This window comes from Arthrobacter alpinus (assembly GCF_001445575.1).
GTDB lineage: Bacteria > Actinomycetota > Actinomycetes > Actinomycetales > Micrococcaceae > Specibacter > Specibacter alpinus_C.
The window spans coordinates 2,880,632-2,938,041 of the sequence record NZ_CP013200.1 but is presented as its reverse complement, the minus strand read 5'-3'; the positions used below and the strand labels follow the sequence as shown (position 1 = coordinate 2,938,041).

Annotated in this window: 53 protein-coding genes and 3 pseudogenes (2 of these 56 running past the window's edge); 26 read left to right on the top strand and 30 right to left on the bottom strand. The window is 61.3% G+C overall.

Features of this window, described 5'->3' with window-relative positions; translation table 11 throughout:
- Positions 1-457: the start of a zinc-dependent alcohol dehydrogenase family protein gene (locus AS189_RS13040; protein ID WP_062289699.1), read on the bottom strand. 611 nt of this gene lie to the left of the window's left edge; the window shows 457 of its 1,068 coding nt (coding positions 1-457); the start codon lies at positions 455-457; its stop codon lies off the left edge, out of view.
- A gap of 404 nt (positions 458-861) precedes the next feature.
- Positions 862-1,332 (bottom strand): pyridoxamine 5'-phosphate oxidase family protein, encoded by a 471-nt coding sequence (locus AS189_RS13035; RefSeq protein WP_062289695.1) that lies wholly within the window; start codon positions 1,330-1,332, stop codon positions 862-864.
- A gap of 566 nt (positions 1,333-1,898) precedes the next feature.
- Here AS189_RS13035 and AS189_RS13025 point away from each other — a divergent pair.
- From AS189_RS13025 to AS189_RS12995, 7 genes are all read left to right on the top strand, one after another.
- Positions 1,899-2,567 (top strand): response regulator transcription factor, encoded by a 669-nt coding sequence (locus AS189_RS13025; RefSeq protein WP_193393486.1) that lies wholly within the window; start codon positions 1,899-1,901, stop codon positions 2,565-2,567.
- A complete protein-coding gene (locus AS189_RS13020) occupies positions 2,564-3,802 on the top strand; it encodes a sensor histidine kinase (RefSeq protein ID WP_062289687.1) in 1,239 nt (412 codons plus the stop codon). Before AS189_RS13025 ends, AS189_RS13020 begins: the two co-directional genes overlap by 4 nt.
- Before the next feature lie 73 nt (positions 3,803-3,875).
- The gene (locus tag AS189_RS19990; protein WP_062289684.1) at positions 3,876-4,175 is read left to right on the top strand and encodes a hypothetical protein; all 300 of its coding nucleotides are present in this window, start codon (positions 3,876-3,878) and stop codon (positions 4,173-4,175) included.
- Between the two features lies 1 nt (position 4,176).
- A complete protein-coding gene (locus tag AS189_RS13010) occupies positions 4,177-5,139 on the top strand; it encodes an FAD:protein FMN transferase (protein WP_237759844.1) in 963 nt (320 codons plus the stop codon).
- Positions 5,132-5,689: a ferric reductase-like transmembrane domain-containing protein gene (locus AS189_RS13005; protein ID WP_237759843.1), complete on the top strand. Its 558-nt coding sequence runs from the start codon at positions 5,132-5,134 to the stop codon at positions 5,687-5,689. Before AS189_RS13010 ends, AS189_RS13005 begins: the two co-directional genes overlap by 8 nt.
- Entirely contained in the window at positions 5,686-6,939 is a 1,254-nt protein-coding gene (locus tag AS189_RS13000; RefSeq protein WP_082634287.1) for an NADH-ubiquinone oxidoreductase-F iron-sulfur binding region domain-containing protein, read from the top strand. The genes AS189_RS13005 and AS189_RS13000 overlap by 4 nt, the downstream gene beginning before the upstream one ends.
- Positions 6,936-7,175: a ferredoxin gene (locus AS189_RS12995; RefSeq protein WP_062289675.1), complete on the top strand. Its 240-nt coding sequence runs from the start codon at positions 6,936-6,938 to the stop codon at positions 7,173-7,175. Before AS189_RS13000 ends, AS189_RS12995 begins: the two co-directional genes overlap by 4 nt.
- On the opposite strand, the gene AS189_RS12990 is transcribed toward AS189_RS12995, so the two are convergent.
- The 3 genes from AS189_RS12990 to AS189_RS12980 are packed head-to-tail and all read right to left on the bottom strand — an operon-like array spanning position 7,172 to position 10,873.
- Entirely contained in the window at positions 7,172-7,894 is a 723-nt protein-coding gene (locus AS189_RS12990; RefSeq protein WP_062289672.1) for a VIT1/CCC1 transporter family protein, read from the bottom strand. The genes AS189_RS12995 and AS189_RS12990 overlap by 4 nt on opposite strands.
- 31 nt (positions 7,895-7,925) lie before the next feature.
- Positions 7,926-8,366, bottom strand: coding sequence for a universal stress protein (locus AS189_RS12985; protein ID WP_062289670.1), 441 nt, complete (start codon positions 8,364-8,366; stop codon positions 7,926-7,928).
- Positions 8,363-10,873 (bottom strand): phosphoketolase family protein, encoded by a 2,511-nt coding sequence (locus tag AS189_RS12980; RefSeq protein ID WP_062289667.1) that lies wholly within the window; start codon positions 10,871-10,873, stop codon positions 8,363-8,365. Before AS189_RS12980 ends, AS189_RS12985 begins: the two co-directional genes overlap by 4 nt.
- 206 nt (positions 10,874-11,079) lie before the next feature.
- On the opposite strand from AS189_RS12980, the gene AS189_RS12975 reads away from it, so the two are divergent.
- The 3 genes from AS189_RS12975 to AS189_RS12965 all read left to right on the top strand — a co-directional run bounded on the left by AS189_RS12975 (position 11,080) and on the right by AS189_RS12965 (position 15,334).
- Positions 11,080-11,589, top strand: coding sequence for a universal stress protein (locus tag AS189_RS12975; RefSeq protein WP_082634541.1), 510 nt, complete (start codon positions 11,080-11,082; stop codon positions 11,587-11,589).
- Positions 11,567-14,209 (top strand): magnesium-translocating P-type ATPase, encoded by a 2,643-nt coding sequence (gene mgtA / locus AS189_RS12970; protein WP_082634285.1) that lies wholly within the window; start codon positions 11,567-11,569, stop codon positions 14,207-14,209. The genes AS189_RS12975 and mgtA overlap by 23 nt, the downstream gene beginning before the upstream one ends.
- A gap of 201 nt (positions 14,210-14,410) precedes the next feature.
- Positions 14,411-15,334, top strand: coding sequence for a universal stress protein (locus tag AS189_RS12965; RefSeq protein WP_062289664.1), 924 nt, complete (start codon positions 14,411-14,413; stop codon positions 15,332-15,334).
- A 557-nt stretch (positions 15,335-15,891) separates the two neighbouring features.
- On the opposite strand, the gene AS189_RS12955 is transcribed toward AS189_RS12965, so the two are convergent.
- A complete protein-coding gene (locus tag AS189_RS12955; protein WP_062289658.1) occupies positions 15,892-16,374 on the bottom strand; it encodes a pyridoxamine 5'-phosphate oxidase family protein in 483 nt (160 codons plus the stop codon).
- 122 nt (positions 16,375-16,496) lie between these two features.
- On the opposite strand from AS189_RS12955, the gene AS189_RS12950 reads away from it, so the two are divergent.
- On the top strand, positions 16,497-18,284 hold the full coding sequence (locus tag AS189_RS12950) for a GAF domain-containing protein (protein ID WP_337589174.1): 1,788 nt from the start codon (positions 16,497-16,499) through the stop codon (positions 18,282-18,284).
- Here the strand turns inward: AS189_RS12950 and AS189_RS12945 are convergent.
- The 7 genes and pseudogenes from AS189_RS12945 to AS189_RS21020 all read right to left on the bottom strand — a co-directional run bounded on the left by AS189_RS12945 (position 18,278) and on the right by AS189_RS21020 (position 24,709).
- Positions 18,278-18,976: a response regulator gene (locus AS189_RS12945; RefSeq protein ID WP_062289655.1), complete on the bottom strand. Its 699-nt coding sequence runs from the start codon at positions 18,974-18,976 to the stop codon at positions 18,278-18,280. The genes AS189_RS12950 and AS189_RS12945 overlap by 7 nt on opposite strands.
- Before the next feature lie 392 nt (positions 18,977-19,368).
- Positions 19,369-19,692, bottom strand: a pseudogene (locus AS189_RS21280) (heavy metal translocating P-type ATPase); the annotation flags it as partial.
- A 206-nt stretch (positions 19,693-19,898) separates the two neighbouring features.
- The gene (locus AS189_RS12940) at positions 19,899-20,540 is read right to left on the bottom strand and encodes an NADPH-dependent F420 reductase (RefSeq protein ID WP_062289652.1); all 642 of its coding nucleotides are present in this window, start codon (positions 20,538-20,540) and stop codon (positions 19,899-19,901) included.
- Between the two features lie 49 nt (positions 20,541-20,589).
- Positions 20,590-21,060 (bottom strand): pyridoxamine 5'-phosphate oxidase family protein, encoded by a 471-nt coding sequence (locus AS189_RS12935; RefSeq protein WP_062289649.1) that lies wholly within the window; start codon positions 21,058-21,060, stop codon positions 20,590-20,592.
- Between the two features lie 290 nt (positions 21,061-21,350).
- Entirely contained in the window at positions 21,351-22,994 is a 1,644-nt protein-coding gene (locus AS189_RS12930) for an ABC1 kinase family protein (RefSeq protein ID WP_062289646.1), read from the bottom strand.
- A 12-nt stretch (positions 22,995-23,006) separates the two neighbouring features.
- Complete coding sequence (locus tag AS189_RS12925) at positions 23,007-24,476, bottom strand: DUF4389 domain-containing protein (protein ID WP_082634284.1); 1,470 nt, start codon at positions 24,474-24,476, stop codon at positions 23,007-23,009.
- A 104-nt stretch (positions 24,477-24,580) separates the two neighbouring features.
- Positions 24,581-24,709, bottom strand: coding sequence for a hypothetical protein (locus tag AS189_RS21020; protein WP_272946726.1), 129 nt, complete (start codon positions 24,707-24,709; stop codon positions 24,581-24,583).
- A 1,206-nt stretch (positions 24,710-25,915) separates the two neighbouring features.
- Here AS189_RS21020 and AS189_RS20270 point away from each other — a divergent pair.
- A complete protein-coding gene (locus tag AS189_RS20270) occupies positions 25,916-26,074 on the top strand; it encodes a hypothetical protein (RefSeq protein WP_160320833.1) in 159 nt (52 codons plus the stop codon).
- A 71-nt stretch (positions 26,075-26,145) separates the two neighbouring features.
- On the opposite strand, the gene AS189_RS12915 is transcribed toward AS189_RS20270, so the two are convergent.
- Positions 26,146-26,340, bottom strand: a complete 195-nt coding sequence (locus AS189_RS12915) for a hypothetical protein (RefSeq protein WP_062289640.1) — start codon at positions 26,338-26,340, stop codon at positions 26,146-26,148.
- Between the two features lie 1,130 nt (positions 26,341-27,470).
- On the opposite strand from AS189_RS12915, the gene AS189_RS20395 reads away from it, so the two are divergent.
- A complete protein-coding gene (locus tag AS189_RS20395; protein WP_193393485.1) occupies positions 27,471-27,644 on the top strand; it encodes a hypothetical protein in 174 nt (57 codons plus the stop codon).
- A gap of 363 nt (positions 27,645-28,007) precedes the next feature.
- Here AS189_RS20395 and AS189_RS12910 read toward each other — a convergent pair whose 3' ends face one another.
- On the bottom strand, positions 28,008-28,811 hold the full coding sequence (locus tag AS189_RS12910; RefSeq protein WP_062289637.1) for an IclR family transcriptional regulator: 804 nt from the start codon (positions 28,809-28,811) through the stop codon (positions 28,008-28,010).
- A gap of 9 nt (positions 28,812-28,820) precedes the next feature.
- Positions 28,821-30,656, bottom strand: a complete 1,836-nt coding sequence (locus AS189_RS12905) for an FAD-dependent monooxygenase (RefSeq protein ID WP_337589172.1) — start codon at positions 30,654-30,656, stop codon at positions 28,821-28,823.
- 280 nt (positions 30,657-30,936) lie between these two features.
- On the opposite strand from AS189_RS12905, the pseudogene AS189_RS21275 reads away from it, so the two are divergent.
- The 10 genes and pseudogenes from AS189_RS21275 to AS189_RS12860 form a co-directional block, all read left to right on the top strand.
- Positions 30,937-31,338 (top strand): annotated as a pseudogene (locus AS189_RS21275) (hypothetical protein); the annotation flags it as partial.
- Positions 31,269-32,776 (top strand): annotated as a pseudogene (locus tag AS189_RS21270) (AMP-binding protein). The pseudogenes AS189_RS21275 and AS189_RS21270, both read left to right, overlap by 70 nt.
- A 47-nt stretch (positions 32,777-32,823) precedes the next feature.
- Complete coding sequence (locus AS189_RS12895; RefSeq protein ID WP_062289634.1) at positions 32,824-33,600, top strand: IclR family transcriptional regulator; 777 nt, start codon at positions 32,824-32,826, stop codon at positions 33,598-33,600.
- Between the two features lie 124 nt (positions 33,601-33,724).
- Positions 33,725-34,408 (top strand): 4-carboxy-4-hydroxy-2-oxoadipate aldolase/oxaloacetate decarboxylase, encoded by a 684-nt coding sequence (locus AS189_RS12890; protein ID WP_062289629.1) that lies wholly within the window; start codon positions 33,725-33,727, stop codon positions 34,406-34,408.
- Positions 34,401-35,501 carry a 4-oxalomesaconate tautomerase gene (locus AS189_RS12885; RefSeq protein ID WP_129587269.1) on the top strand — a complete coding sequence of 367 codons (1,101 nt, stop codon included), beginning with the start codon at positions 34,401-34,403 and terminating at the stop codon, positions 35,499-35,501. Before AS189_RS12890 ends, AS189_RS12885 begins: the two co-directional genes overlap by 8 nt.
- The gene (locus AS189_RS12880) at positions 35,498-36,517 is read left to right on the top strand and encodes an amidohydrolase family protein (protein ID WP_062289623.1); all 1,020 of its coding nucleotides are present in this window, start codon (positions 35,498-35,500) and stop codon (positions 36,515-36,517) included. The genes AS189_RS12885 and AS189_RS12880 overlap by 4 nt, the downstream gene beginning before the upstream one ends.
- Before the next feature lies 1 nt (position 36,518).
- A complete protein-coding gene (locus AS189_RS12875) occupies positions 36,519-37,406 on the top strand; it encodes an amidohydrolase family protein (protein WP_062289620.1) in 888 nt (295 codons plus the stop codon).
- Positions 37,407-37,408: 2 nt separating this feature from the next.
- Complete coding sequence (gene ligA / locus AS189_RS20790; protein ID WP_062289617.1) at positions 37,409-37,807, top strand: protocatechuate 4,5-dioxygenase subunit alpha; 399 nt, start codon at positions 37,409-37,411, stop codon at positions 37,805-37,807.
- Positions 37,807-38,655: a class III extradiol dioxygenase subunit beta gene (locus AS189_RS12865; protein WP_062289616.1), complete on the top strand. Its 849-nt coding sequence runs from the start codon at positions 37,807-37,809 to the stop codon at positions 38,653-38,655. Before ligA ends, AS189_RS12865 begins: the two co-directional genes overlap by 1 nt.
- On the top strand, positions 38,652-39,602 hold the full coding sequence (locus AS189_RS12860) for a Gfo/Idh/MocA family oxidoreductase (RefSeq protein WP_062289612.1): 951 nt from the start codon (positions 38,652-38,654) through the stop codon (positions 39,600-39,602). The genes AS189_RS12865 and AS189_RS12860 overlap by 4 nt, the downstream gene beginning before the upstream one ends.
- A gap of 71 nt (positions 39,603-39,673) precedes the next feature.
- On the opposite strand, the gene AS189_RS12855 is transcribed toward AS189_RS12860, so the two are convergent.
- From AS189_RS12855 to AS189_RS12805, 11 genes are all read right to left on the bottom strand, one after another.
- On the bottom strand, positions 39,674-40,453 hold the full coding sequence (locus AS189_RS12855; protein ID WP_082634283.1) for a DUF1932 domain-containing protein: 780 nt from the start codon (positions 40,451-40,453) through the stop codon (positions 39,674-39,676).
- Positions 40,446-41,456, bottom strand: a complete 1,011-nt coding sequence (locus AS189_RS12850) for an aldo/keto reductase (protein ID WP_062289607.1) — start codon at positions 41,454-41,456, stop codon at positions 40,446-40,448. The genes AS189_RS12855 and AS189_RS12850 overlap by 8 nt, the downstream gene beginning before the upstream one ends.
- A gap of 147 nt (positions 41,457-41,603) precedes the next feature.
- Positions 41,604-43,091, bottom strand: coding sequence for an aldehyde dehydrogenase family protein (locus tag AS189_RS12845; protein WP_062289604.1), 1,488 nt, complete (start codon positions 43,089-43,091; stop codon positions 41,604-41,606).
- Complete coding sequence (locus AS189_RS12840) at positions 43,088-43,849, bottom strand: HD domain-containing protein (RefSeq protein ID WP_062289601.1); 762 nt, start codon at positions 43,847-43,849, stop codon at positions 43,088-43,090. Before AS189_RS12840 ends, AS189_RS12845 begins: the two co-directional genes overlap by 4 nt.
- A 25-nt stretch (positions 43,850-43,874) precedes the next feature.
- On the bottom strand, positions 43,875-45,173 hold the full coding sequence (locus AS189_RS12835) for an NAD(P)/FAD-dependent oxidoreductase (RefSeq protein WP_062289597.1): 1,299 nt from the start codon (positions 45,171-45,173) through the stop codon (positions 43,875-43,877).
- Between the two features lie 3 nt (positions 45,174-45,176).
- A complete protein-coding gene (locus tag AS189_RS12830) occupies positions 45,177-45,497 on the bottom strand; it encodes a 2Fe-2S iron-sulfur cluster-binding protein (protein WP_062289594.1) in 321 nt (106 codons plus the stop codon).
- A gap of 26 nt (positions 45,498-45,523) precedes the next feature.
- Positions 45,524-46,279, bottom strand: a complete 756-nt coding sequence (locus tag AS189_RS12825) for an SDR family NAD(P)-dependent oxidoreductase (protein ID WP_062289591.1) — start codon at positions 46,277-46,279, stop codon at positions 45,524-45,526.
- Between the two features lie 24 nt (positions 46,280-46,303).
- Positions 46,304-48,181 (bottom strand): PEP-utilizing enzyme, encoded by a 1,878-nt coding sequence (locus AS189_RS12820; protein WP_062289588.1) that lies wholly within the window; start codon positions 48,179-48,181, stop codon positions 46,304-46,306.
- Between the two features lie 89 nt (positions 48,182-48,270).
- Positions 48,271-49,344, bottom strand: coding sequence for a PEP/pyruvate-binding domain-containing protein (locus tag AS189_RS12815; RefSeq protein WP_062289585.1), 1,074 nt, complete (start codon positions 49,342-49,344; stop codon positions 48,271-48,273).
- A gap of 4 nt (positions 49,345-49,348) precedes the next feature.
- A complete protein-coding gene (locus tag AS189_RS12810; protein WP_062289581.1) occupies positions 49,349-50,626 on the bottom strand; it encodes a cytochrome P450 in 1,278 nt (425 codons plus the stop codon).
- Between the two features lie 141 nt (positions 50,627-50,767).
- A complete protein-coding gene (locus AS189_RS12805) occupies positions 50,768-51,553 on the bottom strand; it encodes an IclR family transcriptional regulator (RefSeq protein WP_062293622.1) in 786 nt (261 codons plus the stop codon).
- Positions 51,554-51,734: 181 nt separating this feature from the next.
- Between AS189_RS12805 and AS189_RS12800 the strand changes: the two genes are divergently transcribed.
- Both AS189_RS12800 and AS189_RS12795 read left to right on the top strand, forming a co-directional pair.
- Positions 51,735-52,481: an IclR family transcriptional regulator gene (locus tag AS189_RS12800; RefSeq protein ID WP_062293619.1), complete on the top strand. Its 747-nt coding sequence runs from the start codon at positions 51,735-51,737 to the stop codon at positions 52,479-52,481.
- A 187-nt stretch (positions 52,482-52,668) separates the two neighbouring features.
- Entirely contained in the window at positions 52,669-53,865 is a 1,197-nt protein-coding gene (locus AS189_RS12795; protein WP_062289579.1) for a 4-hydroxybenzoate 3-monooxygenase, read from the top strand.
- Here the strand turns inward: AS189_RS12795 and AS189_RS12790 are convergent.
- The 3 genes from AS189_RS12790 to AS189_RS12780 all read right to left on the bottom strand — a co-directional run bounded on the left by AS189_RS12790 (position 53,841) and on the right by AS189_RS12780 (position 56,957).
- Positions 53,841-54,077: a hypothetical protein gene (locus AS189_RS12790; RefSeq protein WP_062289577.1), complete on the bottom strand. Its 237-nt coding sequence runs from the start codon at positions 54,075-54,077 to the stop codon at positions 53,841-53,843. The two genes, AS189_RS12795 and AS189_RS12790, sit on opposite strands and share 25 nt — an antisense overlap.
- A 349-nt stretch (positions 54,078-54,426) precedes the next feature.
- Entirely contained in the window at positions 54,427-55,260 is an 834-nt protein-coding gene (locus AS189_RS12785) for an SDR family oxidoreductase (RefSeq protein ID WP_062289574.1), read from the bottom strand.
- On the bottom strand, positions 55,257-56,957 hold the full coding sequence (locus AS189_RS12780) for an FAD-binding oxidoreductase (RefSeq protein ID WP_062289571.1): 1,701 nt from the start codon (positions 56,955-56,957) through the stop codon (positions 55,257-55,259). Before AS189_RS12780 ends, AS189_RS12785 begins: the two co-directional genes overlap by 4 nt.
- A gap of 17 nt (positions 56,958-56,974) precedes the next feature.
- On the opposite strand from AS189_RS12780, the gene AS189_RS12775 reads away from it, so the two are divergent.
- Positions 56,975-57,410, top strand: partial view of a TetR/AcrR family transcriptional regulator gene (locus tag AS189_RS12775; protein WP_062289568.1) — the 5' portion only. 230 nt of this gene lie beyond the right edge of the window; the window shows 436 of its 666 coding nt (coding positions 1-436); it begins with the start codon at positions 56,975-56,977; its stop codon lies beyond the right edge, outside the window.

Below are 57,410 nucleotides of genomic sequence, written 5' to 3'. Positions count from 1 at the left end.
GCATGACCGCCTGAACGTCCGTCACGCCGTCGGGCACTTTGTGCAGGGAATTGTCGGCGTACGGGACGCGTACGTATTCCGCCTGCGTCCCATCAATCAGGTGGCCGAACACCCAACCAGTCCCGGACGCACCCTCCGCTCCGAGACAATGAGAATACAAATTGACGCGGCAATTGACGCAGTGCCCGCATGACTTGATGCACGAGATAATGACGCGGTCGCCGACCGCGAAGTCCTTGACACCCGTGCCGATTTCCGAAATGGTACCCACACCTTCATGGCCCAAAATTCGGCCAACTTGGACGGCAGGGACATCTCCCTTGAGAATGTGTAGATCCGTTCCGCAAATGGTGGTGGTGTCGACGCGGACAATGACGTCGCTGGGATTGAGTAGTTGAGGCATCGGAACGTCCATCCACTGTTTGACTCCGGGGCCTTTATATACCAGTGCCTTCATGGTGTGTCCTTTCGAGGTGGGGGATGCGCGGTCACCAGCGCACCGAATGGGGGTGCCCACAGCGTCGAAGCTACTGTTAGCTGTCCGCTACGGTTAGGGCCAAAAAGGCCTGCATGCGCAAGGTAAGTTGCTCGGGCCCGACGCCGCTGGGTTGCCGGCTGTTGGATGGAAGACGCCCTTTGATGAAGCATTGCCAATGGTGTCCGGAGCCACCTGGGCGTCCAAGCCCCCGAACGCGGTGCTCTTTCCCGATGCCCCCGCGCTGCTTCAGCGGTTCTTCACGGCAATGGTGCCCACGGCCTTGGCCACTGCATGCCGCGACAGCCAGGCGATTCTAGCCGCAGCGGGAATTGCCGGGCAGTTCCAGTACGACGCCGTGGTGTCACCCCGGGCGGGCGGGGCCGCTATTCCAGCCCGGCACGGATTGCGGTGGACAGAGGAACATTCCATGTCATGGAGGCGTCCAAGGTGAAACGCCGTCCCGTCACAGTTTCCGGAACAATGCGGATCAGATGGTTTTTCCCGACGCCCTGCCAGGGAAACAACCCTTGAACGGTGGAGTTCAACGCGGGGCTTTCTGCTGAGATAGGTTCAGCTCGTCCCTTGACGACCACACTCCACGCCATGCCAAATTCGGCGCTAACAGCATCCGATTCCAAAGCGACATTCGCGTCTTCAGTGATCGCGTTCAGTTTTGTGCCGTCACCTGTCCGGAAGATGAGTGATTCTCCGTCGATTTTGTAGTTGACGGGGAAAACGTCGGGGCGACCGTTCACGTTCACGGCGAGGCGGCCGACCGACGTCTCTCCTAAGAGCTTCCAGCATTGCTCGGCCGTTAGGATGTCTGCTTTGGGTGCCACTGCATGGTCTCTCATCTGAGCGATTCTACGCAGATGCGCTCAGGTGAAACTAGGGTCCAAAGACCCAACTTCGAGGTAACCCAGAACACGCACAGTCCCTCTCGTGCACTAACAGGACAGCTCCCGCCAGCGCAGCGGGCCGGCCGCGGCCAGTCCGGAGATGACGGCGACTCAGATGTCATACGCTGTGGTCTTACCCATTCTAGGGAAGGTGCAATTGATGTTGGAAAGCGTTGGGACCGTTAATACACGTCAACCACGTGACCAAGTATTGGGCCTTTCTCATAGTACGAAAAGCCCACAGAATGCTTCCAGCCAAGGAAGGCATCACCCAGGGGTGGACATTTTGCGGAGCACACAGCTACGCCCAGGTCTGCGCTGGTCTGCGGCAGGGTGCCAAGCGCCACGAAGTAGAGGCTGTTGGCCCGCTGTTCCTCAGTCAGGCCAAGATGAGGCCCTCGAAGATTGTTGGCAGGTCCACGCCTACGACGGTGCTGTCGTTGACGATCACGGGCAGGTAGACCGCCACGGAAGTTTCAACGAACGGTGCCGGCCAAGCATTGGCCCCTATACTTCACTTCATGGCTGATGAACCGAGTGTGTTGCTGGTGGAGGATGACGCCGCCCTTGCTTCGATGTTGGCTGACTTGCTGGGCGGCGAGGGCTGCAACGTTGTCGTGGCAGCTGACGGCCAGCGGGCCCTGCATGAGGGCCTTAGCCGGCACTTCGATGTCATGGTGATGGATAGGGGTCTGCCAGCAATTGAGGGATTGGAGGTGTTGGAGCGGCTGCGACGCAAAGGGATCACCACACCGGCGCTCATACTTTCGGCACTGAGTAATCCGGCGGACCGGGTGGAAGGGCTGGACAGGGGAGCCGAGGACTATTTGGGCAAGCCCTTTGACATTGAGGAATTATTAGCGCGAATCCGTGCCCTGCTGCGGCGCCATGCGGACACGTCCTTTATGGTGCGGGTTCCGGGGGGTGCCCTTGATGTGGGCACCCGGACGGTGGCGCTCGACGGCGGCACCAAGGTGGTGCTGTCCGAACGTGAATGCGAGTTTTTGGAGCATCTGGCGCGCAGACCGCAGCAGGTCTTCACCAGGACGGGCCTTTTGGAGTCGGTCTTTGCTGATGCCGACGATGGCGGCGTGGTTGATACCTACGTGCATTATCTCCGCAAGAAACTGGGCCGATCATGTGTGCTGACGGTCCGGGGTCTGGGGTATGTCCTGGGACCGCTGGCATGAACGCCAGGGATGCTGCCGAGCTCCGCCACGCTGTGGTGCGCCTGGCATTGCAATTCACCATTCTGATAGTGGTTTTGCTGGCCATGATGGGTGTTTTGCTGTACTCCATAGTTGCTGCCGGCACTGCTGAAGCCTTGGATAGGTCACTGGTGAATGCGACCCGGGTGGACTCACCCCACGATGCGCCGCCGGGAGTTTATGTTGCTGTGTTCCACGAGGGCGATCTGAGCGTCTCTCCGGCCATGCCCGTGGGCCTTCCTGACATTGCCGCGATGAACCGAGTGGACGCGACACAATCGGATGAAAAGTCGGGTTTCTCGGCTGGGGGAAGAAACTACGAGGTGTTGACCACCATCCATGATGACAGGGTGGTCCAGGCTGCGGTGGATACCCATGAGGGCCGCGAATCACTCGACCGCCTGATCTGGGCCATAGTGGTTGCCGTCGCGGCGGCGGCACTTGTTTCGGCTGCCACGTCGGTGTGGATGGCAAGGCGCGCCATGCGCCCCATGGTGGAGAGCCTGGCCTTGCAGCGACGGTTCGTTGCCGATGCCAGCCACGAACTTCGAACGCCATTGACCTTGCTCAGCACACGGGCCCAAATGCTGCACCGAAAACTGCTGGGACCAGGTCTGACTCCGGAGGAGGTTTCCGAGGAGGTGGAGAGGATTGTCCAGGACTCCAAGCTGTTGACAGGAATTTTAGAAGATTTGCTGATATCCGCTGACCCTAGGGAGGCTGTTGACCACACTCCCGTCGACGTGCTCGGGGTTGCACGCCATGCGGTTGCTGTGGCGGCGCCCCAGGCGCAGAAACAGTCAATAGTGCTGGGCGTGGTCAGTGCTGCAGGCCCCGTCATAGTGCAAGGATCTCCAGTGGCGCTACTGCGGGTCTTCACGGCCTTGATCTCCAATGCCCTGGACCATGCCATAACTACTGTCACGGTTGATGTTGGTGTAGACGGAGGGGATGTACGCATTCTGGTCTCCGATGACGGCCCCGGGTTTGCCCCGGGCACAGAGGGAAGGGCGTTCGAACGGTTTTCCTCGGCAAGGGCAGGAGCAGGCACTGCAAGCGGCAGCCGCCACTATGGGCTCGGCCTAGCCTTGGTGGCCGAGATTGTTGCCCTGCACCATGGAAAAGTCTTGGTGGAATCGGCTTCGCCGGGCGGCGGTGCCACGGTGGTGGTAGTTCTTCCGCTGCTAGGCAAGGGCAAAGCCCATATACATCGCTGACTAAGAAAGCACACAGAATTCGTGGGGATGATGGAGACAAGGAACTTCACCAACGCACGGACAGGAGCAGGTCATGGCGACACGGAACAGCGGAAAGAAGGTGGCGGCGGGAATCACCACCATGGTAGCTCTTGGTAGTTTCTCGGTTGCCGGCATCGCGGTCTTGGCCATCGACGGAGCCACCACCAGCAACACGGTCAGCTCGAGCACCAGCCAGGGTGAGGGCACCAGCCAGGATCAGGGACGAAGCCAGGATGAGGACCATGGCTACGACTATGAGGATGGAAACGGCTACAGCAACGGCACTTCGGGCGGCATCCCTGTACAGCCCGGCAACGGTGGGGCCATCAGCGGAAAGTCAGCGGGGTCCTAACGTGGAGTCTTCAAAATCCTGGGAAGTGTGGGGGCTGGAGGCTACCCTTACCGTCACCGAGGCCGGCTTGGCCAGCGCCGCCGAAGGTGTGGTCCGTGACGAGATCGCCAGCGTGGATCAGGCTTGCAGCCGCTTCCGCCCGGATTCGGAGCTGACGAGCCTGCAACCGGGTCTTGCTGCCGGTGCCAGGGTGAGCCCGCTGCTGGCTCTGCTGGTTGCCAGCGCCCTCGATGCTGCCAAGTGGACAGGGGGCGATGTTGACCCCACCCTTGGCATGGACCTGGCAGCCTTAGGCTACGACAGAGACCTTGCCCAGGTGCGGCTCCATCCCGACGGCGCCGCCGTTGCCGTCACCCGCACGCAACCACGCACCCCAGGATGGCAGCGAGTGTCCATTGACAGGCAAATCCTCACCGTCCCGGAGGATCTTCGGCTCGACCTGGGGGCCACGGCCAAGGCCGTCGCCGCGGACCGCGCCGCAGCGCGAGTGGCGGCGGAGCTCGGATGCGGTGTTCTGGTCTCCCTGGGTGGTGACATCGCCACGGCCGGTCCCAGCCCGGAGGGCGGCTGGCAGGTGCTGGTCCAGGACCTGTCGCAGGATCCCAGCCAGCAGCTTACCCTCAAGGCTGGCAATGCCATGGCCACCTCGAGCACACAGAAGCGGCGGTGGCAGCATGCCGGACACACTGTCCACCACATCCTGGACCCCAGGTTTGGGCTTCCGGCGGAGCCAGTCTGGCGGACCGTCACCGTGGCAGCCACCTCAGCCCTACTGGCAAATGCTTTCAGCACCGCTGGGATCGTCCGCGGATTCGCGGCCCCGGAATGGTTTGACCGGATTGGCGTTGTTGCGCGCCTCGTTGACGCGCAGGGCCGCATTGTCACCACGGGGGGATGGCCCAAGGACCAGCCCTCATTTCAACCAGCAAGCATGGCCGCGACGGGAGCTGGATCAAATGGATAACGCCATGTGGGCCTTTGGCAGGGTGAGCGGATTCGCCTCCCTGGCGTTGCTTACCGTGAGCGTACTTTTGGGTATATTGACCCGCTCGGGGCGGCCATTACCTGGGATACCGCGCTTCTCCATAACGTTGATACACCGCAACATCTCCTTGCTGGCAACAGTCTTCCTTTTCCTCCATGTGGGGTCGTTGATGCTGGACTCTTATGCGAAACTCACCGTGACCGACGTCGTTGTCCCCTTCCTGGGGGCCTTCAAACCGTTCTGGCAGGGCCTTGGCACCGTCGCGTTCGATCTGGTTCTGGCCCTGATGGTCACGGGGTTGCTGCGCCAGCGCATTGGCCAGCGGACTTTTCGCGCCGTCCACTGGTTCAGCTACGCCATGTGGCCCATTGCTCTGGCCCACGCCATAGGCAATGGCACCAACGGGACAAGCAAGTGGTTCCTGGTGCTGGCCGCTGGGTCAGTGGCGGCCGTAGGCGCTGCAGTAGCGTGGCGCTTGTCAATAAACTTTTTGGAAACCGCAAAAGCACGAACAGGAGCCCTGAGATGACGCCGCAACGTGCAGCTTCCGTTTCTGCCGCCCAAGGCTGGGACGGTGCGGCCAACTACCAGCTCTTCGCCGCCGGATCCAACCCGACCTTCGGCGTCCATGAACAAACGTTTGGCCCATTGTCGTTGGAGACCATCGGCGCAGACTTCATCTCCGTGTTGGAGCAATCCGGGTTGACAGGTCGCGGCGGCGCAGCGTTCGCTTCGTGGCGCAAGCTCGCTGCGACGGACCAGGGCCGCGGTGGTGCGCTGCTGGGAGCCAAGCCGGTGGTGATAGCTAACGGGGCGGAGGGAGAACCCCTCAGTTTCAAGGACAAGACCTTGCTGACCCACGCACCGCACCTTGTTATTGATGGGCTCTTGATCGCCGGACGCGCAGTGTCCGCCTCGCTGTTGTACATTTACACCACACCGTCGGCCATGCGTTCGGTTCAAGCTGCCGTGGCGGGGCGCCGCGATGCGCGCAAAATCAAGGTAACCGAAGCCCCTGAATCGTTCATCTCGGGGGAGGCAAGCGCCGTGGTCAACAGCATCGCCAACGGTATTGCACTGCCTCTGGATAACCGACGCCGGCTCAGCGAATCCGGCGTCAAGGGCCGGCCGACTCTGGTGCTGAATGTTGAGACCCTGGCCCACGTGGCCCTCATTGCCCGCCATGGGGTGGGTTGGTTCCGTTCGGTTGGCTCGGAGCGGGACCCCGGGACGCGGCTCATCTCCGTCTCTGGCCATTGCGCCGAGCAGGTGCTGGAAGTGGAAGGAGACGCAAGCCTAGCCAGCATTCTGGGCCGTGCCGGCGTCGATCGCTCAGATGTCAGGGCAGTTTTGGTGGGCGGCTACCACGGACAGTGGGTGCGGCCGCTGGACTATACCTTGTCACCGTCGGGTCCGGCGGGCCAGGTGATCCGCCCCGGCGCGGGTGTGCTGCACGTCCTCTCAACCGGGGATTGCGGGTTGGAAGCCACCGCCCGTATGCTCAGCTACCTGGCTGGAGAATCCGCCAAACAGTGCGGGCCGTGCATGTTTGGCCTACCGGCCATGGCCCGAGTCCTGAATGCGATCGCTTACGGCGCCCCGGACCCGAGTCTGGTTGGGGAACTGCAGCGATTGGGCAACCTGGTGGGTGGACGTGGAGCCTGCCACCATCCGGATGGGGCGCTCCGCTTGGTCGCCAGTGCTCTGGAGACATTTTCCGACGACGTCAAGGCCCATCTTTCGGGAAGCTGCACCAGAACGCTCAGGAGGACCGCATGAACGAGATACTGCATATCGACTGGACCAAATGCGACGGGCGCGGTCTCTGCACAGAACTGCTGCCCACCGTATTGGGCCGTGACGACTGGGGATACCCCTTGGCCAGACACGCCCGGGGCGGGGACCGCACCAACGTGGTGATAGGTCCTGGGGACGCACAGGCTGCCCGCGATGCGGTCAGCCTGTGCCCGAAACTGGCACTGAGCTTGGCTCAGCAGCAGCCTCGGCGCAGCTAAATAACGCCGCTGGCCCCGAGGGCTGTACCTATGGCGTAAGTCGCAGCGAGCGCCAGGGCGCCGCCAATGACCAAACGGGTTGCGGAGGTGGTTTTGGAGCTTCCGCCGATGGCCGCGCTGAGGGTTCCTGTGAGGGCAAGGGCCAGGAGGACGGCGAGGAACGTCACCGGGATCCGCCATTCCGCGGGTGGCAACAAGATGGCCAGCAGGGGCAGGATTGCCCCCACGGCAAAGGCAGCCGCTGAGGCATAGGCGGCCTGCCAAGGGTTGGCTTCTTCATGTTGGCTAATATTGAGCTCTGCGGACAGGTGTGCTGACAGGGCATCATGGGCTGTCAACTCCAGGGCTACTTGCTCCGCCGTGGCTGTGCTGAGGCCCTTGGCCTGGTAGAGGCCTGTGAGTTCAGCCAGTTCCCCATCCGGGTCCGTTGCCAATTCCAGACGCTCCTTCTCGATGAGTGCCCGTTGGCTGTCGCGTTGGCTGCTCACCGAAACATACTCACCCAAGGCCATCGAAACGGCACCGCCCACCACCGCCGCAACTCCTGCCACCAGAATCGGGGTGGGTGAGTTGGTCACCCCGGCCACGCCCACCACGGTTGCAGCGACGGAGACAATACCGTCGTTGGCGCCGAGCACCCCGGCCCTAAGCCAGTTCAGGCGCCCGGCAATGTTGGATGTGTGCGGTTCGTTGTCATGGGACCCAAATAAGTTGCTCATGTGCTCAAGTTAGCAGGACTGACGCATCTGCTCATACAGCAGTTGCGTGCACAATGACCACCGGGCAATGGGCGTGGGCTGCGCAGGCTGCGCTGACGGACCCCATCAGTAGTCCTTTGAATCCGCCAAACCCCCGCCGTCCCAGGACCAGAAGTGTTGCGTTGCGGCTGGCTTCGATCAGGGTTTGCCGGGCTGAGCCCTGAACAAGCTCTATGGTGAGGTTCTCCGGCCAATCCAGCCCAAACGCACGCTCAATGGCATTGTCGAGGATGTCTCGTGCCGTGCCCTTGAAATCGATGTTCCCCAGGGAAAACGGGACCTGGTAGACGGTGGGGATGGTCCAGCAGCCTGTGGCTATGAGACGGCAACCCAGCGCAACGGCGAGCTTTTCACCTTGGCGGAGGGCTTCGATGGATGAATCGGATCCATCAACACCCACGATGATGGTGGCTGATTCTTGTTCAATGCTCATACTGCTTCTCGGCTCTGAGCTGGGGGTGTCCAGACCCAATCCCGAATTTCCGGCAGATCCTCCAGATGCTCGTGAATATACGCTTCATGGTTAGAAAGCATCGCACTGCAGTGCTCTGCCAGCTCCTGGGCGCCATCAAAGTGACCATTGACCCGGCGCAAGGCTTCTAAGGCAAGGTGGTATCGGCTCATCTTGTTGAGTACCACCATGTCAAACGGAGTCGTGGTGGTTCCTTGTTCGCTGTAGCCCCGAACATGGAATCTACCTGGATTCAAGCGTCCATGCAGGAGCTGATGGAACGCGCGGGCATATCCGTGCCACGCGACTATTACTTCACCGTTTGTCGTGAACAGTTTTTCAAAGTCTGGATCGGCAAGGCCGTGCGGGTGCACGTCCGGGGGCGGCAGCACTAAGGCGTCCATCACATTGACCACGCGCACCTTCAGTCCGGGGACATGATGTTGGAGTAACCAGGCCGCTGCCAAGGTCTCTTCTGTCGGCACATCGCCGGCGCAGGCCAGAACAATATCCGGCTGTGCCCGCAATGCGGGCTCGTCAGCGGTGGTGATGGAGGACTCGGTGCCAACCAAGGCTCTGCTGTGGGGGGTTCTCTTGCTGGGTGCATCCTCGTTTCCGGCCCACTGCCAGATAGACGCACCGGCGGCTGCGTGCTTGCGGGCGTCCTCCAAGTTCAAATACTGGGGGTGGGCCTGTTTGTCCACCACCACCAGGTTGACGTAGTCCTTGCTGAGCAGGACATGTTCAGCCACGGCCAGCAGCGTGTTGGAATCCGGCGGAAGGTAGACACGGACTACCGAACCAGAAAGGGAAAGAACAGTGTCGATCAATCCCGGCCCCTGGTGGCTGAAACCGTTATGGTCGTTGCGCCAACACGTTGAGGTGAGCAGAATGTTTAGGCTTGGCACGGGTTTCCGCCACGGCAGTTCACGGGCATGCTGGAGCCACTTTGAATGTTGGATAGTCATGGATGCGCTCACCATCGCGAAGGCTTCATAGGTGGCGAAAAGGCCGTACCGCCCGGTAAGAACGTATCCCTCAAGCCAGCCCTGGCAGAGGTGTTCGGAGAGGACTTCCATGACTCTGCCATCCGGTGACAGGTGGTCATCGCCGTCACGTGCCGGCACCATCATGCATCTTTCGGTGACTTCGAAAACTGCGCCCAGACGGTTGCTGTTTGTCTCGTCCGGACTGAACAGCCTAAAACGAGGGTCCTGCGCCGTATCTACGTAAATATCCCGCAGCATCTCACCCAAGGGTCTTGTGGTCTCGTGTTTCATCGATCCGGGAGTGCCCACTTCCAAGGCGTAATTGTCCAAGGGACGCATGGGAAGAGGCGCCACGTCCAGGCCACCATTTGCCCAGGGGTTGGCGCCCATGCGCAGCTCCGCATCGGGGGCCAGATCCGCCAGCTCGGGTACTAGCCGGCCCTGCGCGTCAAAGAGTGTTTCGGGTTTGTAGCTGCGCAGCCACGCTTCCAGCTGGGCCAGGTGGGCCGGGTTTTCACGAACTCCTGCCAAAGGCACCTGATGTGAGCGGAAAGTGCCTTCCATGGCAACGCCGTCAACAAAGTCCGGGCCCGTCCACCCTTTCGGGGTCCGCAGGATGATGGCCGGCCAGAGCGCCGGAGCGTTGGCACCATGCTGGCGCGCCTGCTCTTGAATCTGCAGAATCCTGGCGTGCGCGCTATCCAATGCTTGAGCCAGCATGGGGTGGACCACGGCAGGATCACTGCCGGAGACCACCACGGGCTCCCAGCCGTGTGCCCGAAGTAGTGCCATGACTTGTTCGTCGGATTGGCGTCCCAGAACTGTAGGTCCGGAGATCTTGTAGCCGTTGAGGTGAAGTATGGGCAACACGGCCCCGTCCCGGCTTGGGTTGAGGAAGGCGGGCGCTTTCCATGCGCCCTCCAAGGGGCCGGTTTCTGCTTCCCCGTCGCCAACAACGCACGCAACTATCAGGTCCGGGTTGTCCATGACTGCACCCGCCGCATGGGCCAGCGAATAGCCCAGCTCGCCGCCTTCATGAATGGAACCCGGTGTTGGGGGACCCACATGACTCGGTATGCCCCCAGGGGTGGAAAACTGCCGGATCAACCGACGCAACCCCTTGGGGTCTTGACTGACGCGGGGATAGATCTCGGAGTAGCTGCCCTCCAGGTACAGGTTGGCAATCACCGCCGGTCCACCATGTCCGGGGCCGGCCACGAACAGGACTTTGGCCCCGGTACTGCGAATGAGCCGATTTAGATGGACGTAAATCAATGACAGTCCGGGGCTGGTTCCCCAATGGCCCAGCAACCGAGGCTTGATGTGTTCGGCCGTCAGCGCCTGCTTCAAGAGAGCATTCTCCTGAAGGTAGATCTGCGCCACCGTCAAATAGTTGGCAGCATCCCAGTACCGGTTTAGGAGCTCAAATTCCTCCGAGACCTGCGTGGGGTCGGCAACGCTTTGCTGTCCGTGGCTGGTTTGGGCGAGCTGGCTGTTCAAGACTGTCTCCGTGTCCTCAGTCGGTGGCACAGACGCAAGGGCTGGCCAGCGGACACAGGAAGAACACATCCGCCAACTCAAGACTGGCACTTTCCAGACTCGATGGTTAGGGACCTTTGACCCTGTGCAGCAACCTTTCCCGGCGTCGATCATTGAACTGAAAAGACTTTGAGAAAAGTGAAAGCGTGAGAAAGATGGATCAAGCCATGGAAGAAAAGACAATCCACGAGGGTTCGCGCATCGTGGTTGGAGTGGACGGATCACCCGAGTCTGTGCTGGCCCTGAAGTGGGCGCAAACGCTGGCGCACGCGCTGGATGCAACCATCACAGCCGTTACCGCCTGGCACCTGGAAACGGTTTTCGGCTCGTACATAGTCCCTGATTGGGACCCGGACGAGGGGGCGCACCAGATCCTCAAGGACGCCGTACAGGAGGCCTTTGGAGGCAACCCGCCCGAAGGGTTTAGCGGTGTGTGTGTTCGAGGCACGCCCGCCAGAGTGTTGATGGAGCACAGCAAGTCCGCGCAGATGCTCATTGTTGGTTCCCGTGGACATGGTGGCTTCGCGGGGATGCTGCTGGGTTCAGTCAGCTCGGCCTGCGCCGAACACGCAGGCTGTCCGGTCCTAGTGGTTCATGGCGAGAGGGACTCAGCGAGGGTGACCGTGTCGGCGACTGCGAGCCATGAGGACGGCGATGATCCCGTCCGCAACAGTTGAGGCGGCGAAGTTAACACAACATTCCATCGCAGGAACCATCCACCTCAGCGTCGAAGAAGTTCTGCTTGAGCTTGGGTCAACGCAGCGCGGTCTTGGCGGTAACGAAGCAGCTCGCCGGCTGAGTGTTGTTGGCCCCAACGCGTTGCGCACGCACAAGGCCAGTCCGTGGGTGGTGCTGGGGCGGCAACTTCGCAGTCCCATCTTAATCCTTTTGATTGTTACGGCAGGGCTGTCCTTGTTCTTGGGGGATGCCACGAATTCGGTAGTCATTGCTGTCATCTTGTTGGTGAGTGTCGGTTTGGGGTTCAGCAATGAATTTCGTGCCGAACGTGCTGCCGAGGCTCTTCATTCACGCGTCACGCACACGGTTGTGGTCCTTCGGGACGGTACCGCCTGCCAAATCGATGTGGTGAATCTAGTGCCCGGTGATGTGGTCCGCCTGGGGTTGGGTGCGATCATCCCTGCGGACATCAGATTGCTCGATGCGCAGGACCTCTTGTGTGATGAGAGCATCCTGACGGGGGAGTCCCTGCCGGCGGAGAAGGATCCTGCACCAATTTTAGGGGTGGTCCCCCTAGGCGAGATGTCCTGCTGTCTCTTCATGGGGACGGTGGTGCAGTCCGGCAGCTGCGCAGGAGTCGTCGTCGCCACCGGCAGTCGTGCGGAGTTTGGCAAAGTCGCCTTGGGGCTGGGGGAGCGTCAGCCACAAACGGAATTCCAGAATGGCCTCAAACGGTTCTCGTTCCTGCTCTTGCAGGTGGCTGTTGTCCTGACAACTCTGATCTTCATCGCCAACCTGCTGCTGGGGCGACCTCTTCTGGATTCGCTGCTCTTCTCACTCGCAATAGCTGTTGGCATCACGCCGCAGCTGCTGCCCGCCGTCGTAAGTACCTGTCTGGCCGCTGGTACCCGGGCACTGGCCAAGAGGAAAGTGCTGGTCAAGCGGCTGGTGTGCATTGAGGATCTCGGTGACATGGACGTGCTTGTCACGGACAAAACCGGCACGCTCACGGAAGGGCACATCAGTTTTACCTTCGCAGTGCCCGTCCGTTCTGATGTGTCGAAGGCCGAACTTTTTGCTTTGGGGCTTATCTCAACGGAGGCCGATTACTCGCAGGGGGCTGTCTCCACAGTGGGTGCGAACCCGCTGGATGCTGCGCTCTGGGCTGCTTCCGGGGCGCGTGACTTTGCCCCTGGCAGTGAGAAACGGCTCGATATCATTCCTTTTGACCACCAACGTCGCATGACCAGCGTTCTGATGGATGAGAGTGGGCGTCAGCAGATTGTCACCAAGGGCTCTCCCGAGGATGTCATGGCTTTGTGTAGAGATATCCCGCCTCATGCGCAGTCGCTCTTGGATGAACAGTACGACGCCGGGGCGCGGGTTATTGCGGTGGCCTCGCGGCAGGTGGTGGGTATGAGTGCACTAGAACCCGCTGATGAGCGGGCACTGATGTTGGCTGGTTTCCTCGTTTTTTTGGATAAGGCCAAGGCCAATGCCAAAGAATCGTTGGAGGAGCTGGCGGCTCTGGGCATTACCGTCAAAATTGCGACAGGTGATAACGCCAAGGTTGCCGAGAAAGTGTGCAGGGATCTGGGTTTGGTCTCTGGGGGAACGCTTACCGGAGTCCAGATTGATGACCTGAACGATGCCGAACTCGGGACTGCGGTGACGAAAACGAGCATTTTTGCGCGCGTCTCGCCGGAACAAAAGGCACGGATCATCAAGCAATTGCGCCATCAGGGCCGCGCCGTCGGCTTTCTTGGTGATGGCGTCAATGATGCATTGGCCTTGCACCATGCTGATGTTGGCATCTCCGTGGAGAGCGCCACAGACGTGGCTAAGGATGCTGCGGACATTGTCCTGATGGATAAGGACTTGGGTGTTTTGGCTGAAGGGGTCAGGGAAGGTCGGCGAATCTTTGCCAACACCATCAAGTACGTGCTGATGGGGACCTCAAGTAATTTCGGCAATATGTTTAGCGCCGCAACAGCGTCAGTGGTGTTGAGTTTTCTGCCCATGCTGCCTGGACAAATCCTGCTCAACAACTTGCTTTATGACACCGGGCAACTGGCCATCCCCGGGGACCGCGTCGATAAGGAACAACTACAGGCTCCTTCACATTGGGATATCGCGTTCATTCGCCGTTTCATGCTCTTGTTCGGTCCCATCAGCTCACTGTTCGACTTTGCGACCTTTGCCCTGATGCTGTTTGTCTTTAATGCCGTGCCCGGGGAGTTCCGGGCAGGTTGGTTTATTGAATCCATCGCCACCCAGACACTGATCATTTTCGCCATCAGAACCCGCCGAGTGCCGTTCCTGCGCAGCCGCCCCTCCACAGGGTTGCTGTTGGCTTCCGTGGGCGTGGTGGCGCTGGGCATTTACCTGCCACTGTCACCCCTTGGCCCGGTACTGGGATTTGACCCGCTACCCGTCCCGTTCTTTCTGGCCCTCTTAGTCATGGCAGTGGTCTATTTGGTGCTCGTTGAAGTGGCCAAGAGTTGGTTCTTCGCCCGGCCCCTGCAACAGCTGCCAGTGGTTCGCCACCGAGGGACCGAACATCACATTCACCGCCGGGCCGCTCGCTTCAGTGTTCCGGACCCACTCGCCTCCCTATGACCTGTGCGCCACTAGTAGGTAGCAGGGGTGAATTGGGGTCTTTGGGCTCTCTCCTCAACAGGCAGTGGCCCCTAACGTTGGACGTAGGGTATCAATTCTTGAGCCGCATTTCTTGATGGGCATTGTGCATCTCTAAGGACACGCCATGACCTTGCATGATCGTAGAGAGGTCGATGACTAGTGGTCGTTAAACCTCAGATAATGGTGGGGGTGGATGGTTCACCCGCCAGTCGGGCTGCCCTCGAATGGGCAGCGCGACGGGCCCAGCTACAAAAACTGCCCCTGCTGCTGGTCCACGCAGTTCCGAATTACTTGGTCTCAGCAGAGAGCGTTGAATACCAGAGCTACCGGGCGTCCCTGTTGAGCATGCTGGACAGTGAAGCCAACAGTGTGCATGAGTTTGCCCCTGCCGTGGAGGTGCGCAGCAGCCTCCATTTTGGCGTGCCTGCGCAAGTGTTGGCAGAACTTTCTGCCCGGTCCGCCATGGTGGTGATCGGAACAGACAGGGCGGGCGATGTTCATGGTGGGGGATTCGGTACGCTCAATTTTCAACTTGCCATGGTCGGGCGATGTCCCGTGGCAGTTATCCCGGCGCGGCCGTGTCCCGTGACTGCCGGCGTCGTGGTTGGTATTGATGGTTCCCCCGAATCGATGGCCGCAGCATATTTTGCCGCCGCGGAGGCTGCACATACTCAGCAGGAGCTCACCGTCATTTGTGTCTCGCATTCCCCGGCAAGGTGGGTGGATCCCAGGGCCGACGGATTCGGGAGGACCGAGCAGATTGGCACGCAGGGACGCGTGATCTTGGAAGCTGTTGTGGCCGCTGTTCGTGCCCGGCACATACACCTCACAGTTCTCGGTCGATTCGTGCAGCAGAATGTGCCGGCTCGGGTGCTGATCGAGGCAGGGAAAGGTGCCGCCATGCTCGTGGTGGGAAGCCGCGGCAGTGGAGCCGCGCACCACGCTTTCATGGGCTCCGCCACCCAAGAGTTGCTGTTGCATGTCCCATGCCCCGTTGTCCTTACCCAACAGGAAGAGGCGGGCCTAGCCGCCCAACAGTACAAGGTCCACGGGGCAGGCGAGGACACGCTTGTGCCGGCGCAGATTTCCCCACGATGCCTCTAGAGTATGCGTGTTTTCTTATCCATTGGCGGTAACTCGCTTCTCGACGGGGGTGCGGTGGCGGGTGGGAAGACCCAGATCGCCCGCCAAGCCGTGGCAGCTCCGACGATGGTGGCACTTCCTGCAGCAAGCGCTGGGGCAGCCAGGCTTGGCCAAGGATGTCGTTGTGATCCTGTCGCGGATCCTTGTGGATCACACAGATCCGCGCCTGTTGGTCCCCGCAAAGTTCGTGGGATCACTCTATGACGGCTCCGCCGCACACGCTCTTGCGAAGGAGCGCGATTGGACCGTTGCGGCAGACGGTTCGGCTTGGCGCCGGGTAGTTCCTTCGCTACGGCCCCTCCGTGTTCTCTAGGGCGAACAGGCAATGATGTTTCGACGCCGGCGCAACAGTGGTCACGGCTGGCCGCCTAGCTGGCGTGCACTGATCGGCTGCGTGGACAATCGTGGGGCCATGATGGAAGGAATCGCTGGCACGGAAATACTTGGGTCAGTTGCCGTCTCTCCCGAGTAGGCACGCTGGTCACCAAGTAGGCTGGACAATCGGTTCGAGCCAGGTGCTATTCGAAGGAAGCACGCCGTGCGTCGGACAAAGGTGTGCGCCAAATGTCAGGCTTTGTGACCTTGAACCTCCGGCCGCTGAGGTTCAGGGGCAGGATCCGCATCAAGTGGTTCTTGATGCCGTCTTGCCATGGCTCAAGTGTGAAAATTTCCGACTCGGCACGTCCGGAGCCAGCCTTGATCGCAAGCACCGTGCCTCGCAGAACTACGCTCCAAGCCTGCTCTGTTGAGGGATCGTAGCCATCAATTTCGAAGGCAACAGATGTGTTGCTAGTTGAGCCGTAGAGTTTGGTGCCTGCGGCAGTTCGGAAGACCAGAGAATCGTTGCACACTGCATAATTGACGGGAAAAATCTCGGGGTGATCTTCAACCACAAGAGCCAGACGCCCAATGACCTGTTCACGCAGCAATTCCCAGCATTGGTCCTTAGTGAGCGACTCAATCACCGGTGTAGGCCCTGACGGTGGCGTATTAATAGTCATGTGAACGACTCTACGTCTAGTGATTCTGGGAATTTAGGGTCTAAGGTCCCCATCTCCAGTGCCTAGAGAGCTTGTACCTTTCCTCCCGTATGCGTTCGTTAGGCTGGCAACGAGGGTAGCCTGTGAGTAATGGCCGGGTTCTTGAGGCTTCTGACACAACGGCCGATGGTCAACTGAAGGTGGGTCTGGTGCAGGATTCTGATGCGGACAAGGCGGCGCCGTTGTTGCCGGCCACTGCAAGTACTCGGATCGAGGACTTACTGCGGGAGTTTGTAGACCGGGCGGGCGAATTGCTTTCCACACAGGAAAGGATGCGCGGCTTACTGGAGGCCGTGGTTTCCGTGGCAGAGGATCTCAGTCTGGATGCGGTTTTGGAGAGGGTTGTGAAATCTGCCTGCACACTTCTGGACGCCCGCTACGCAGCGCTGGGAGTCATTGGTGAAGATCAGTCGCTGAGTCACTTCATTACCGTTGGCATAGATCAGGAACTCATAACTAAGATTGGTCCCTTACCCACCGGACACGGTGTCCTCGGACTGCTGACAAGCGACCCTCACCCGTTGCGGCTGCACGACTTGCACGATCACCCTGCCTCCTACGGTTTCCCGGAAGACCACCCTCCCATGGTGACCTTTCTGGGTGTCCCCGTCCGTGTCAGGGGAAAGGTGTTTGGGAACCTGTATCTGACGGAAAAGGCCGGCGGTGAAGACTTCACAGCCGAGGATGAGGAACTTGCCGTGGCTCTGGCCGCCGCGGCAGGGGTCGCCATTGAAAATGCTCGCTTGTTTGAAGACGCCAGACGCCGTTCGCGTTGGCTGGAAGTATGCATGGATGTCACTGGCAAGATGATGGATGACGAACGCAACATCACTGAAAGCAGTCTGGATATGATTGCTGCCACCGCTTTGGTGGAGTCGGATTCTGCTCTGACGATGATTGGGGTCTCCTCAGCGGGGGGACCTGAGTTATATGTTGCTGCAGCCGCTGGCGAGCGAGCGCCCCTCTTGGTTGGCCGCTCGTTGGCTTTGGACTCGCCGGCAATTGCGGAGGTATTGCGGACGGGCGTCCCTACTGTGTTTGAAGATGCTGCTGACCTGCTTGGTGCCGAGGACGGGATGGCGTTTGGGCCCATCATTGTGATTGCCTTGGGGACCGAAGGCGCGAATCTGGGCTTGTTGATCCTGGCGCGCAGCCAAGGATCTGGCAGCTATTCCAAGGTCGTGGTGGAGATGAGCGCCATATTTGGCTCTCACGTTGCGTTGGCCTTGGAACTGGCAAGGACTCACCGGTTGCGTGAACAGATCCTGGTTTTCACGGATCGTGACCGTATTGCTAGGGATTTGCACGATGTGGTCATTCAGCGCCTTTTCGCCGCAGGCCTGAGCGTTCAGAGTTTGCAGCGGTTTATTACGGACAAGACGGCGTCCCAGCGAATTAGGGCTGTCACCACAGAACTTGACGAAACCATTCGGGACTTGCGGAACACCATTTATTCGTTGCGGGTCAGCTCGGGTGAAACCGAGTTGCTGAGCGACCTGATCCTGAGGACGGTTCGCAATGCCGCCAAAACGCTTACCTTCGCTCCCCGGTTGAATTTAGCTGGGCCCATAGACTCGGCGATTTCTGAGGAAACAGCTAAGCACCTGCTGGCGGTGCTGTCCGAAGGGTTGAGCAACGTGGTGCGGCATGCCGACGCGGGGGCAATTGAGGTTTTCGTTGACGTCACAGCCGAGTACGTGAGCGTCACTATTGACGACGACGGGATTGGGGTGGGCGATGTGGTTCACCGAAGCGGGCTACACAACATGGAACAGCGGGCCGAGATTTTGCACGGAACCTTTGTCCTAGAGAGCTGCGAAAAAACTGGAACCCGGTTGATCTGGAGTGTGCCTGCAGAAGATGCTCATTGACGGAAGTCAGAGGCCTGCCATCGTGTATCTGTAATGAAAATGGCAGCCTGAGTGCGTCGTTCGAAACCCAGTTTTGCCAGCAGCGAGGACACATAGTTCTTGACGGTCTTCTCGGCCAGAAACATTTCACTGCCAATTTCTCGATTGGTCAATCCGCGCCCAATGAGTTTGAGTACGCGCCCTTCCTGCGGGGTCAGGGCGGAGATTCTAGGATCCGTCCGTTCAGGCTCGGCAAGGCCCTGAACTACTTTCGCCATGACGTCGGGTTTGAAGAGCGTTTCGCCCTTGGCAGTGCGGCGCAGGGACGTCAGCAGATCCGTGCCGTCAATTTCCTTCAGCACATAGCCTGAGGCGCCAGCAAGAACAGCGCCACGCAGCGCTTGTTCGTCGTCGTAACTAGTGAGAATCAAGCATTGCAGCGTTGGATCTACAGACCGGACATCACGGCAGACTTCTATGCCCGTGCCATCGGGAAGCCGGGCATCCAATACTGAAACGTCAGGATGCAGGGCTGGGATGCGCCTGGTTGCTTCAAGAGCGGAGCCGGTAGACCCAATAACTTTGAAGCCCTCACCTTCCAGTAGTTCTTTGAGCCCCCGTCTAACCAGTTCGTGATCGTCGAGGATAAAAACGGTGATCGGTGTCGTGGCAGTGGCGATCTTTCGTGGGTCGGAGGTAGCTAGCCTGTTCATCGTCTTCCCTCCGTAGCTGTAGTTCCCGCTGGGGAATCTTTTTGCACAATGTTCGGCAATGCATGATTATGCTCCTGCCATCCTGCCTTACTCACTATTGGCCAACAAGGGTACAAAGTCCTCAGGGCGTCTCGCATCATGTCAGAACCGAGAGACCCGGGGTATTGTGCTGCACTCAAGTGGGCCCGTGTGCGGACGGCGCTGGCCACCTTTGAGAGGTTGTCCACCATGATCACCACATAGGGCGGATTCACTGGCCGCGGCGGACCCTTTGGCTCCCATGGCCACACCTGCGTCAGCTGCAGCCAGGACAGGGGCGTCATTGATGCCGTCGCCAACCATAATGACAGGCCGTTGGAGAATGCTCTGCACGATCGTGACGTTGTCCGCCGGGCGACACCTGCTATCACGAAGGACAACAGGGTGAACGGCACTGCATAGCGGTCTGCCAGCCGGACCCCTGGGGCGCGGCTACTGGCCGCACCCTGCACGAGCGCCACAATGCGGCTGTATTGGGAATCGTCAGCCGTTGCAGTAGCTTCAATCCGGACAGCTATCGGCCCGTTGACGGAACGGCTAAGGATGCCATCGCCGTGTCCCAGTTCCACCGGCAAGCTCTCGCCCGTAATGGCAGATTAATCAAAGGACGCCGCGGTTGACAAGAGGTGACCATCGACGGGAACCACTTCGGCGGGCCGGATCAGCAACACATCCCCAGCGGCCATGCACCATGTCACGGATCATGGCGGTGCCTCGTGAAATTGCGGCGCTGCCTGCAAAAACACTTGCCAACAGTTGTGCAGCACCGCCATGACCCACAGCCAGCAAAATTAGCACCAGAGAACCCACTGCAAGGGTGGATGCGAATAAAGGTCATAGTCACTTTCTGGTTCACATGTTGAGCGCTGCGTGCCGGGACTGTTTAGGGGAGGAGGTTCAAAGAGGTATCCCAATTGAAGTTATTGTGTTCAGGGCTGACTTGCAGGCCCATGATCAGCAGCATCATGGCCTCCAGTTCGCGGGCCCGGCGCAGCGGACCTACGTCGATGGGGCGCAGACCTGAGGCTGCAACCACTGCACTGACCTTGACCTTGGCCTGTTCCGAGTCACCGGCAATGAAGACATCCAGTGGCACTCCGGCCACGGAACCCAACTCCAGAGGCTTCGCGAAGCAGGTGTTGAACGCCTTGACAACAAACGCCCCAGGGCTGGCGTGAAGTGCAATTTCTTCGGCTGCTGAGGTTCCCGCGGGAGTCACGAGGCTGTCGAAGGTGGCTAGGTCAACGGGGTTGCTGATATCCACAATGACCCTTCCTGTCAGTGTCTCGCCGTAGAACAACAGTGATTTCTTCGCCTCTGCGAAGGGGACCGCGAGGAAAACGATGCCGCCTTCAACGACGGCGCCTTCCCCGCCGCCCTGGGCGCCTGCGCCGAGGATCTCGACCAGCTCGCGAGTCTTTTCCCCGTTGCGTCCAAGTATCTGCACAGAGTGCCTGGCTTTGAGCATGCGAACGGCGATGGCCCGGGCCATGTTTCCGCTGCCGATAATGGTGATCTGTTCCATGGCTATAGTGCCTTTCGGATAAGTATTGCGGGTTTGAGGATGGGAACCGTCATTCTGTTGCGGCATGCGGGGCCGTGGCGGGGGCAGTCCACCATTGCGCTGGATCCGCTACCGTGAATTTGCGGCCCGTGAGCGATGTTGGCGCTATGCGGATGAACGAGTCCTTGTGTCCGGATTGCCAGGGGAAGAGCATGATCGAAAAACTGTCCAAAACTTCTTCAATCGAGTCGATGCGTGCTGCATTGCCTTTGGCCACAACGCTCCAAGCGACACCGCTGACCGGATCGACTCCGTCCGCCTCGAACGCCACGGGGGTTTCGCCAAGGGCCGCCTCCAACTTTGTCCCCAGACCCGTGCGAAACACCAGAGTTCCGTGATCCACCGCATAGTTTATGGGGAAAATGTCGGGATGGTCGGTGACCCATACCGCTAGTCTCCCCACGGAAACGCCACGAAGAAATGCCCAGCATTCATGAGCATCTAGTTCCTCGACGGGTGCATTGGCTGGTTTGTTCGTCATGGTTTGAGCCTAGGCTGGCGTGGGCAGCTCCAATAGAGTCCAAAGACCCGCCATTGCGGGACAGCCCCGGCACCTTTATGCGAGGAGGAGGGGGCGAATTTGTGCCTTTTCGCTTCCCCCGACGGCTCCTAGGCGTGATGGACGGGAAAGTGAGTAGGTAAACGGTTGCGGTCATGGCCGCAAAGGCAAGAATCATCAGCGAAAGGGCTAAAATCACGGTGGTCAACCCCCTAGACACAAGCCTTGCGGCCCGCTGGTGATCAGCATTTTCGCCCAACGCCTAGGCTGCTTTAGGGCTTGCCACCGCCACTGCGCCGTGCGGTCCACGCCAAGTAGCCGCCCAATACCGTGGCTATGCCAGCGCCGCCAGCAACCAGTGTGTTTTGCCACGCCTTGAGCCGTCCCTGGTCGGCTGCTGTAAGCTCCCCAATTCCTCGAACAAATGCTGCGATGATCATCCCTGCAACGAGACGATTTCCGATGCGTTCGGCGCGGGTAACCAGGGGCACCAATTCCTCTGAGCGCAGGTGAACCTCGACGCCGTCATCCAGTAGATCAAGTAGCTTTCGCAGTTTTTCGGGCAGGTTGGCGGCCAAGTCTGTTGCATCCAAACCCATTTGGGAGAGATTGTGAAACAGAGTGCGTGGAGTGGCCCTGGCTAAGGCCAATCTTCTGGCATAGGGCTTAACCACCGTGCCGAGGTTGAAGCTCGGATTGAGCCGTGCTCCCAGTCCTTCTGTCATGAAGATCATTTTGCTCAGCATGGCTATTTCACTGGGCAGCTGAAGATGGTGATGGCGCAGTAGAGCCAGCATCTGGGTGATGAGAGGCGAGATTTCGATTTGGCCCAACGGGCGTCCCTGATAGAGCCGCATGAAGCGCAGAATATCTTGCCGCAACCGGCCACGATCGGTAGTGGGTCGGTTGATCGAGAGTTCCAGCAGCGCCCTGGCGATGCGGTCAGGCTCTTCAACGCTGAATGCCAGCAATAGTTTCCCCAGATGACCCTGGAGCTCGTTGTCGATTTCGCCCACCATGCCGAAATCGATCAGCGCTATTCGTGAAGCCGATTCAACAAAGAGATTTCCTGGATGGGGGTCGGCATGAAAGAAGCCGTCCTCAAAGATCATCTTGACTGCGGCTTTAGCTGCCAGATCTGCCAGGTGAGTTCGCTCGAGGTCAGGCATGGCAAGAACCTCGACGTCGTCAATCTTCAGGCCAAAGATTCTTTCGATGGTCAGCACCCGGGAGGTTGTGGTGGACCAGAAAATTCTCGGTATGTGGATGCTGGGGTCGTTGGCAAAGTATCTTGCAAATCGTTCCGCGTTACGTCCCTCTTGCAGGTAGTCAAGTTCGGCCCGAAGTGTAGCTGAGAACTCGGCGGCAATGGCCTCAAGGTTGTAGTCCGCCACTGCCGTCCAGTTTCGGGTTGCCTGATGGGTCAGGTTTTGAAGGATCTCGAGGTCTTCCTGAACTTGGGCAACCACGCCAGGCCGCCTGACCTTGATAACCACGGCGGTGCCATCATGCAATGTTGCTGCATGGGCCTGACCTATCGAGGCACTGGCCAGTGGAGTAGTGCTAAAGGTTTTGAAGAGTTCTGTGGTTGTTCCACCCAATTCCTGCTCGATGAGTGAGGTGATGATCTCAGCAGGAACTTCAGGCGCCCCGCTTTGAAGTTTGGACAGTGAGTCTAGGTAGTCCGGTGGAAGGATATCGGGCCTTGTGGAAAGCACCTGTCCGAGTTTGATGAAGGTTGGTCCCAGTTCCTCCAGTGCGTGCCTGAGCCGTTCGGGGTTGGAGAGATCATCAGGCAGCCACGGTCCTGAGCCCAGGTGTATCCGGCCAAGACCCAACTTTGCCAGCAGGGAACCGAAACCATGGCGCGCCAAGATTTCCGCTATCTCGGCGTACCGTTCAAAATGCTTGCCCATGGAGCGCTCCCATCACTTGTGGTCCGCCCCGGCCGGCTCATCAGGGCCCTGATCCAAGCGGAACGGCGGGTACTCATCCCGCAGTAGGAGGGTATAGCTGGCGACGCGGTAGATCCACCGGTTGATGCCCATGATGAGATCAAAGAGCGGTCGTTGGTATCGCCCAGTGAACAGAAGTCCGACGGCGGCAATGAGGACCAGAATGCCGAGCAGGGAGAATCCGACCGTACGGCCGTAGTCCGATTGCCAATCACCGCTCCGGCCCCACATGGACCACGCAGCACTGGTGAATATGGCTACGACCAGCAAGTGGGGGAGCACCAGGAGCCACCACTTGACCAGTACGAGTCCGCGGGAGAGTTCACGGGGGTAGTCAACTTCGAAGTCGGCGGGATACTCGGTGGCGGCAAGGGTGAATGGAGGGTACTTGTCGGTGGCCAACGCCGAGTAGGCGTAGAAGGTGACTCGCCAGTTCCATCTCAGGACCCCGACGTTGAAGTTGAAGAGCGCGCGCGGGTAGCGGCCGGTGAATAGGATAGCGAAGCCGGCAAAGATTGTGGTGATGACCACGGCGCACCACAGGAAAAACAAGACGATCATGTGCGGCAAAGACAGAAGCCATTTGACCAGCCACAGCCCCCGGGACAGCTGCGGGTCAAGTTGCCCGGTGAGTCTCGCAGGATAGCTTTTCGCGCCGGCAAACTCGGTCGGGGACACGCCGTCGGCCGTGACCGGATTGCCAGGCGCTGGCTGCCGGGATGAGGGGACCCGTCTGCCCATGCCCACAGCACCCAAGGCAACCAATCCAGCCCCGATGATCAGGGCTGCTACCCCGCCCGTCAACAAAGCAGGCGTGATCGCTCCAAACAACTCGGAGTGGAACCCGGCCGCCATGTTGACCGTGACACCCGGGCTGGCATCGGCGTTCATAATCACCAAGACCCAAGCACCACTGCGCAGGTCCATGGTGACGTGCTGTGCACCGGTTCCGGACGCTTGCGCAGCCCAAAAAATCTGCTTCCCCGGTAGCTCGGGTGTGCCTTGCCCGGGAACATCGCTGTAGCTCACCCGGAACGGCTGGGTTTGGACACCGGTGATGACTGTTCTGTGCACACCGTTGAGATAGCTCTCCACCTCCGCCTTGGGGCCAATACCGATGAACACCTGGCCCCCGGGTGCAGCGGACTCAGCACTAAGCCGGATGCTGCCAAGATTAAAAGGAATCGACTCGACACCAAGCGGGGCTGGGGGAGAGGAGAGCGCATAGGAGGTGGCGGCGAATTCACGCGCTTCGGAAGTGAAGTAGCCCTCCGATCCCTGCTGTGAACTCACCACAGCCGAGGCCACGCCACCGATGACCCCGCCGGCACCAAACAATGCCAGCAACGTGCCGAACACCAGCGCCACAACAAACCCAGCTACTCCGCGGCGCGCGTTGCCTGAATGTCGATTCTTAGTGTCGACGGTCGAATTGCTCTTCATGCCATCCCACCTCTTTCGTCAACTACCACTGTGTAGCTTCCGCTGAGGCGTCACTAGAGTCTAAGGTCACGGCTGGCCCATGACTTTGGTCCCTACTGACGCCATCAGGAATTCTGATGGTGGGGAAGGGTCTCGACATTCCACAGAAGGGACGGCTCATGCAAGATGATGAAATCGACCCCGCCAGCGGCCGCCAGCACAAACGCTCGCCGGCCGCGCGCTGCGATAGTCATCTTGGTGATCCTCACTTGCGGTTTCAGCTGGCTTGCTTGGCTGCCGCAGGTCATTGCCGGGCCCACCACTGTCATACCGTGGTACTTCAATGGAGGTTCGATGGGCCGGCGCTCGCCGCAACGCTCATTCTGCAGGCCGACGACGGGACCTGGACATGGGTGCACCGCGCGTTCGCCGGGGTGGTGGAGCATTGTTCCGGTTGTCCTATTCCCTGGCGGGTTCGAAGTCCTCACGGCAAGCGATCCGGGGCCATCCACGTTTCCCGCCACCATCTGCACCATCGTCATGGGGCAGCCACGTTTCTCTTCTGCGGGTTTCGGGAGCTTGAACAATGAGGCGTGGAGTCATGCCATATCAGAGCAGCTATCTTCGGGATTGTTGAGGCACAGAGTACGCTATTGCGCTCGTTGCTCGATGACTTGGCATGTCCCGGATACCACCTAAGAATGGGACCAGCAGGTCCAGTATCGGTGGGACCTTAACATGCCAGAGTACTCACATGGCGTTTTGGCAGTGTCAGCACTTTTCCTGTCGGACTGGCCCGGACTTCGTCGCGCCGGGCCGTATTATCGCGGTGGTTCGCTACTTCCCTTTGTTTGCAAGGGCGAAAATCGGGTTTGAATCCCGCCCTGGGCACAAATATTCGAAAACCTCCTGGACACTGGCCTCACAGTCAATTTCGTGTTCGGGGCGGCCTGGTTCCATGTAACGGCTTCGAAGCTGGAACCAGGCCGCCCCACTGACCCGGAACGCGTAGCAACGAATCTTGTCGGTTTGCTATTCGACGGACTCTTCCGCCACCCGGATGCTGCACCTCCCCGTTGACGCCCCAGCGTCCCGTTCGCAGGGAAAGACGGTGGATTCGGCAAGCGCCTAGCCGCAAACAGCGGAGTCAGTCGCGATGTGGCTACCCGGTGCCGGGCAGCCCGAGCAATCGACCGGATTGCGAGAGCCCAGATCAATTCGAGGCTGGCCGGCCGTCGCATCCCGACCTTTGAGGCTGTCACCGAAATTCAATGATCGGCAACGCGACGAGATCCGCAAGATCCCTAAGATCCCCTTGGGTCCCTAGCCGATTTGGGTCGGTTGAATCCCCAAATGTGGCATTTGCCGTGCCCCATACTCCAATGGTTGAAAGATGAATCACAGTAGGGATTCAATTGGCGATCTAGAAACCCGATTGACCATGGTGCCGTCAGGACAACGTGGGCCTGCGTTTTGGCGGGGCCGAGGGGCCGCCGTTCAACGTGTTCATGGTGGTGGTGGCCATCGCGGCCATCATTCTCACCGGGCCGTCCCAGAGGTCCAAGGATGAAGAGGATGCCCAGCCTGACGAGGTGGCACCACCGGCTTTTGGCAACTGAGCGTTGAGTCCAGACCTCAAGATGCCGCATGAGACGGACCGTGCAGGCCCCATCTTTTGGGGCTCCAATCCTCAAAGGGTTCGCAGAGTGAGTGAATCGTTGAGAGTTGCGGCTGCCTGCGTGAGGAATCGCGGCAGTTGCGGCAGGGGCTCAAGTGCCGCGCCGGTCCGCACCGCCGTCGCGTATGCCTCACCAAGGTTGAATACCGCTGACTGCAGCTCACGCCGGGCCAGCCGCGCAAGCTGGTTACTGGTAGCGGCCAGCACACGTATCGCCAGCACACGGCGCCGACCGCAGCAGCGCAAGGCGTCACCGAGGCAGCCAGTGCTTTGGCGATTCTGGTCACCGTGGAGCGAGGATTCAGCATAACGAACACGATTAGGGCAATCACCCTGCCGATAGTCGTGTCCACGCCCCGGGCCAACCGAAGGGCGGGCACGCTGGCGACCCGTTGTCCGCCTGCGAGTCGGCTCCGGGCCGCAGCCAGTCGCGCAGAGCCCGCCAAGGGCCGGGTGCGCCCAGCGGAATTGCCTCGCCACTCGCCGCAGTGGGCGCCACGTGGGCTGCGATGAAAGCCAGACGGACAGCCTCTTCCGTCACGGCCGGACCTTCAGGGCCCCTCGCCCAGCGGCCCGCACAGTTTCGGCAAACAGCAGATGCAGCTGGCGGTTGATGTCCCGCAGCGCGGTGCTGAGCGTCCTGCTCCCGTGCTGACCTCAACGCTTGCGAGTAATGGGCGATGGTGCCGCGAGCGAGCACCAGCATGCCCGCCTGCCACGGGGCCATGCCCGCTTCCATACAGCGAAGTGGATGAGCCCAGGCTTGCCATCAGACTTATGGAAGTCTGCCCCGTGAGCCAAGCAATCACCAATGGGGAGCCAATGCGGATGGCCGCACGCGGCACGGCCGGCCAGCTGCTCGGAGCATCCTTAACTCCGAAAGGCCGCGGATCCCATGAGTGGGCTTAGGCTGCCCCGAGAACGTGTTGGTCGCATCGGAAGGACGCTTCATGGACGTAATCATGCTGCGCAGGTCTTGCGGCGGCACCGGCAGGTCGACGGCCGTCACGTACACGGCAGACTAACAACTTCGAACGGGCTTGGAGCTGTCATCCATCGGTGCATCTCGACCGGCGATGGAGGAGGACCTTGACCCCACCGACCGCGTAGCCGCCATCGGCAAAGAAACGCAAACCTTAGCTCCGTGGAGAGAGGAGCTCTCATTATTGGGCATATGTGTGACTTCTTTACCAAACATGACGTCGTTGCAGATCACGGCCAACGACTGGCTATGTTCTCAGTCACACCTAGACCCTTTAGGGGGTTTGCTCGCATAGGCTGAGGATGTTGTCTCAATGAGGAGGCAGCCGGAAATCAATCAAAGAAAGCAATGGCGCATGAACTTTGAATCCAACTCCCTGACCCTGAAGATCTGGGACCCCTCCACGATCGACCTCACCTTGGAAACTGCGATTGCGCACGTTTCCACAAAGGCCAATGCGCCGAGAGACCTCGTGAGGGTCACACGAAGTGGGCCCAATCAGTTCACAGTGAGCGTCACCGAGGCATAATCGATGCCCACCTCTGGCAAAATCGACGAGAACCCCCTGGTGACAGGGGGTTCTCGTGTTTGAGTGGTGCCGAGATTCCGGGGGCGGCTGCCAGACGTTGCCGCTTCCCTGGGCCTTCCCGTTACAGTCGGAGCAGTCTTTGGGGCAGAGGTGGCCCTAGCCCCAGAAGATGTCTTCGGCCTGGGAAGAGAAGATGGGTTGAGGCCCATATTGAAGAAGTTGAATGTTCCCGCAACTCCTATGACGCCAACCGATAACTGCCGCATCAACTCGCAACTTCCCTTTTTTCAAGCGAGAAAGTCTGGTTGAGCCCCTCGGGCACAGTGCCTACGCGAACCTCCTGATGTCAGCGGGTTCGCGTGTTTAATTTCTACTCGGTGCCTCGATGGTGTCAAGAAGTGCGGTACCGATCTGCTCACAGGCTCCAATGAGCAAAGAGACTACCCGAGGGCTTTGCAACTCTTCGGCACGGGATAGCGGTGCACTCAGGGAAATCGCCAATGCTCTGTGCTGACCCGACAATCTAACTGGAGCGCCGACGGCGGCCAACTCGTGCTCTGTGCGGCCCAGATTTAGGGCATACCCTCTGGCCCGGACCTGAGAGAGTTCAGTGAACAGACGCGGTAGTTCGTGGGCGTTCAGTCCGCTTCCACCTCTGCGGGTGGGCCCACCACGGAACAACTCGGCGACACTAGATTCCGGGAGACCAGACAGCGCAGCCAATCCTCCGGCCGAGATATTTGCCGGCAGTACGCTCCCTGCACGATCGCCGATCCGTAACAATTGCGGACCTTCAACGCTGTAAAGGAATTCGGCGCTCCGACCCACCAGTTCGACCAGATTCGCCGTCTCGCCTGTTGCCGTGGCGAGCTCCTGCAAGGGCTGGCGGACCGCTGCAACCAGAGTGTGCGTCGGATTTTGGCTTGCGTCTAAGCGCAAGTTGGGCCCTGCCAGGTATCTCCGATGGTCATCCTGCCGCGCAAACCCCCGGTAGACAAGAGTTGCCATCAGCCGGTGGGCCGTAGAGGGGGCAACCCCGAGATCCTTGGCGGCGTCAACGATGCGCACTGACTCGCGCTCCTGAAGTAGTACCAGTAGGCGGAGCGCATTTTCCACGGAATCGATGGCATGAGCGGGCCTTTTAACGATCCGATTGTTGTTCTGCACAACTGAATCCTATGCCAAGGGCGCCATGGCCCTTGCCCGGACAGGCACTGTCATGATGCCGGCGAAGAAATCCTCCAGCTCCTCGTGTGCATCAAGTGGAAGAACGTGGGCGACGTACTGATCCGGGCGGACCACTACGATTGCCCCCTGCTCGCGGTTGATGCCGCGGGCCGCGAAGATGTCGTTGGCCGGATCGACGGTGAAGGCCTTCTCGTAGTCGACCATGCCCAGTGGGGCCTTGCGTGGGAGGAGGAATTCCGGCAAGTCGCCCGGCTCCAGCTCCCGATGGCCCTGCTGCAAGATGGCGCGCACATCGAAGACGGCATCGTCGTCAGCCCCGTCAGGAGTGAAGACACGCACGGGTGAGGAGGAAGACTGTCCCAAGTAGGTGCAGAACGCTGCAAGGCGCGAATTGGTGGCATCCGGACGTGCGGCATCGGCGAAGGCGTAGATGTGCCAGCGGCCGTCGGCCCGCGCCTGGTGGCCAAGCTGCAGCGCCTTGGCGTCGGCCAGCCGGACGACAGGGGAGGAGTGGAAGCGCTCGCCCACCGGGAAGCCGGCTGCTAGGTGCTCGTGGGTGTCGTTGCCGGTGATCATGCTGGGGCTGTAGTCGGTGGCGAAGCCGGCGGTGAATCGGCCGCCCTGGGTGAAGATGGCTTGGCGCTCCGCGGCGTCCATGCCTCCTGCCTCTGGATTGACCGGGTCCTTGGGTTTAGCCGCCATGGCGGTGGACCACTTGAAGTCGAAGTCGATGAGTTCCTGTGCAATGACCTGGCGTTCCTCTGAATATGTGTCCAGCAGGGACCAGGGGCTGCGGTCCTGCAGTACCGCTGCCAGCTTCCAACCGAGGTTGAAGCCGTCCTGCATCGAGACGTTCATGCCTTGGCCAGCCTTTGCACTGTGCGTGTGGCAGGCGTCCCCGGCGATAAAGACCCGCGGCGTGCGGCTGCCGCGGTCCTGAGGCAGCACATCGTCGAATCTCTCGGCAATGCGCTGACCCACCTCGTAGACGCTCCACCAGGCAATCTCCTTCACATCCAGCGTGTAAGGGTGCAGGATCTTCTGAGCTGCCTCGATGATCGAGTCGGCGGTGAAGCGCCCGCGGGCCTCACGGTCTCCCGGATCGACGTCGCCCAGGTCCACATAGAGCCGCACGAGGTAGCCGCCCTCGCGGGGGATGAGCAGTATGGATCCTCCGGAGGTGGACTGGATGGCGGACTTCAGGCGGATGTCGGGGAAGTCGGTGACGGCCAGCATGTCCATGACACCCCAGGCGTGGTTGCGGGCGTCGCCGCTCATGGTGATGCCCAGTGAGCGTCGCACATTCGAGCGGGCGCCCTCGCACCCCACGGCGTACTTTGCCTGCACGGTGATCTCATTGCCGGGGTCCTCGCCGGTGCGTCGCAGCGTTGCGGTGACAGGGTACTCGCCGGTTTCAGCGACAACGACGTCGATGATTTCCAGCCCATAATCGGGGATCAAACGGCTGGGGGAGTTGGCCATGTGCTCGAGCAGCAGGTCCTGCATGCGGGCCTGGTTCACAATCACGTGGGGGTATTCGGAGAGTCCCTCGGCGACGTCCTGAATCCGCCCGGTGCGGGCGATGCCCCCGGACTCCGCGGGCCCCCAAAAGGTGGTCTCGTTGACCCAGTAGGCCTCGCGCATTAGTCGCTCGGCCAGTCCGAAGCCATTGAACATTTCCACGGTGCGGCAGGCAACGCCGTCGGCGTGCCCCATCTCGAGCGCCGCTTCGCGCCGTTCGACCACGAGAGTGGAGATGTCGGGGAACTCGGCCAGCTGTGCGGCAAGGACGGATCCGGCAGGTCCGGTGCCGGCGATGAGCACGTCTACCTGATGGGGAATGTTCCCGGGGCACGGCGTCCGGGTGCGGCGGTGCGAAGATCCGGGTCGCCCGGGCGGTAGCCATCCTGGTAGAACTGCATGCTGCTCCTTAGGTACTGCGGCCCAGTGGCCGGCGGGGTGATCTGGCTTACAAACCGTAGGTCACTCGACTCCCGAACCGCTAAGACATTCTGCACAGTAGAAAGTAGGCCGCTAGGCGTTGCCATGATGCCCCCTCACCGTTGCCTGGAACAAGGCCACTGCGGATGCGGACCCTAGACCCAAGCTCACACGGCTAGCAGGCTGCAATCTCTGGCTGCACCTGGCCCCAGAGGGCTTTTTGAAGCAGCGTCCTGAGCTGGGCCCCTTCGGCGCTCCGATTGCCTACGGGTTCCTCTCGCTGTCCCTGATCATCCCGTTCTGGGGTGAGCTGTTCGACGTCGATGGTGTCACCACCAAGGTCAACTATGGCCTTTATAAGGTTCGGTTTACGTCCCCGGTCAAGGTTTTTTGCACGTCATCGACGTGGAGCCGTTCTGCAGCAAACCTAGCCGCATACACTGCGGCGCAGACCATCGTCAACGAGTTTTTCTCAGTATTAGGAGAGCCGTATCCATGGACAACAATGGTGTTGGATCCTGGCTGCAACGCTGCCGTCCCAAGTCCGGACCCAAGGCGGCATTGATATGCGCGGATCGCGTGGTGAGCTATGACGGGCTCGCCGACCGTGCAGATCGGCTGGCTAACGCCCTCAGAGCTCGTGGCGTAACCAAGGGCGACCGGGTGGTCTACCTTGGCTAGAATGATCCTCACCTTCGTGGAGACCTTCTTTGCGTGCGGGCTCCTTGGTGCCATCTTTGTTCCGCTTAATACCCGTCTTGCTGCACCCGAGTTGCAGTTCCAGCTGCAGGATTCCGGTACACGGTACCTGATCAACGCCGCAGCACTGGAGCACCTGGCCGCCGCGGCCGCGGCCGACACCTCCGTGGAAGGACGATTGCTGGCGGAGCCCCGAAGGGCTCCGGGTGATTTAGCACAGGAGCTGCCAGACGGCGTCGAACGCTATGGCGAAGTAGTTAGGGCAGCCAGCGCGGTGCCGATCGACGAGTCGGTGAACCACGAGGACGGTGCCATGACCCTCTACACCTCGGGCACCACAGGCCGGCCCAGGGGCGCCCTCCTCACGCACGGGAACATCACGTGGAACGGCATCAACACTGTCATCGACATGGACACGAGTCGCAATGATGTAGCGCTGCTGATTGCGCCCCTCTTTCATGTGGCAGCGCTCGGCATGGGTCTGCTGCCCATCATCCTCAAGGGGGGAGCCGCGGTTCTGGAATCCAGCTTTGATCCGGGGGCGGGTCTTGGCCTTGATTGAGCAGCACAAGGTGACCACTCTCAGCGGAGTGCCAACCACCTTCCAGATGCTGTGCGAAGATCCCTCGTGGGCGGGCGCGGATCTTGCATCCCTTGAGAAACTGACCTGTGTCGGCTCCGCGGTTCCCGCCCTTGTCATTGACGCTTATGAAGCCCGGGGGGTTGGCTTCTCGAACTGCTACGGCATGACCGAGATTGCGCCAGGTGCCACCATGTTGCCGGCGCAGAGGTCACGGGAGAAAACCGGCGCAGCCGGGCTGTCACACTTTTTCACCGACGTCCGGATCGTGGCAGCGTCAGGGAGCAATGCCGGCCCCGGAGAAACCGGTGAAATTCAAATTTCGGGTCCTCATGTGATCAAGGAATACTGGAACCGATCTGAAGCTACGCAGGCCAGCTACGCCGATTCGCTCTGGTTCCGCTCCGGGGACATTGGCCATGTGGATGACGAGGGGTTCCTGTTCGTCTCGGACCGGCTCAAGGACATGATCGTTTCCGAACTGGATGAGGTTGCCTCCGTTGCCGTCATCGGTATTCATGATGAGAAATGGGGGGAGATCCCGCGCGCCATCATCACCCTGCGGGAAGGAGCAATCCTTAACGAAGACGACGTCCGCAAGCATCTGGACGGGCGGCTGGCCCGCTACAAGATCCCCAAATCCGTGATTTTCACCGACGACATGCCACGAGCGGCCAGCGGGAAAATTCGGAAGGTCGATCTCCGAAATCAGTACTGCAACTGAGTACCTCGCAGAGGCTCGATGCGGGCATTGCTAGACTCACAGTCACCATGGAGAAGACACCCGCATCAAGGTCAGTCACGGGCAGGGCCTTTACTGTCCTGGACACGTTCAGCCCGGAATACCGCCGCCAGTCACTGTCATCCATTGCTAGGCGGGCGGGGCTGCCCTTGACCACCGCACATCGCTTGGTGCATGATCTGGAACAACAGGAGGCGCTCGTCAGGGGCGCCGACGGCGACTATGAAATTGGCCGTAAGATCTGGGCGTTGGGTACTTTGGCATCGGTGCACGCGGAGCTGCGTGAACTTGCGCTTCCCTACATGGGGGATATCTATGGGCTTGGTAACGATGCCGTGCAGCTCGGCGTTGTCGATGGGTTGCGTTGCCTGATTGTTGACCGTATTGCAGGATCGCGGACCATGAAGGTGCTCAGTAAACCCGGATCGCGGCTGCCCATGCATGCCACGGGTGTTGGCAAGGTACTGCTGGCTTATGGCGGTCCGGAGCTAAATGAAGCTGCGTTCGCCGCGCTTGACCGCTTCACCGAACAGACGATCACTGACGCGCAGGCGCTGAAAGAACAGCTCCAGACGATCAAGGCGCATGGCTATGCCATCACCTATGCCGAGTTAATTGAGGGAGCCACCTCCGTGGCCGTTCCTGTGCGAGGCAAAGCCGGGCGGGTCATTGCGGCGCTCGGCGTCATCCTTCCCAGCACCTACGCCGATCCCCGCCGCATGGTGCCGGTTCTGCAAGTAACCGCGGCTGCGCTCTCCAAGAAGCTGCTCGATCTGGGCCTGGGCGCGCCTTCGCAACTGCACTAATCACTCACTTCTAGACCAGTGCCCCAATCCCCCTCTTCCGTTATCCGGAATTCGCATTGAAGTAGTCGCTCCATCTGAGGTTGTCTGGTCTTACGCACATTGCGTGATCTTTCAAAGGAGAATCATGGCGCGAGTAATTACGGGCACCCCACGGACCCCGATCGATATTGTTGATGGTCTGGCCGAGCTGGGTGTTGCCACGGTTCACGAGGCACAAGGGCGCATCGGCTTGCTCGATCAGCGTCTACGCCCCATCTTCCCGGCGAAGGTAGCCGGTAACGCGTTGACCTGTGAAGTCTCACCCGGTGACAACTGGATGATCCATGTTGCTGTTGAGCAGGCGCAACCGGGCGATCTTCTCATTGTCACCCCGACGAGCCCTTGCCATGATGGCTTTGTGGGCGATCTACTGGCCGAGAGCTTGATGGCCCACGGCGTTCGCGGGCTCGTCATTGACGCCGGCGTGCGCGACGTTGAAACCCTCACCGAGATGGGCTTCCCTGTATGGACGAAGAGCATCTTCGCACAGGGCACCATCAAGGGCACACCCACCAATGTCCAGACACCCATCGTGATTGCGAACCAAAGCGTGCGTCCGGGCGACGTCGTAATTGCCGACCTTGACGGCGTGTGTGTGGTGCGCCGCGAGGATGCCGCAGCCGTCCTGCAAAAGGGCCGCGACCGCGAGGCCCTTGAGACGGCCAAGCGCGCCCGCCTCGCCGCCGGAGAACTCGGTCTGGACATCTACAACATGCGTGAGGCATTGGCTGCCAAGGGTCTGGTCTACGAGGAATACCAAGGTGAGTAATACTCAGGTCCAGGTTCCGTGCTCGGTGATGCGCGGCGGAACCTCAAAGGGGCTCTATTTCCTGGCGGACGATCTGCCCAGCGACCGAGCCGCACGCGATACGTTCCTGCTCGCCGCAATGGGGTCCCCGGACGCCCGCGAGATTGACGGCATGGGTGGCGGGCATCCGCTCACGTCCAAGGTCGCCGTCATCTCCCGCTCGGCGCGTCCGGGTATTGATGTTGATTACTTGTTCCTGCAAGTGTGGCCGGATCGGGCCGAGGTCAGTGACCAGCAGAACTGTGGCAATATCTTGGCCGGCGTGGGCCCGTTCGCTATTGAGCAGGGTCTGCTCGAAGCCAACGACGGCGTCACCGCGGTAGCCATCTACATGGTGAACACGGATTCGAAGGCCACCGCGGAAGTGCAGACTCCCGGCGGACTCGTCGAATACTCCGGCGAGGCACGGATCGACGGCGTACCCGGCACGCACGCACCCATCACCTTGAACTTTGAGGATGTGGCTGGCTCAAGTTGCGGGGCCCTGTTGCCCACTGGCAACGTGGTGGACGTCGTCGACGGGCTACAGCTCAGCTGCATCGACAACGGCATGCCCGTCGTGTGCCTGAACGCAGCCGATTTTGGCATCACCGGGTATGAGTCGCCCGCCGAACTCGAGTCGAATAGTGAGCTCAAGGCGCGTGTCGAGGCGATCCGTCTGCAAGTGGGCCCGATGATGAATCTTGGTGACGTCACTAATAAGACGGTGCCCAAGATGAGTCTGCTGGCCCCCGCTCGTGACGGTGGCCTGCTGAGCACCCGGACGTTTATACCGCACCGCGTGCATGAGTCCATCGGCGTGCTTGGCGCCGTCTCTGTGGCGACCGCCTGCATGCTCGAGGGCAGTGTCGCGGCGCAGATCGCCGGGCTCTCCAGCGTTGGCGAGAGTCTCGAAGTCGCGGTGGAACACCCCACCGGATCCTTTACCGTGCAGATGCAAGTGGATAACTCCAGCGGTTCGCCGGTTGTCACAAAATCAGCACTTCTTCGTACCGCCCGGCTCTTGATGTCGGGTTCCATCTACGTTTTGCCATCAGCTTGGGAGAGCAAATGATCATCGATTGTCACGGCCATTACACAACAGCTCCCGAGCTTCATAACCAGTGGCGCATCGACCAGTTGGCCGCTTTCAAGGCTGGCGAGCCCACGCCGGCCTACCCTGAGATCTCCGATGACGTGATCCGTGCCAGCATCGAGGAAAACCAGCTCAAGCTCATCACGGCCCGCGGTACTGATCTGACGATCTTTTCTCCCCGCGCCTCAGCCATGGGCCACCACGAGGGCGACCAGCGCATCAGCGCCGAGTGGACCGTTGCGTGCAACAACTTGATCAAGCGCGTTGTTGATCTATTCCCCGAAACGTTCATTGGCGTGGGCCAGCTCCCGCAGTCCCCGGGCGCCAACCTGGATGAGACCATGGCCGAGCTCGAACGCTGCGTCACCGAGCTCGGGTTCATTGGCGTCAATCTGAATCCGGACCCCAGCGGTGGGAAGTGGGAAACGGTTCCGCTGACGGACAAGTACTGGTACCCGCTCTACGAGAAGCTCGTGGAACTGGACGTGCCCGCCATGATTCACGTTTCGGCGTCGTGCAATCCGAACTTTCACGCCACCGGAGCCCATTACATGAACGCGGATACCACGGCATTCATGCAGCTTCTCCAGGGTAACTTGTTCAAGGACTTCCCAACGCTGCGCTTCCTGATTCCGCATGGCGGCGGCGCCGTGCCCTATCACTGGGGACGTTACCGGGGCCTGGCCGATATGCTCAAGCAGCCCAGCCTCGACACCCATTTGATGAACAACGTCTTCTTCGATACGTGCGTCTATCACCAGCCCGGCATTGACCTGCTGGTCAAGGTCATTGACAAAAAGAACATCCTGTTCGGCTCGGAAATGATTGGGGCGGTGCGTGGCATCGACCCGCAGACCGGGTACTACTTTGATGACACCAAGCGCTACATTGACGAGGCGTTCATCTCAGACGAGGAGCGTGCCACAATCTTCGCTGGCAACGCCCGCCGCGTGTTCCCCCGTCTCGATGCCACGCTCTCCGCGAAAGGACTCTGATATGCCGGCTTTTACCAAAGACGCCACCTGGTTGGACTGGGATGCCAACCCGACCCGGCCCACCTTCAAGGTCCCTGCCGGGGCCGTCGATGCCCACTGTCACGTGTTCGGTCCGGGGGACGAGTTCCCGTTCGCGCCAGAGCGCAAGTACACCCCGTGTGATGCGAGCCGGGAGCAGCTGTTCGCGCTGCGCTCCTTCCTCGGTTTCGAGAAAAGTGTTGTGGTCCAGGCAACGTGCCACGGCGCCGACAACTCCGCGCTGCTGGATGTGCTGGCCCACTCGGGCGACACCGCCCGGGGCGTTGTCACGCTCACATCCGACGTGAGTGATTATGAGCTGGCCCGCATGCACGAGTTGGGGGTTCGCGGCGTACGATTCAACTACGTCAAGCGACTGGTGGACCCGAAGCCCGACGAGTACTACCGTGCCATCATTGAGAAGATCCGCCCGCTCGGCTGGCATGTGGTGCTGTACTTCGAGCCCGCCGATTTGGTGGAAAAGTGGGACTTCTTCACCTCGCTGAACATCCCCATCGCGATTGATCATATGGGCCGCCCCGACGTCAGCAAGCCGCTGGACAACGCCGAATTCGCACTCATGCTGCGTTTCCTACGGGAGACACCTGATGTCTGGACTAAGGTCAGCTGCCCGGACCGGCTCAGTCTCAGCGGCTCCCCGTACTACGCAGATGTGGTCCCCTTCGCAAGGACCGTGGTTGAAGAGTTCCCTGACCGGGTGATCTGGGGAAGCGATTGGCCGCACCCGAACATGAAAAAGGAGATGCCCGACGACGGCATTCTCGTGGACTATGTTCCCTCGATCGCAACGACTTCAACCCTGCAGCACAAGCTGCTCGTGACTAATCCCAACACCCTCTACTGGAGCTGATCATGAAACCTGACTTCACACAGTTTGACGACATCCCGGGAACCACGATCTTCACGATCGAGAAGGCGCGCCAGGGCTTCGCCCTTAACCAGTTCTGCATGAGCTTGCGCACCGAGGAAAACCGCAAGCGCTTCCTCGCCGATGAGGAGAGCTACCTGGCCGACTGGGACCTGACTGAGGGTCAGAAGCATGCCGTGCTGACCCGCGATTTCCAACAGATGCTCGATGAGGGCGGCAACGTCTACTTCCTGTCCAAGATTTTCGCCTCAGAGGGCAAGTCCTATGTACAGGCTGTCAGCACCATGACGGACATGAACGTTGAGCAGTACCAAGCCATGATGAGCGCAGGTGGCCGCTCCATCGAGGGCTGGCGCTCAAAGAAGGAACGAGGAGAAGCCTGATGGCACGCATTACCGCAGGAGTCGCAACGAGCCACGTACCCGCCGTCGGGGCGGCCATCGATATGGGCCGCACCGAAGAAGCGTACTGGAAGCCCATGTTTGACGGCTACGAGTTCTCCAAGAACTGGATGAAGGACAACACGCCCGATGTGGCGATCATTGTCTACAACGACCACGCGTCCTACTTCGGCATGGAGATCATGCCGACGTTCGCTATCGGTGTGGCCGACAGCTTCGAAATCTGCGACGAGGGCTACGGCCCACGCCCCGTCCCGACTGTCGAAGGCGCACCAGAGCTGGCCACGCACCTGGCCGCGTCGCTGATTCTGGATGACTTCGATATGACAGTGCTCAACGTGCTCGAAGTGGACCACGGGCTGACCGTGCCGCTCTCGCTCATGTACGGCACTCCCGACAAATGGCCCAGCAAGGTCATCCCCTTGGCCGTCAATGTTGTGATGTACCCGCAGCCCTCTGGCGAGCGGTGCCTCTCAATTGGCAAGGCGATCCGCGCTGCTGTCCAGGAGTTTGATGAGGACCTCTCTGTCCAGGTGTGGGGGACAGGCGGCATGAGCCACCAGATCCAGGGCGCCCGCGCCGGGCTCATTAACCTGCCGTGGGACAAACAATTCATGGACGACCTCATCAATGAGCCCGAGGTGCTGCAGTACAAACCGCATCTGGAATACATGCGCGAAGCCGGCTCCGAAGGAGTGGAGCTCATCATGTGGCTGATCATGCGCGGTGCCCTCGGTGACACTGTTGACGAGGTCTATCGCTTCAATCACGTACCGGCGTCAAACACTTCCGTCGGCCACCTCATCCTCACCCCCCAGGAGAATTCATGACCGTCAATCTCGCCGTCGTCGGCCTCGGAGCCTTCGGCCACAAGCACCTTGATGCCATCAGCCAGATCGCGGATGCGAAGATCCAGTACGTGGCGCACAGCAAAATGGATGTCGCCCAGGAAGTCGGCGCCAAATATGGCGCCAAGGCGGCCTTCACCGACTACGCAGAACTGCTGGCCCAAGAGGACCTGGATGGTGTCATCCTTGCGACACCAACCCACATGCACCACGAACAAACCCTCCAGGCACTCCGCGCCGGCAAGCATGTCATGGTGGAGATCCCCATGGCCGATTCACTGGCCGGTGTTCAGGAGATTGTCGATGTGCAGCAGGAGACCGGGCTGATTGCCATGGCCGGGCACACCCGGCGATTCAACCCCTCACACCAATACGTGCGCAAGCTGATCACCGCAGGCGAGTTCAACATTCAGCAGATGGATGTTCAGACCTACTTCTTCCGGCGCACCAACTCCAACGCCTTGGGCCAGCCCCGTTCCTGGAGCGACCACCTGCTCTGGCACCATGCCGCTCACACGGTGGATCTATTCCAATACCAGACGGGCGAAAAGGTTGTTCAGGCCAACGCTGTGCAGGGGCCCAAAAACCCTGACCTCGGCATCGCCATGGATATGTCAATCCAGCTCAGGACGGAGAACGGCAAGATTTGTACGCTGTCACTTTCCTTTAACAATGACGGACCGTTGGGTAGCTTCTTCCGCTATATTGGCGACTCTGGCACTTATCTGGCCCGCTACGACGATTTGTTTACCGGCAAAGAAGAACAAATCGATGTATCCAAGGTGGCCGTGTCAATGAACGGCATTGAATTGCAGGACCGGGAGTTCGTTGCGGCGATCACCGAAGGGCGCGAGCCCAACTCCAGCGTGGCCCAAGTTCTGCCTTGCTACATTGTCCTTGACGCCCTGCAAAAGCAACTCGACTACTAATACAACTAGTACAACTTGCGGAAGGCTCCGAGTGACGTATCTGCGTTGCTCGGGGCCTTCCTCCGTGCAAACTACTTAAGCTTGCTAAACGGTACTCGCTTGCCGTGCAGAATGCGCGAGTAGTTCGTCTCGATCGCGGCTACAAGGGTGCTGTCGTACCCTGTCTCGCGCATGGTCTCAACAACGTCCATCATCTCCATCTGCCGGCGCTTCAAGTGCTGCGCTGTGCCGTTGAGGTAGCCCGTGGCCGTGGCGGCGGAGCTGGCCTCGAACGTGGCAAGGACCTGTTGGTAGGCCCAGTCCTTCTGGCCAAGGCTTTCGGCGGCCCAGAGCACGTCGATAACTGCGGCCGCCAACGACTTATCCAGCATGCCGCGCAGAATCTCACGCGCCGCGGCATCTCCCAGGGCCTCTGAAGTGTTTTCGACGGCAACCCCGACGCCTGTCAGCAGCTCCGCCACGGCGGGCGCACCTGAACCAGCAACGTCTGCGCGGAGTTCTGGCACCACTGTAAAGGTCCCCTCGGCAAAGCTACCGTCAGGGAACAGCTCGGCCATCCGCCTTTTCATATCTGGGGTGCCGGGGTTGAAATCCGCGTACACAGCCCCGGGATTGAGCAGTGGGGATACCTGTCTGGCCACCTTAAGCGAGGCGACGGGCGGATCGAACGTCATCACAATGTCCGCAGTCACCAGCGCATCATTGGCGATATCACCGAGCACTGCAGCCCCTGTGTTTTTTAGTTCCGGTGCGATGACTGTGACGGCGGTTCCTTCCGCCAGCAACGCCTCGGCCAGAGGAGTTAGCGCCGGCCCGCTACCAATGAGGACTACTCGTAGGGGCTCAGACATGAGGCTGCGATGCCGGAGCCAGTGAGTTGGCACGGTCGAAGGCCTTCGCCTGCGCAGCCGTGTGGTGATCGCCTTCGGGTTGGGTGACGTTGTCCAGCACGAGCACCTGCTCCGGAGTGAGGCGCACGTCGACGGCCGCTAGGTCCTCCTCGAGGTGGGAGATGCGGATCGTGCCGGGGATGGGCGACCAGTCCGCGCCCTTGGCGAGCAACCACGCCAAGGCGAGCTGGGAGCAGGTGGCACCAACTTCCTGGGCCACCGCTTCGACTTCTTCGAGCCTCTGCAGGTTCGTGGCCAGTGCCCCGTCGGCGAAGCGCGGGTTCGTGCGGCGCCAGTCGTCGGCGTCGAGCGACTCGAGGGAGCGGATGGTACCGCTGAGAAGTCCGCGTCCCAGCGGAGAGTAGGGCACGAACCCGATGCCGAGCTCCGAGAGCAGGTCCAAGGTGCCATCCTCGCCGTCGCGCGTCCACAGCGAATACTCCGACTGCAGGGCCGTGATGGGGTGTACGGCGTTCGCGCGGCGAATGGTGTCCGGGCCAGCTTCGGAGAGACCAATGTGGCGAATCTTGCCCTCGTCGATGAGCTCGGTCAACGTGCCGATGACGTCCTCGATCGGCACAGACGGATCCACTCGATGCTGGTAGTACAGGTCGATGTAGTCGGTGTCGAGGCGGCGCAGGGAACCTTCGACGGCGGCGCGAATGTTCGCGGCCGAGCTGTCGAGCGGGCCAGGGTTGCCGGTGTGCGTGATCATGCCGAACTTTGAGGTGACGACGACGTCATCTCGGCGCCCCTTGAGGGCCTTACCGAGCAGGATCTCGTTCTTGAATGGCCCATAGATCTCGGCACTGTCAAAGTGTGTGACACCGAGCTCCAGGGCCCGGTGAACAGTGCGGATCGATTCCGCGTCTGACTGGTCGCGGCCGGTGTAGATATGGGACATGCCCATGCAACCCAGACCGACGGCAGAGACGGTAAGATCACGCAGCTTGATGTAACGCACAGGACCACTTCCGGTGGGGGAGCCGGCACGAACTGTGCCGGGAATATTGCTTAGGACCAGTCTCGCAGATTCCGCGCCTCCGCCGGGAACTGATGACGCGCGGCGGCTGGCACGGGACGGCACGCCAGCACCGCCGCTGCGCCAAAGTCAGCGGCGGTGGATTGACTTGTAGCTGAGGTAGGCATTGAGGCCCTCGACGCCGTATTCGGTGCCCAGCCCCGAATCGTGGCGGCCGCCAAACGGTGCGGCGTGGTTGGAGGCAAAGAAGTTCACGCCCACCGAGCCGGTGTCGAGGCGGTTGGCAACGTCCATGGCGGCGTCGGGATCGGCTCCGAAAACGAGACCGCCCAGGCCGAACTCGGTGTTGTTCGCCAACGCGACCGCATCCTCGACCGTGTCGTATTTCAGCACCGACAGCACGGGTCCAAAGATTTCCTCCCGAGAAATGCGCATGCCGGGGTCCACGTCGGCAAAGACTGTGGGCTCCACGAAGTAGCCGCCGTCGAGTCCATCCCCGAGGGTTGCGGCCCGGCCGCCCGTGGTGGCCTTGGCCCCTTCGGCATGGCCTGATTGGACATACTCCATGACGGTGGCGAACTGGGAGGCGGTTGCCGACGGGCCAAAGACGGTTGCAGTATCCAGTGGGTCCCCCTGACGGCCGGCCGCAATGGTGGCGGTCACCATGTCCACCACGTCGTTGTAACGCGACGAGGTGGCAAGGATGCGGGTGGAGATGTAACAGGTCTGGCCTGTGTTGCGCATGCATGAGCGGATTAGTACCTCACTCATGGCGTTCAGATCCGCGTCGGGGAGCACGATGGCGCTGGATTTCCCGCCCAATTCCAGGGTGACCGGGCGCAACAGGGCGCCGGCGGCCGAGGCGATCTTGCGCCCGACCGGCGTCGAGCCCGTGAACGCGACCTTGTCCACGAGGGGGTGCTTGACCATGGCATCGCCGAGTGCGCCGTTGCCGGTGACGAGATTGACGACGCCGGCCGGCACCCCCGCGGCTGCCACGGCGTCCACTATCAGGCGCAGGGACAGCGGGGTGGGGGAAGCTGGCTTCATGACCACCGTGCAGCCAGCCAGCAGGGCTGGGGCCAATTTGATGACCATTAAGTTGATGGGGAAGTTCCACGGTGCAATCAGTGAGCACACGCCCACGGGATCCCGGCGCACCACGGTTTCGCCGACGCCGGATGGGAACGGGCGCACATCCTCGCGTTCCAGGTGGTCGGCCAGGGTGGCGAAGTAGCGGAAGATGCCGGCCGCGTTGGCTGCCGCACCCCGCGACTCGGCCAGGGGTGAGCCGTTTTCGCGCGTGTTGGTCAGCGCCAGCTCCTCCGCGCGCCGTTCCACCTCGTCGGCGATGCGCATCAGGTAGCCGGCGCGCTCGCTCGGCGTCAGGCGCGGCCAGACACCGGCGTCGAAGGCGCGCCGGGCGGCAGTGGCGGCCCTGTCGAGGTCGAGCGGGTTCCCGTTGGGCACCGAGCCCCACACCTGGCCGGTGGCCGGGTCCGTGACGTTGCTGCGCTCCGTGCCCAGTGCCGGTGTCCAGGCGCCGTCGATGAACAGGGTGTCCACGTGCGTGTAGGGCAGGGACAGGGCGGCACGTGCCTCGATGGCGTTGCTCATCGGATCACCTGTGTCTTGAGGAGGGAGTTGGAGCGGGCCAGGTCGGCGCTGCCCATGTCGACGGCGGCGCGGGTGATGAGCTCGGGGATGATCTCGGTGGCAAGCCGGTCCGTGTACGTGGCCGGGTCCATGGCGAACCACGTTGACGCCAGCGCAATGCCGGCCTGATCGAACCTCCACAGCCGGTCCGCGTCTCGCATCAATGCATCCTCCAGGGAGTATGCCACGGGCCGGGTGTCGTGGCCGTCGATGATCTCGCACACCCGCTCAACGAAGTCGGGGGAGTAGCCTAGCGGCGGCAGCACTCGCCGGGCCACCTTGCAGCCCTCTACCTCGTGCTCGTAGCGGATGGCCGCCTTGCGCCAGTCCCCTGAGAAGCCTTCGGAAATGATCCGTGACTCGTCCACGTGAGCCCAGCCCGTGTCATGCAGGAGCACGCTGACCATGACCAGTTCGCGGTCGGCCTCCGGATGGGCGTCACACAGGCGGGATGCGTACGCCAATGAAATGGGCAGGTGGATGTCATTGCCGCGGGTGCGCGTCTCGGTCACTACGGCGACCCAGAGCTCAGCAAAACCAGTGGAGGGCGTACACGCAATGGGGCTCGTGTCCACGGGGCCGGTGGCCGGCACGGGCCGGATCGGGTGCGCGGCGGCGAAGGCCTGTGCCCGCGGGTCCTCGGCATGGGCTGCAGGGTCCGCCGCGGCCCAGACGGGGGCTCCAGCGGCCTGTTCGGTGGTGGAATGGCGATTTCTCATGCTTGCTCCTAAAAGAGTGCCAAGGTCAGGGGGTCGTCGTAACGGACTTCAGCGGCACTGTCGCGTCGGAGGCGGCGGCGGCCGGGATGTTCTGCCCCTTGGCCAGGGCATTCTTGACGGCCATGAAGTCCAAGGGGGTGTTGACGCAGTCGGCGGCGATAATGTGGCCAGCACGGTAATACAGCACGGAAAACTTGCCGCGCTCGTCGTCGCGCCGTACCAGGGTCTGGTCGTAGCCCAGCGACAGGCCGGCAATCTGCAGCTTCAGATCGGCCTGGTTGGACCAGAACCACGGAATCCCCGCATAGTCCTCACGCCGCCCCACGAGGGAATATGCGGCAACCTTCGCATGCTCGATCGCGTTGTTCACGCTCTCCAGCCGAATGCGCTCACCGTCGGGGGAGCCAGGCAGCGGGTTGGGCATGTTCGCCACATCGCCCACGGCCACCGTGGTGCCGTCGGACGCTAGGGCGTTCCCGTCGACAAGGATGCCGTTATCCACCGCCAAGCCCATCGCTTCGGCCAGTTCGGTGTTGGGGATGACGCCAATGCCGATGAGCACGATCTGGGCTGGCAGGAGCGTGCCGTCTGCCAGTTCGACGCCGGACACGGCACCTTGGCCGTCATCGAGGAACCGGGTGGCTTGCGTGTTCAGGTGAATGTCCAGGCCGCGTTCGGTGTGGGCCTGCAGGAAGAACTCGGAGGTGTCGGTGCCCACGGCCCGGCCCACCAGGCGCGGCCCGTGTTCGAGCACGGCAACGTTCTTGCCCATCTTGTGCAGGCTCGACGCCGCCTCGAGCCCGATGAAGCCGCCACCAATCACGACGACGTCCCGTGCGGCTGGGGCGATGTCCCTCAGTGCCAGTGCGTCGTCGGCGTTGCGCAAATATACGACGCCGGACAGCTCGCCGCCGTGGACGTCCATGCGCCGCGCCCGGGCACCTACGGTCAGGGCCAGCCGGCGAAACGCGAACGTGGTGCCGGAGCTCGCATGCGCCACCCCGGAGCCGTCGTCGGCCTTGTCCACGGCCGTGATGCGTTCACCCTTGACGAGCGTGACGTTGTGCTCGTCCCAATACGCGTTGGAGCGGAAGATCAGGGATTCGCTCTCAACAGTGCCCTGCAGGAAGTCCTTGGACAGGGCAGGGCGCTGGTAAGGGCGGTGATCCTCGTCGCCCAGTAGCGTGATGTGCTCGTCGAAGCCCAAGGCCCGCAGTGAGATGGCCAGTTGCACGCCGGACTGGCTGGCACCTACGATCAACAGACCCGTCTGCTCCGGTGCGGCGCGTGGCGGCTCCGTAATGGTGGCTGGTGTGGTGGGCATGGGTTAGGCCTGCGTTTCCGGTGTGGTGACATGCAGCTCCTGGCCCTCGCACAGGCGCACTTGGCAGGACAGGCGGGAGGTGTCCTCCCGGTCGACGGCCGTGCCGTACAACATCTCGTCCTCCATGTCCTCCATGGCGGGCAGTGCGGCGAAGTCGTCCTCGCGGACAAAGACGTGGCACGTGGCGCAGGACAGCGACCCGCCACACTCGGCCAAGATGCCGGGCACGCCGTTGCGCACGGCCGTCTCCATGACGGAGTCGCCCGTCGTACCCGCAATCTGGCGGACCGTTCCCTCGGTATCGGTGAAATGAACCGTTGGCATGGTTGCTCCCTTTCGGTGAGGCGAAGTTAGATGAACTGCCGGCCGCCGTCGACGACGAGGGTTTGCCCGGTGATGTAGGAACTGTCAGTGCCGGCCAGGAACAGGGCCGCGCCGACAATGTCTTCGGGCTGGCTGGCCCGTTTAAGCGCGCCCCGGTCAACCCCGTAATTTTCGGCGTTATCCATGAGCCCGTAGCTGGCCTCCGTGAGCGTGAACCCGGGAGCGATGGCGTTGACTGTGATATTTCGGCGGCCAAGCTCCTTGGCCAGGACCCGGGTCATGGCAATGACGCCACCCTTGGAGGCCACGTAATGCATCCACTGCTCCGAGCCGGAGTACACGGTCGCCGAGGAGAGGTTGATGACACGGGCGCCGTCGGCCAGATAGGGGCTCGCCGCCTTCGTCACGAGCCAGGGACCCTTCAAGTTCACGTTCATGACCAGATCCCACTCGTCCATGTCAATGTCCTCGAACGGGCTGCGGGTGACCGTGGCGTAGATGGCGGCATTGTTGATGACGACCTCGATGCTGCCGCCGCCAAACGCCGCCGCTTTCTCGGCGAGGGCCTGCGTGGAGGACAGACTCGTCACATCAGCGGCCACGGCCACGGCGTCGGAGCCGGCGGCCCGCACGAGCTCGGCCGTCTCCTGCGCCCCGGTCAGATTCACATCGGCGGCCACCACCCGGTAGCCGCGGGCGCCAAAGCCGAGCGCGAAGGCCCGGCCCAGGCCGCCGGCCGCCCCCGTGATGAGGGCGGTCCGGGCGGCTGGTGTCGACGGCACGGACGGTGCCGTGACCAGGGGGACTCAGACATGAGCCGGCTCGTCATGGGCGTGGCTGTGGGCGCCGGGGCCCTCGACCGGGGGGTGCTCCAGGATCTCCACGGTGCCCTTCGTGCCGTTCACGCGCAACCACTGGCCGGTCTTGATGGTGGTGGAGGCCGTGCCGGTTCCCGTGACGGCGGGCAGCCCGTATTCGCGGCAGACAATCGCCGCATGGCTCATCATGCCGCCAATGTCGGTCACGGTGGCCTTGATCCGCCCGAAGATGGGACCCCAGCTCGGAGCCGTGATGGTGGCGACCAGAATCTCACCGGGTAGTACCTCAGAGAGCTGATCGGCGTCCTGAATGACGCGGGCCTGCCCGACGACGGTACCGGGGGAAGCCGCCATGCCCTGCAGGCCGCTGCCTTCGGGGGCGTCGCCGGCATTGAGCCACTGCTGAACCTGCTCGGTGGTGATGCCCCACAACATGCGGGTGAACGGTTCGGTGATGGATTCCGGCGGCGTGTTCAGTGCCGGTTGCGGTCGAGCGGTTTTCAGCGCATCAACAATGAGGCGGCGGCGCTCAATTTCCTCCGGCCAGTACACGACGCCGATGGGTGCGGCTGCTCCCACGCCCCAGCTCGTCACCAGATCAAACAGGGCGTCGCGGACCTCGTTGCGGCCCAGGTACAGCAGGTCCTCGGGCTCATTCCAGAACCCCTCGGCATGCATCATGCGGGACAGCTCACGGACCTTGCGCCAGAACACGCCCATGGTCCAGTGCTCAATGTAGAAGTTGTGGTTTTCCACGTACGGGTACGCGGTGGCCGCGAGCTCACGCTTGGCGTCGAACGCGGCCAGGTTCTCGCCGTCGAGCAGTTCGCGGTATTCCTCAACGATGCGGTCCTTCTCCACGATCAGCGCCTCCTTGGGGCGCATGATCTCCTGGCCGTCGTCGAGCCGGCGAATGTAGTCGGCAATGTAGCCCAAGGGGATCTCCTGGTATTCGGACCAGTACTTGTCATGCCCGTAGAAGCCGTTGCCCGAGGTGAAGTTGAACCACGGATCTTTGGCGCCCTCGTACTGGGCGAGCCACTGCTCCCCGCCGGTCGCGGCGGCCAGCGCGGCCAAGGTGGCGTCGGCGTCGTCCGCGTTCACGAATGCCGGCTGAAGACCCAGCTCGACGGCGGTCTTCGCCAGCGCCTTGAGCTCGTCATCGGGACGGAACAGCTCCATGTCCACGCCCTGAACCATGGTGGCGATCGACTGGTCAGGGATGTTGGGGAAGACTGTTTTGGCGAAGTTGAAGAAGTCCAGGTATGCGATGTAGCCAAGGTTCAGGAACTCAAAGTGGTATTGCCAGTTCTGGTAGGCCAGCTGGATGAGCCGGTCGTAGTTCTCCAGCAACACCTCGGAGCCGTCCTTGCCCTTGCCCGAGAGGATGTCCTCCATCGGCACCATGTCGGGCAGCTTCTTGAAGCTCAGGGTCTCCATCTCGGCGATTGTGGCGCGCACTTTCGTGTGCCACTGGACCAGCTTTTCGTCCCAGTTCTGGAAGTAGTGGCCAACCCGCTCCTCGAACAACGGCACGCGGGCCGCGATTTGCTCGTCGGGCACCGGGATGGGGGACATGTAGAGGTAACCGAGGTGTATGCGGAATTCGATGCCGTTGGCGTTGGGGATCATGAGGTGCCGGGCGTTGTACTGCCCCAAACACTTCACGGCGAATTCGCCACCAATGGTCTCGAAGGGCTTGAACACGGTGGGCCAGTGCTGCGAGTCGCAGAACCAGAACTTCGAGTCCTCAGCGTCCTTGAGCTTGTCCTGAAAAACCAGATAGTACGGGTACAGCTTCTCCCAGCCCTCGGCGCCGGCGGGGACCGCCAGCTCGGAGGGCTTCGGGAAGGACTTCATGGACATGACGTGCCTTTCGGGTGGTGGCTCAACACTGAGCCATGTCGGGATGCAATCGGAGAAAGAAAAAATGGCAGGGCCGAAAGGCCTGAGTGCTAGGCGGAGGCGGTAGGGAGGCGGAAGCCCATGGCGGCCGCAAAGCCGCCGCCGATAATCGGGTTTGGCGCCGTGACGGGCTTGGCCGAGTGCACGGTTTCGGGGCGGGACTGCAGCAGCAGGAGGTTCTCGCCGTCGGGCAGGTCGCGGTCTAGAGCCCACTCGATGTCCTGCGGGCACTTGTAGTGCTTTTCGGCCCGCTTGGCCATCTGTGCCACGGCGAGGAGCTCATCGTCGCTGAGGCTGCGCACGGCACGGCGCTCGGCGTCGACCTCGCGTTCGGTGAGGGACGCTGATGCCGCATCCGGGATCAGCTCGGCGTGTTTGGCGCCGATGGTTTCGTGAATGAGTGTCAGCGTGACCTTATCCAGCTGGATGTTGTCAGGTGTCACGAGGCCCGAGACCACCATTTCGCCGACCCCGTAGGAGGCGTCAATGGTGATTTTGGAGCGGTCGCCCGTGGCTGGATCCATGGTCATGGCGACGCCGGAGACCTTCGCGTTGACCATCTTTTGTACCACGACAGCCATGGACAGGCCCTCGTCCGGAATGTTGTTTTTCAACCGGTACAGGATGGCCCGCGCTGTGTAGAGCGATGCCCAGCATTGGCGGATGTGTTCACCCACGGCCTCGAATCCGTTTAGCCAGAGGTACGTGTCCTGCTGGCCTGCGAAGGACGCGTCGGGCAGGTCCTCGGCCGTCGCCGACGAGCGGACGGCAACGGGCACCGGCTGCTCAAAGCGGCCCATGAGTGATTCGTAGGCATGCTTCGTCAGGTCTCGCAGCTCGGCCGGAACGGGCCGCGAGATGATGTCGGCGCGAATCTGAGCGGCGATCCGGTCCACCTCGGCGACGTCCTCCGGGTCCAAGCCTTCAAGCAAGGCGCAGATCTGTTCGGTGATTCCTGCCGCGGTCATGAACGCGTCGAATTCCGCGGTCGTGACCACGAAGCCGGGAGGGACGGGCATGCCGGCGCTTGTCATGGTGACGAGGGATGCACCCTTGCCACCCAGGGTTTCCAGCTTCGGCTCGATCCCGCCGTCGAAGAATTGAATGTACTTATTGCTTTGCATGCTGCTAGGCCTTCCAAGCGACGGGGACGGATTCGGGGACACGGAAGGACAGGTTCTCCCGGAACGTGATGCTTTCGGGCTCGGTCAGGGTCAGCGTGGGGAGCAGCCGGGTGATCTCCTCGAGTGCGATCTTCGCCTGCAGCTTCGCCAGCATGTTGCCGAGGCAGTAGTGGATGCCGAAGCCGAACGAGAGGTGTTCGCGGGCGTTGGGACGGGAAATGTCAAAAGCTTCCCCGTCCTCAAAACGTGCGTCGTCACGGTTGGCGGAGCCCATGAGAAGCAGCACACCAGCGCCGGCCGGGATCGTCACACCGCCGATCGTGGTGTCCTTGAGCGCCTTGCGACGCCAGCCGACAATGGAACCGGAATAGCGCAGGATCTCGTCAATGGCCCCCGGGATCTTCTTCGGTTCAGCCACGAGCTGCTGCCACTGCTCCGGGTGCGCCAATAGCACACGCACACAGTTGGAGATCAGTGTTGTGGTGGTTTCATGTCCGGCAAACAGCAGGCTGTAGAGCACGGAGGCAATCTCGTGGTCGGTGATTTCGGCACCGCCGGCCTGGGCTGCGACGAGGTCGGCCGTGAGGTTGTCGCCGCCGTGCTCATGCGCCGCCTGCACCAGGCGCTGGCATTCCTGCCAGTAGTCCACCAGGTTGTGGGCGTGCGGGATCTGTTCCTCATCGTTGAGGTTGCCCCAGGTCATGGCGGCACGGGAATCTGACCAGCGCTTGTATTTATCAATCTCCGCCGTGTCGGCGCCGATCAACGTCAAGATGGTGATGGTGGGGATGTCGTAGGCCAGATCGGCCACCATGTCACCGGTGCGTTCGGGGCGGCCTAGCATGCTCTCAAGACGCTCTACGACGTTGGCGCGGATGTCGGGCTCCAGCGCCTTGTAGCGACGCGGCGTGAACGCCTTCTGCACGATGGCTCGCATCCGGGTGTGCTCCGGGGGCACCCGGGCCGAGAGACCGGAGTAGGCGGTGAAACCGCCGTCGGTCATGATCTGCTTCGCGGCAGGGCCGCGCTCACGTACGGGTGCCTGGGCGTTTTCGCTGGAGAACGTCCCCCAGTCTTCGAAGACGGCCTTGATGTCGTCATAGCGAGTCGCGACGAAGTAATTGATGCGCTCATCAAACATGACGGGCTGTTCGGCACGGAGCTCGGCATAGGCCGGGAAGGGATCCTTCATGGAAAAGGGTTCGTAGCCGTGGTGCCCGGCAGGCGCCTGGGCTCCGTGCCCGAACGGGCAACCGGGTGCGGTTTCCTTGGTGGAAGACATGTGGACTCCTTGGGATTGTTCCCGGCGACGGGCAACCGCCCTCGCCGAACTCATGCCCTCAGTGTTGCGGGGGTCACAGGTTCCTGTAAAGGAAAAGTTTCCACTCAGTGGAAAGCAATGCGCGGCCCGCCCTGCGGAAAATCAGGCGCGGTGGGCGCCGAGCAGGGACTCCAGAGGAATATGAGCCGTGGCGCGCTCAATGTGGGCGGACACCCCCTTGAGCACAGCGAGGTGCTTGGTCATGCTGGATGCTTGCGTCGACGGTAGAACGAGGCCTATCCCGGCCCCGATCCTGCCGGTATGAAACACCGGGACGGCGATGGAACAGGCGCCGAGGCGGGCCTCCTCCAGGGTTGTGGCGTAGCCTTGCGCCCTGATATTTGTGAGCTCGCTGGCGAGTCGGCGTGGGTTGACGTGGGTGTGGGCCGTGCTTTGCTCAAGCGTCCGGTTCAAATAGGCCGTGCGTACCCACTCCTCTTCGAAGGCCAGAATGACCTTGCCGACGGCCGTCGCATGCATGGGGAGGCGCCCGCCCACTCGTGAGGCACGCGGCACGCGCTTGGTGCCGTAGATGCGCTCAATGTAAAGCACCTCATGTCCCTCGCGGACGGCCAACTGCGCCGTCTCGCCCGTGAGGGAGAACAGGTCCTGGATGAAAGGCCGGGCGGTTTCGCGCAGCTGACGGCCGGCGTTTTGGGCCAACTCCCATAGGCGGATTCCAGGTTGGTACCTGCCGTTTGCGCCGCGGGAGAGTAGTCCCCATTCTGTGAGTTCGCCCACCAGCCTGTGGGCGGTGCTCAACGGCAAGCCTGATTGCTCACAAATGTCGCTCAGCGTCACGGGTCCGCGGGACTTCTCAAACACCTCCAGGATGGCCAACACCTTCGAGGTGACAGTGCGGCCAGGGTCACGGTTGCCGCCAGCCATTGCCGCCTCCGTCTCCGTCAGGAATGCTGTCATCGGGAAGTCGTCCTCCCGGGTGGCTCGATTCTATCCGCACTCGTGGCGACTAAGTGGCCGCAGCCTCCTCTGTCGCCTGCGACAGGGGAGGCTGCGGCTTTGGCTGGATGGAAGCGACTTTGTGCCCGGCACGTGCGAGCATGGCCCCATGGCAAATTCGAAGTCGGGCGATTCATCACTGGACCGGGTGGTGCGTATTCTGGGATGTTTTGATGCTGACGCGACGGCGCTGTCCATCAGTAGCCTGTCGGGACGGGCAAAGATTCCCTTGGCCTCGACGTATCGGTTGGTGACCGCGCTGATCCAGTACGACTTCCTCCGCAAGGACGACTCAGGTGGCTTGCGGTTGGGCCTGGGTCTGTGGGAACTTGCCTCGCGCAGCTCGCCTGCGCTGGATCTGCGCGAGGCTGCCATGCCGTTCATGAAGGACATTCAGGCGGTGGTGGGCCAGCATACCCAACTGGGTTTGCTGCAAGATGACGATGTACTTTTCATTGAGCGGCTCTCCGGTCGGGACTCGGTGGTCAACCAGGCGCGCGTTGCTGGAAGGCTGCCCGTGAATAAAACATCCTCGGGCATGGTGTTGTTGGCCTTCGCGGCCCCCCACGTTCAAGAGGCGTATTTGCGGGCGCATCCCAGTCCCGATCTTCCCAACGGGGCAGGGCCCGGCGACTTCAGACAGGTTCTAGCCCGGGTGCGCAGCCAGGGGTATGCAGCTTTTGATGGACTGTTGGATGAGGGCACCACAGGTGTTGCGGTTCCCGTGCTGGGCCGGGGCAATATTGCCCTGGCCGCCCTCGGCGTCGTCATTGCCCGGGATGGCACCAACATCCATTCCATCCTGCCCGCCTTGATGACCGGGGCCCGGGGGATAGCGCGTGCCGTGGGTCAATAAGGCGGTCAATAAGGGGGTCAATAATCTGACGTGCGCCGAGATGCCAAACTCGGGGCGCCGAGGCTGAGCTACGGTGATCACCGCACGAGGGGTAAATTCTTATTCAATGAGAACGCTAAGGAGATTCGTGCCTGTAGCTGTCAATGTTGCTTGAAATGAACATTCCCCTCTCACGTCAGGAGACACTATGAGCACTGAGCCGCAGATTGTCAGGACCCAGGTTGGCATTGTGGGAGGCGGACCTGCGGGTCTCATGCTCTCTCACTTGCTCTCGAGGGCAGGCATCGAGAACATTGTGATTGAAAAGCGCGACCACGAGACCATCTATAAGACCCACCGTGCAGGGATTCTGGAAGCCGGTTCGGTGAGAATGCTGACCGAGACGGGCATTGATGGCCGGGTGCTCACGCACGGTCACCGCCACGATGGGATCGATCTTCGGTTCAAGGGCGTCAGTCATCGGCTGGATTTCCAGGATCTAGTGGGCGAGTCCGTGTGGTTGTACCCGCAAAATGAGGTCTTTTTTGACCTCGCCGCGGCCCGTGCGCGCGACGGTGGAGACGTCCGCTACTCCGTCACCGAGAGCGAGGTGTTGGACCTGGAAACGGCTGTGCCCAAGATCCGGTTCACCGATGCCACTGGGCAGCGCTTCGAGGTCCACGCCGATTTCATCGCCGGAACTGACGGGTCCCAAGGCATCTGCAAAAGGGCCATCCCCGCGCAGGAGCGTAGCGACCACTTCATCGCCTACCCGTTTGCGTGGTTCGGCATTTTGACGGAGGCACCGCCGAGCGCGCCGGAGCTGATTTACGCGCACTCCGAGCATGGCTTTGCGCTGATCAGTCAGCGCAGTGGCAACGTCCAGCGCATGTACTTCCAGTGCGACCCGGCCGAGGATGCCAGTACCTGGAGTGATGAGCGGATTTGGGCCGAGCTGCAACGGCGCGTGGACGGACCCGACGGTTTCACACTCAAGCGGGGGCCGATCTTTGAAAAAATGGTGTTGCCTTTCCGTTCCTACGTCTGTGAACCGCTGCGCTTCGGCAATCTCTTCCTTGCCGGCGACGCCGGCCATACCGTCCCACCCACCGGGGCGAAGGGACTGAACCTGGCCTTGGCCGATGTGAAGGTACTGTTCGAGGCGCTCGAGTCGTTCTACGGCACAGGCTCCAGCGAGCTCGTGGACGGCTACAGTGATACGGCGCTCGAACGGGTTTGGAAAGCGCAGAACTTCTCTTACTGGATGACTACGATGCTGCACAGTCGTGAGGATCAGAGCACCTTTGAACGTCAGCGGATCTTGGGTGAGCTCGAGGGTGTAGTGAACTCCCGGTACGGGCAGCAGTACCTGGCCGAGGCCTATACCGGGTGGCCGCACCGCTGAGTCACCCGCCAGGCCAGGTCTCTCGGGGCACGGAAAGCCCGGAATAACCCGCCGGTTGAGCTTGTGTGGTTGTTGGTCCTGATGCCGCTGGCGCGCAGCTTGCCGACGGCATCGGGGAATGCAGCCAGGGTAATGAGGGCATTCGTGGTGCCGGGCATGGAACCCTTAATGACAGTCGACTCGAGGCGACCCACGCCCAACTGAACCAGCACCGGTCTCAACCATAGATGGATGCAACCGGCACATGAGAAACTCACCAAATTGAACGACAATTATCACCCCTTCAGTACCATCCAGTGTTGGCGGGCTCTCGCAGTATGAAGTGTTGGCTGACGATACCTCCGTCAACGTCAGAGCGGGACTCAGCGCTCCGCTGGAAAACTTCTACCCACAGGTGGCAGCCGCACAGCCGTAAATCCCGGCCTAGACAAGTACTGGGGCAGCGCAGCACGCGCGGCCCCAGTACTGCGTTAACCCAGCTCTGGTGGACACCATTGGCCGTAATGATTTGGGTAGGGTCAGGATGCGCAGAGATTTCCTCTGGGTGCCGTGCTCCGCTTTCTACTTGCGCCCGGTGAAGTGCTCCATGGATTTGTAGACACCGAACACCCGCCCAGCCACCACATCCCAGGCGGCAATGGGCAGAATCCCGCGCAGGGCGGAGCTCAGTTTCACGGTCCACGGCATCATCAGTATGGGTGTGCCTTCCTTCATTGCCCGCCACACCCGCTCCGTCACCACGGCGGGTTCCATCAGCGGGGTCAGCAGCGGTCCGCGTGCCCCTTCAAACATGCCGGTCTTGATATAGCTGGGGCAGAACGTTGTCACCTTGACGTGGTCGTGGCCCGCCTGCACCAGTTCCAGCCGCAAGGAGTCGCTCCAGCCAATGACGGCCCATTTGGAGGAGGAGTAAACGCTCATGCGCGGGTTGGCCAGCAGTCCGGCAGCCGAGGCCACGTTCACGATCCGGGACGTCCTGCCGCCCTCGATCATGGCCGGCAGGAATTCCCGGGTGATGTGCATCAGCGCCAGCGTATTGATGGCCATGGTAGCGGCAATGTCACTTCGCTGGTCGTGCTCCCAAAAGTACTTGCCGCGCACAATTCCGGCGTTGTTGATGAGAATATCGGGGGTGCCAACCTCGTGGCGCACCTTTTCCGCCGCAGCCTCGATGTCCTCCAGCTTGCTGACATCCACTACATAACTGTGGATCGCCGAGCCGCGGCCGCTCAGTTCGGTGACCGCCGCCGCCAGCTGCTCTTCATTGACGTCCCATAGGACAACGTGGGCGGCATGGTCGGCAACCGCTAGCTGTGCGTACATTCTGCCCATTCCCATGGCGGCTCCGGTGATGAGGACGGTTGCATTGCTCAGGGATTCGATGGTGCGATTCATGATTGCTCCTTGACGTTGGGTGTGCTGGGCTGCGGAAGTGTGGAGGGGATGAGCTTGCCCGGGTTCATGATGCCTTCGGGATCGAGGGTGTCCTTGATGCCGACCAGTACCTTGATGCCTAGGCTGCCGATTTCTGCGCCCAGGTATGGGGCGTGGTCCATTCCCACGGCGTGGTGGTGGGTGATCGTGGCGCAGGCCGCGACGATCGCCTGAGAAGCGGCCGCCTTGACCCGGGCATTTTGCGCCAAGCCGTCCTCCTCCAGCCCGGATAGAAAAGTGAAATACAGCGAGGCCCCGTCGGAATATACATGGGAGATGTGCGTCTGGACGTAGGCCCCCGCGCCCCGTTCCTCTAGTGCGTCGAGGATGGCTTGCCGGACACTGCGGTAGGTCTCAGCAACACGGCCCCACGTAGTGGAGGTCTCCAGGGTTTCCACATAGACGCCGCGGGTCAGCAACTCATCGCGCAGATAGGGGCCGCTGAACCGTCCGTGCTCCCAGGATTTACCGGGCAGCGGCCCGAGGGGGATGCCGCCGGCCCGGCGCAGGATTCTTGCGCTGCGGCGCTTGCGTGCCCGGATCTGGTGGCTGCCGCCCTCCCAGACAAAGAGTGCCAGGGCTGGCGTCTTAAGGCCGCGGGCCGAGAGGTAGTGTGACAGTGCTGCCGTCTTCCATCCGCCGAGTTTGAGGCTCGACGCCGTCTCATCCGTGTCGCTCAACCGGCAGACGTGCGGCATGTCGCCGCGGGCGCCGTCGTTCCTGAGCTGGCGCATGGCGTCGGCCCCGGCAGCAAAGGAGGGGAAGGCCCAAGAACCGTAAACCTTGTCAGCGGGTGCCGGGGATACTTTCAGCGTTGCACTCGTGATGACGCCCAGAGTGCCTTCGCTGCCGACGACGACGTCGAGCAGCTTCGGCCCTGCAGCCGTGCCGGGCGCGGGGGAGCCGGCGGTGAAGGGGCCCTGGGGCGTCTCGAGGTGGGCGCTTTTGACCATCTGGTCCGAGCGGCCATAGCCGGTGGAGGACTGGCCGGAGGAGCGGGTTGCGACGTAGCCGCCCAGCGTCGCCTCCTGGTGGCTCTGTGGAAAATGGCCCAGCGTGAAGCCGTGCGGGGCCAGTGCCGCTTCGATGGCGGGCCCCCTGATACCTGCTTCAAAGGTTGCCGTGCGGGACAGCGGATCAAGGTGCAACAGCCGGTCCATGCGCCGCATGTCAAGGGTGATGACGCCGTCGAACCGTCCACGCAGGGGCTCCACCCCGCCCACCACGGATGTGCCCCCACCAAACGTCACAACGGCCAGTTTCCTTTCGACGCAAAGAGCCAGAATCTTGCCGACTTCTTCGCTGCTGCCAGGGAAGACTACAGCGTCGGGGGCATCGAGCGCGTCGCCGCTGCGGCGCCGCAGGAGGTCCGGCGTACTCTTGCCGCCGGCGTGCAGGATCCGTGCAGTGGAATCCGTTGAGACGTGCTGCGCCCCCGTGATGGCCTGGAGTTCGGCCAGCAACCGGTCCCCAATGTTGACGGGTCCTACCCGGACGTCGGCTAGGTCAACGGGAGGGTGGTTGGCTGCAACCGTGGTGAGCTTGAGTGTGCGGCGCAAATACTCCAAGGCGCCGGGGGATAGGGGTTTGGCACGTGCTGGGTCGCCCCAGCCGTACCAAACCGAGCGACTAATTTCCTCTGTGAGCTGCGACACCATGAGATACAGTGTTACACATGGAGTCACAACGTACCAGCACGCCGACAGATGAGAAGCTCCTGGCCGCCATCCGGGAATCTGTGGTGCTTCACGGCGTCAGGCGAACCACCGCCAATGACATTGCCGAACGGGCTGGCATGTCCCGAATGACGTTTTATCGCCGCATGGGATCAGTGGAAAATGCTGTGTTGGCGGCCCTGACCCAGGAGTTCCGCAGCTATACCGGGGCTGTGTGGTCGGGCACGCCAGCCGGTTCCGGACGCCAGCAGCTTGTGCACTTCGCCGTGGAAAGTGTGCGGCTTTTTGTCACATCAGAGCTGCTTGCCTCCATTTCCGAACGCGACCCGGAATTCCTGATCCCGTATGTCACGGACAGATTCGGGGCAAGCCAGCAACTCATCCTCGAGCGGTTGCAGGGACTGCTCGACGCCGGCACCGCCGACTGCAGCATGG

Coding starts and splice junctions, on each gene's coding strand:
- AS189_RS13035 (WP_062289695.1), bottom strand. CDS start 1,332: ATGAGAGACCATGCAGTGGCACCCAAAGCAGACATCCTAACGGCCGAG.
- AS189_RS13025 (WP_193393486.1), top strand. CDS start 1,899: ATGGCTGATGAACCGAGTGTGTTGCTGGTGGAGGATGACGCCGCCCTT.
- AS189_RS13020 (WP_062289687.1), top strand. CDS start 2,564: ATGAACGCCAGGGATGCTGCCGAGCTCCGCCACGCTGTGGTGCGCCTG.
- AS189_RS19990 (WP_062289684.1), top strand. CDS start 3,876: ATGGCGACACGGAACAGCGGAAAGAAGGTGGCGGCGGGAATCACCACC.
- AS189_RS13005 (WP_237759843.1), top strand. CDS start 5,132: ATGGATAACGCCATGTGGGCCTTTGGCAGGGTGAGCGGATTCGCCTCC.
- AS189_RS13000 (WP_082634287.1), top strand. CDS start 5,686: ATGACGCCGCAACGTGCAGCTTCCGTTTCTGCCGCCCAAGGCTGGGAC.
- AS189_RS12995 (WP_062289675.1), top strand. CDS start 6,936: ATGAACGAGATACTGCATATCGACTGGACCAAATGCGACGGGCGCGGT.
- AS189_RS12990 (WP_062289672.1), bottom strand. CDS start 7,894: ATGAGCAACTTATTTGGGTCCCATGACAACGAACCGCACACATCCAAC.
- AS189_RS12985 (WP_062289670.1), bottom strand. CDS start 8,366: ATGAGCATTGAACAAGAATCAGCCACCATCATCGTGGGTGTTGATGGA.
- AS189_RS12975 (WP_082634541.1), top strand. CDS start 11,080: ATGGAAGAAAAGACAATCCACGAGGGTTCGCGCATCGTGGTTGGAGTG.
- mgtA (WP_082634285.1), top strand. CDS start 11,567: ATGATCCCGTCCGCAACAGTTGAGGCGGCGAAGTTAACACAACATTCC.
- AS189_RS12965 (WP_062289664.1), top strand. CDS start 14,411: ATGGTGGGGGTGGATGGTTCACCCGCCAGTCGGGCTGCCCTCGAATGG.
- AS189_RS12955 (WP_062289658.1), bottom strand. CDS start 16,374: ATGACTATTAATACGCCACCGTCAGGGCCTACACCGGTGATTGAGTCG.
- AS189_RS12945 (WP_062289655.1), bottom strand. CDS start 18,976: ATGAACAGGCTAGCTACCTCCGACCCACGAAAGATCGCCACTGCCACG.
- AS189_RS12940 (WP_062289652.1), bottom strand. CDS start 20,540: ATGGAACAGATCACCATTATCGGCAGCGGAAACATGGCCCGGGCCATC.
- AS189_RS12935 (WP_062289649.1), bottom strand. CDS start 21,060: ATGACGAACAAACCAGCCAATGCACCCGTCGAGGAACTAGATGCTCAT.
- AS189_RS12930 (WP_062289646.1), bottom strand. CDS start 22,994: ATGGGCAAGCATTTTGAACGGTACGCCGAGATAGCGGAAATCTTGGCG.
- AS189_RS12925 (WP_082634284.1), bottom strand. CDS start 24,476: ATGAAGAGCAATTCGACCGTCGACACTAAGAATCGACATTCAGGCAAC.
- AS189_RS21020 (WP_272946726.1), bottom strand. CDS start 24,709: ATGACTATCGCAGCGCGCGGCCGGCGAGCGTTTGTGCTGGCGGCCGCT.
- AS189_RS20395 (WP_193393485.1), top strand. CDS start 27,471: ATGAACTTTGAATCCAACTCCCTGACCCTGAAGATCTGGGACCCCTCC.
- AS189_RS12895 (WP_062289634.1), top strand. CDS start 32,824: ATGGAGAAGACACCCGCATCAAGGTCAGTCACGGGCAGGGCCTTTACT.
- AS189_RS12890 (WP_062289629.1), top strand. CDS start 33,725: ATGGCGCGAGTAATTACGGGCACCCCACGGACCCCGATCGATATTGTT.
- AS189_RS12880 (WP_062289623.1), top strand. CDS start 35,498: ATGATCATCGATTGTCACGGCCATTACACAACAGCTCCCGAGCTTCAT.
- AS189_RS12875 (WP_062289620.1), top strand. CDS start 36,519: ATGCCGGCTTTTACCAAAGACGCCACCTGGTTGGACTGGGATGCCAAC.
- ligA (WP_062289617.1), top strand. CDS start 37,409: ATGAAACCTGACTTCACACAGTTTGACGACATCCCGGGAACCACGATC.
- AS189_RS12865 (WP_062289616.1), top strand. CDS start 37,807: ATGGCACGCATTACCGCAGGAGTCGCAACGAGCCACGTACCCGCCGTC.
- AS189_RS12860 (WP_062289612.1), top strand. CDS start 38,652: ATGACCGTCAATCTCGCCGTCGTCGGCCTCGGAGCCTTCGGCCACAAG.
- AS189_RS12855 (WP_082634283.1), bottom strand. CDS start 40,453: ATGTCTGAGCCCCTACGAGTAGTCCTCATTGGTAGCGGGCCGGCGCTA.
- AS189_RS12845 (WP_062289604.1), bottom strand. CDS start 43,091: ATGAGCAACGCCATCGAGGCACGTGCCGCCCTGTCCCTGCCCTACACG.
- AS189_RS12840 (WP_062289601.1), bottom strand. CDS start 43,849: ATGAGAAATCGCCATTCCACCACCGAACAGGCCGCTGGAGCCCCCGTC.
- AS189_RS12835 (WP_062289597.1), bottom strand. CDS start 45,173: ATGCCCACCACACCAGCCACCATTACGGAGCCGCCACGCGCCGCACCG.
- AS189_RS12830 (WP_062289594.1), bottom strand. CDS start 45,497: ATGCCAACGGTTCATTTCACCGATACCGAGGGAACGGTCCGCCAGATT.
- AS189_RS12820 (WP_062289588.1), bottom strand. CDS start 48,181: ATGTCCATGAAGTCCTTCCCGAAGCCCTCCGAGCTGGCGGTCCCCGCC.
- AS189_RS12815 (WP_062289585.1), bottom strand. CDS start 49,344: ATGCAAAGCAATAAGTACATTCAATTCTTCGACGGCGGGATCGAGCCG.
- AS189_RS12810 (WP_062289581.1), bottom strand. CDS start 50,626: ATGTCTTCCACCAAGGAAACCGCACCCGGTTGCCCGTTCGGGCACGGA.
- AS189_RS12805 (WP_062293622.1), bottom strand. CDS start 51,553: ATGGCTGGCGGCAACCGTGACCCTGGCCGCACTGTCACCTCGAAGGTG.
- AS189_RS12800 (WP_062293619.1), top strand. CDS start 51,735: ATGGCAAATTCGAAGTCGGGCGATTCATCACTGGACCGGGTGGTGCGT.
- AS189_RS12795 (WP_062289579.1), top strand. CDS start 52,669: ATGAGCACTGAGCCGCAGATTGTCAGGACCCAGGTTGGCATTGTGGGA.
- AS189_RS12785 (WP_062289574.1), bottom strand. CDS start 55,260: ATGAATCGCACCATCGAATCCCTGAGCAATGCAACCGTCCTCATCACC.
- AS189_RS12780 (WP_062289571.1), bottom strand. CDS start 56,957: ATGGTGTCGCAGCTCACAGAGGAAATTAGTCGCTCGGTTTGGTACGGC.